At 68.7% G+C, this 55,509-nt stretch carries 57 protein-coding genes and 2 pseudogenes (1 of these 59 only partly in view); 26 read left to right on the top strand and 33 right to left on the bottom strand.

The window, feature by feature from the left end:
* Window positions 1-668, bottom strand: partial view of a class I SAM-dependent methyltransferase gene (locus A4R44_RS00275; RefSeq protein ID WP_067575257.1) — the 5' portion only. The gene continues 40 nt to the left of window position 1, outside the view; 668 of the gene's 708 nt are visible here — the first part of the coding sequence; the start codon lies at window positions 666-668; the stop codon falls past the left edge of the window.
* A 28-nt stretch (window positions 669-696) separates the two neighbouring features.
* A complete protein-coding gene (locus A4R44_RS00270; protein WP_232791449.1) occupies window positions 697-2,307 on the bottom strand; it encodes an FAD-binding oxidoreductase in 1,611 nt (536 codons plus the stop codon).
* Between the two features lie 16 nt (window positions 2,308-2,323).
* On the opposite strand from A4R44_RS00270, the gene A4R44_RS00265 reads away from it, so the two are divergent.
* The 5 genes from A4R44_RS00265 (at window position 2,324) to A4R44_RS00245 (ending at window position 6,997) form a co-directional block, all read left to right on the top strand.
* Window positions 2,324-2,968: a TetR/AcrR family transcriptional regulator gene (locus tag A4R44_RS00265; RefSeq protein WP_067575255.1), complete on the top strand. Its 645-nt coding sequence runs from the start codon at window positions 2,324-2,326 to the stop codon at window positions 2,966-2,968.
* Window positions 2,965-4,500 (top strand): glycerol-3-phosphate dehydrogenase/oxidase, encoded by a 1,536-nt coding sequence (locus tag A4R44_RS00260; protein ID WP_067575253.1) that lies wholly within the window; start codon window positions 2,965-2,967, stop codon window positions 4,498-4,500. The genes A4R44_RS00265 and A4R44_RS00260 overlap by 4 nt, the downstream gene beginning before the upstream one ends.
* 177 nt (window positions 4,501-4,677) lie before the next feature.
* A complete protein-coding gene (locus A4R44_RS00255; RefSeq protein WP_067575251.1) occupies window positions 4,678-4,920 on the top strand; it encodes a helix-turn-helix transcriptional regulator in 243 nt (80 codons plus the stop codon).
* A 2-nt stretch (window positions 4,921-4,922) separates the two neighbouring features.
* A complete protein-coding gene (locus tag A4R44_RS00250; protein ID WP_202507431.1) occupies window positions 4,923-5,822 on the top strand; it encodes an ABC transporter ATP-binding protein in 900 nt (299 codons plus the stop codon).
* A complete protein-coding gene (locus A4R44_RS00245; RefSeq protein ID WP_067575248.1) occupies window positions 5,819-6,997 on the top strand; it encodes an ABC transporter permease in 1,179 nt (392 codons plus the stop codon). Before A4R44_RS00250 ends, A4R44_RS00245 begins: the two co-directional genes overlap by 4 nt.
* On the opposite strand, the gene A4R44_RS52130 is transcribed toward A4R44_RS00245, so the two are convergent.
* A complete protein-coding gene (locus tag A4R44_RS52130) occupies window positions 6,994-7,179 on the bottom strand; it encodes a hypothetical protein (protein WP_237440076.1) in 186 nt (61 codons plus the stop codon). The two genes, A4R44_RS00245 and A4R44_RS52130, sit on opposite strands and share 4 nt — an antisense overlap.
* Window positions 7,180-7,245: 66 nt before the next feature.
* A pseudogene (locus tag A4R44_RS52125) lies at window positions 7,246-7,376 on the bottom strand (MerR family transcriptional regulator); the annotation flags it as partial.
* A 387-nt stretch (window positions 7,377-7,763) separates the two neighbouring features.
* On the opposite strand from A4R44_RS52125, the gene A4R44_RS49835 reads away from it, so the two are divergent.
* Window positions 7,764-7,922 carry a hypothetical protein gene (locus A4R44_RS49835; RefSeq protein WP_232791448.1) on the top strand — a complete coding sequence of 53 codons (159 nt, stop codon included), beginning with the start codon at window positions 7,764-7,766 and terminating at the stop codon, window positions 7,920-7,922.
* A 39-nt stretch (window positions 7,923-7,961) separates the two neighbouring features.
* On the opposite strand, the gene A4R44_RS48735 is transcribed toward A4R44_RS49835, so the two are convergent.
* From A4R44_RS48735 to A4R44_RS00220, 5 genes are all read right to left on the bottom strand, one after another.
* Complete coding sequence (locus tag A4R44_RS48735) at window positions 7,962-8,336, bottom strand: VOC family protein (RefSeq protein ID WP_161269684.1); 375 nt, start codon at window positions 8,334-8,336, stop codon at window positions 7,962-7,964.
* A gap of 9 nt (window positions 8,337-8,345) precedes the next feature.
* Window positions 8,346-9,704 (bottom strand): deoxyribodipyrimidine photo-lyase, encoded by a 1,359-nt coding sequence (locus A4R44_RS00235; protein WP_067575246.1) that lies wholly within the window; start codon window positions 9,702-9,704, stop codon window positions 8,346-8,348.
* A gap of 63 nt (window positions 9,705-9,767) precedes the next feature.
* On the bottom strand, window positions 9,768-11,084 hold the full coding sequence (locus A4R44_RS00230) for a citrate synthase (RefSeq protein WP_067575243.1): 1,317 nt from the start codon (window positions 11,082-11,084) through the stop codon (window positions 9,768-9,770).
* Window positions 11,085-11,275: 191 nt separating this feature from the next.
* Window positions 11,276-12,217 carry a carbohydrate kinase gene (locus A4R44_RS00225; RefSeq protein ID WP_067575241.1) on the bottom strand — a complete coding sequence of 314 codons (942 nt, stop codon included), beginning with the start codon at window positions 12,215-12,217 and terminating at the stop codon, window positions 11,276-11,278.
* 55 nt (window positions 12,218-12,272) lie between these two features.
* Window positions 12,273-12,860 carry a TetR/AcrR family transcriptional regulator gene (locus A4R44_RS00220; RefSeq protein WP_067576484.1) on the bottom strand — a complete coding sequence of 196 codons (588 nt, stop codon included), beginning with the start codon at window positions 12,858-12,860 and terminating at the stop codon, window positions 12,273-12,275.
* A gap of 102 nt (window positions 12,861-12,962) precedes the next feature.
* On the opposite strand from A4R44_RS00220, the gene A4R44_RS00215 reads away from it, so the two are divergent.
* The gene (locus A4R44_RS00215; protein ID WP_067575239.1) at window positions 12,963-14,108 is read left to right on the top strand and encodes an acyl-CoA dehydrogenase family protein; all 1,146 of its coding nucleotides are present in this window, start codon (window positions 12,963-12,965) and stop codon (window positions 14,106-14,108) included.
* Here the strand turns inward: A4R44_RS00215 and A4R44_RS00210 are convergent.
* Window positions 14,105-14,467 carry a helix-turn-helix domain-containing protein gene (locus tag A4R44_RS00210; RefSeq protein ID WP_067575237.1) on the bottom strand — a complete coding sequence of 121 codons (363 nt, stop codon included), beginning with the start codon at window positions 14,465-14,467 and terminating at the stop codon, window positions 14,105-14,107. The two genes, A4R44_RS00215 and A4R44_RS00210, sit on opposite strands and share 4 nt — an antisense overlap.
* 67 nt (window positions 14,468-14,534) lie before the next feature.
* Here A4R44_RS00210 and A4R44_RS00205 point away from each other — a divergent pair, with 67 nt between their 5' ends.
* Both A4R44_RS00205 and A4R44_RS00200 read left to right on the top strand, forming a co-directional pair.
* Window positions 14,535-15,359 carry an NmrA family NAD(P)-binding protein gene (locus A4R44_RS00205; RefSeq protein ID WP_067575235.1) on the top strand — a complete coding sequence of 275 codons (825 nt, stop codon included), beginning with the start codon at window positions 14,535-14,537 and terminating at the stop codon, window positions 15,357-15,359.
* Window positions 15,360-15,364: 5 nt separating this feature from the next.
* Window positions 15,365-15,940 carry a Uma2 family endonuclease gene (locus A4R44_RS00200; RefSeq protein WP_067576483.1) on the top strand — a complete coding sequence of 192 codons (576 nt, stop codon included), beginning with the start codon at window positions 15,365-15,367 and terminating at the stop codon, window positions 15,938-15,940.
* 32 nt (window positions 15,941-15,972) lie between these two features.
* Here the strand turns inward: A4R44_RS00200 and A4R44_RS00195 are convergent, their stop codons facing one another.
* The 3 genes from A4R44_RS00195 to A4R44_RS00185 are packed head-to-tail and all read right to left on the bottom strand — an operon-like array spanning window position 15,973 to window position 18,589.
* Entirely contained in the window at window positions 15,973-17,193 is a 1,221-nt protein-coding gene (locus A4R44_RS00195) for an amidohydrolase (RefSeq protein WP_067575233.1), read from the bottom strand.
* A gap of 20 nt (window positions 17,194-17,213) precedes the next feature.
* A complete protein-coding gene (locus tag A4R44_RS00190; RefSeq protein WP_067575231.1) occupies window positions 17,214-17,717 on the bottom strand; it encodes a GNAT family N-acetyltransferase in 504 nt (167 codons plus the stop codon).
* Window positions 17,684-18,589 carry an aldose 1-epimerase family protein gene (locus A4R44_RS00185; protein ID WP_067575229.1) on the bottom strand — a complete coding sequence of 302 codons (906 nt, stop codon included), beginning with the start codon at window positions 18,587-18,589 and terminating at the stop codon, window positions 17,684-17,686. Before A4R44_RS00185 ends, A4R44_RS00190 begins: the two co-directional genes overlap by 34 nt.
* 88 nt (window positions 18,590-18,677) lie before the next feature.
* Between A4R44_RS00185 and A4R44_RS00180 the strand changes: the two genes are divergently transcribed.
* Genes A4R44_RS00180 through A4R44_RS00170 form a run of 3 tightly spaced genes read left to right on the top strand, consistent with a single transcriptional unit; the run spans window position 18,678 to window position 20,913 of the window.
* The gene (locus A4R44_RS00180; RefSeq protein ID WP_067575227.1) at window positions 18,678-19,253 is read left to right on the top strand and encodes a TetR/AcrR family transcriptional regulator; all 576 of its coding nucleotides are present in this window, start codon (window positions 18,678-18,680) and stop codon (window positions 19,251-19,253) included.
* The gene (locus tag A4R44_RS00175; RefSeq protein ID WP_067575225.1) at window positions 19,253-20,068 is read left to right on the top strand and encodes an MBL fold metallo-hydrolase; all 816 of its coding nucleotides are present in this window, start codon (window positions 19,253-19,255) and stop codon (window positions 20,066-20,068) included. The genes A4R44_RS00180 and A4R44_RS00175 overlap by 1 nt, the downstream gene beginning before the upstream one ends.
* Window positions 20,065-20,913 (top strand): MBL fold metallo-hydrolase, encoded by an 849-nt coding sequence (locus A4R44_RS00170; RefSeq protein WP_067575224.1) that lies wholly within the window; start codon window positions 20,065-20,067, stop codon window positions 20,911-20,913. Before A4R44_RS00175 ends, A4R44_RS00170 begins: the two co-directional genes overlap by 4 nt.
* A 502-nt stretch (window positions 20,914-21,415) precedes the next feature.
* Here the strand turns inward: A4R44_RS00170 and A4R44_RS00165 are convergent.
* On the bottom strand, window positions 21,416-22,141 hold the full coding sequence (locus tag A4R44_RS00165; RefSeq protein ID WP_067575222.1) for an SDR family oxidoreductase: 726 nt from the start codon (window positions 22,139-22,141) through the stop codon (window positions 21,416-21,418).
* An 87-nt stretch (window positions 22,142-22,228) separates the two neighbouring features.
* Here A4R44_RS00165 and A4R44_RS00160 point away from each other — a divergent pair, with 87 nt between their 5' ends.
* The gene (locus A4R44_RS00160; protein WP_067575220.1) at window positions 22,229-22,792 is read left to right on the top strand and encodes a TetR family transcriptional regulator; all 564 of its coding nucleotides are present in this window, start codon (window positions 22,229-22,231) and stop codon (window positions 22,790-22,792) included.
* On the opposite strand, the gene A4R44_RS52120 is transcribed toward A4R44_RS00160, so the two are convergent.
* The 3 genes and pseudogenes from A4R44_RS52120 to A4R44_RS00150 all read right to left on the bottom strand — a co-directional run bounded on the left by A4R44_RS52120 (window position 22,793) and on the right by A4R44_RS00150 (window position 25,385).
* Window positions 22,793-23,488, bottom strand: coding sequence for an amino acid permease (locus tag A4R44_RS52120; RefSeq protein WP_369805815.1), 696 nt, complete (start codon window positions 23,486-23,488; stop codon window positions 22,793-22,795).
* A 46-nt stretch (window positions 23,489-23,534) separates the two neighbouring features.
* Window positions 23,535-24,173: pseudogene (locus A4R44_RS52115) on the bottom strand (amino acid permease); the annotation flags it as partial.
* Between the two features lie 69 nt (window positions 24,174-24,242).
* The gene (locus tag A4R44_RS00150) at window positions 24,243-25,385 is read right to left on the bottom strand and encodes an aminotransferase class V-fold PLP-dependent enzyme (RefSeq protein ID WP_067575218.1); all 1,143 of its coding nucleotides are present in this window, start codon (window positions 25,383-25,385) and stop codon (window positions 24,243-24,245) included.
* A 243-nt stretch (window positions 25,386-25,628) separates the two neighbouring features.
* Between A4R44_RS00150 and A4R44_RS00145 the strand changes: the two genes are divergently transcribed.
* On the top strand, window positions 25,629-26,426 hold the full coding sequence (locus A4R44_RS00145; RefSeq protein ID WP_067575216.1) for a cyclase family protein: 798 nt from the start codon (window positions 25,629-25,631) through the stop codon (window positions 26,424-26,426).
* Entirely contained in the window at window positions 26,423-28,051 is a 1,629-nt protein-coding gene (locus tag A4R44_RS00140) for a thiamine pyrophosphate-binding protein (protein WP_067575214.1), read from the top strand. The genes A4R44_RS00145 and A4R44_RS00140 overlap by 4 nt, the downstream gene beginning before the upstream one ends.
* On the opposite strand, the gene A4R44_RS00135 is transcribed toward A4R44_RS00140, so the two are convergent.
* The 10 genes from A4R44_RS00135 to A4R44_RS00090 form a co-directional block, all read right to left on the bottom strand.
* Window positions 28,011-29,384, bottom strand: coding sequence for an APC family permease (locus tag A4R44_RS00135; RefSeq protein WP_067575212.1), 1,374 nt, complete (start codon window positions 29,382-29,384; stop codon window positions 28,011-28,013). The two genes, A4R44_RS00140 and A4R44_RS00135, sit on opposite strands and share 41 nt — an antisense overlap.
* 46 nt (window positions 29,385-29,430) lie before the next feature.
* Entirely contained in the window at window positions 29,431-29,991 is a 561-nt protein-coding gene (locus A4R44_RS00130) for a DUF3558 domain-containing protein (RefSeq protein ID WP_067575210.1), read from the bottom strand.
* 36 nt (window positions 29,992-30,027) lie between these two features.
* Window positions 30,028-31,323 carry an MFS transporter gene (locus A4R44_RS00125; RefSeq protein ID WP_067575208.1) on the bottom strand — a complete coding sequence of 432 codons (1,296 nt, stop codon included), beginning with the start codon at window positions 31,321-31,323 and terminating at the stop codon, window positions 30,028-30,030.
* Between the two features lie 683 nt (window positions 31,324-32,006).
* Window positions 32,007-32,672, bottom strand: coding sequence for a pyridoxamine 5'-phosphate oxidase (pdxH, locus tag A4R44_RS00120; protein WP_067575206.1), 666 nt, complete (start codon window positions 32,670-32,672; stop codon window positions 32,007-32,009).
* Window positions 32,673-32,801: 129 nt separating this feature from the next.
* Window positions 32,802-33,515, bottom strand: a complete 714-nt coding sequence (locus tag A4R44_RS00115; RefSeq protein WP_067575204.1) for an urease accessory protein UreD — start codon at window positions 33,513-33,515, stop codon at window positions 32,802-32,804.
* Window positions 33,512-34,246, bottom strand: coding sequence for an urease accessory protein UreG (gene ureG / locus A4R44_RS00110; protein WP_198545128.1), 735 nt, complete (start codon window positions 34,244-34,246; stop codon window positions 33,512-33,514). Before ureG ends, A4R44_RS00115 begins: the two co-directional genes overlap by 4 nt.
* Window positions 34,203-34,889: an urease accessory protein UreF gene (locus A4R44_RS00105; protein ID WP_067575199.1), complete on the bottom strand. Its 687-nt coding sequence runs from the start codon at window positions 34,887-34,889 to the stop codon at window positions 34,203-34,205. Before A4R44_RS00105 ends, ureG begins: the two co-directional genes overlap by 44 nt.
* Window positions 34,889-36,610, bottom strand: coding sequence for an urease subunit alpha (locus A4R44_RS00100; protein ID WP_067575197.1), 1,722 nt, complete (start codon window positions 36,608-36,610; stop codon window positions 34,889-34,891). The genes A4R44_RS00105 and A4R44_RS00100 overlap by 1 nt, the downstream gene beginning before the upstream one ends.
* Window positions 36,610-36,915, bottom strand: coding sequence for an urease subunit beta (locus tag A4R44_RS00095; protein ID WP_067575195.1), 306 nt, complete (start codon window positions 36,913-36,915; stop codon window positions 36,610-36,612). Before A4R44_RS00095 ends, A4R44_RS00100 begins: the two co-directional genes overlap by 1 nt.
* A 10-nt stretch (window positions 36,916-36,925) precedes the next feature.
* On the bottom strand, window positions 36,926-37,228 hold the full coding sequence (locus A4R44_RS00090) for an urease subunit gamma (protein ID WP_067575193.1): 303 nt from the start codon (window positions 37,226-37,228) through the stop codon (window positions 36,926-36,928).
* A 1,370-nt stretch (window positions 37,229-38,598) separates the two neighbouring features.
* Between A4R44_RS00090 and A4R44_RS00085 the strand changes: the two genes are divergently transcribed.
* On the top strand, window positions 38,599-39,738 hold the full coding sequence (locus tag A4R44_RS00085) for a citrate synthase 2 (RefSeq protein WP_067575191.1): 1,140 nt from the start codon (window positions 38,599-38,601) through the stop codon (window positions 39,736-39,738).
* A gap of 52 nt (window positions 39,739-39,790) precedes the next feature.
* Here A4R44_RS00085 and A4R44_RS00080 read toward each other — a convergent pair whose 3' ends face one another.
* Both A4R44_RS00080 and A4R44_RS00075 read right to left on the bottom strand, forming a co-directional pair.
* Window positions 39,791-40,372: a TetR/AcrR family transcriptional regulator gene (locus A4R44_RS00080; RefSeq protein ID WP_067575189.1), complete on the bottom strand. Its 582-nt coding sequence runs from the start codon at window positions 40,370-40,372 to the stop codon at window positions 39,791-39,793.
* Between the two features lie 14 nt (window positions 40,373-40,386).
* Window positions 40,387-42,093 carry an SDR family oxidoreductase gene (locus tag A4R44_RS00075; protein ID WP_067576482.1) on the bottom strand — a complete coding sequence of 569 codons (1,707 nt, stop codon included), beginning with the start codon at window positions 42,091-42,093 and terminating at the stop codon, window positions 40,387-40,389.
* Between the two features lie 152 nt (window positions 42,094-42,245).
* Here A4R44_RS00075 and A4R44_RS00070 point away from each other — a divergent pair, with 152 nt between their 5' ends.
* From A4R44_RS00070 to A4R44_RS00050, 5 genes are read left to right on the top strand one after another with little or no spacing between them, the layout of a single operon-like run.
* On the top strand, window positions 42,246-43,085 hold the full coding sequence (locus A4R44_RS00070) for an ABC transporter ATP-binding protein (RefSeq protein ID WP_095213126.1): 840 nt from the start codon (window positions 42,246-42,248) through the stop codon (window positions 43,083-43,085).
* Entirely contained in the window at window positions 43,082-43,897 is an 816-nt protein-coding gene (locus A4R44_RS00065) for an ABC transporter permease (RefSeq protein ID WP_067575185.1), read from the top strand. The genes A4R44_RS00070 and A4R44_RS00065 overlap by 4 nt, the downstream gene beginning before the upstream one ends.
* Complete coding sequence (locus A4R44_RS00060) at window positions 43,876-45,063, top strand: sensor histidine kinase (RefSeq protein WP_232791447.1); 1,188 nt, start codon at window positions 43,876-43,878, stop codon at window positions 45,061-45,063. Before A4R44_RS00065 ends, A4R44_RS00060 begins: the two co-directional genes overlap by 22 nt.
* Entirely contained in the window at window positions 45,060-45,683 is a 624-nt protein-coding gene (locus A4R44_RS00055) for a response regulator transcription factor (protein ID WP_067575181.1), read from the top strand. The genes A4R44_RS00060 and A4R44_RS00055 overlap by 4 nt, the downstream gene beginning before the upstream one ends.
* A 23-nt stretch (window positions 45,684-45,706) precedes the next feature.
* A complete protein-coding gene (locus A4R44_RS00050; protein ID WP_067576481.1) occupies window positions 45,707-47,053 on the top strand; it encodes a serine hydrolase in 1,347 nt (448 codons plus the stop codon).
* 250 nt (window positions 47,054-47,303) lie between these two features.
* On the opposite strand, the gene A4R44_RS00045 is transcribed toward A4R44_RS00050, so the two are convergent.
* Window positions 47,304-47,747 carry a hypothetical protein gene (locus A4R44_RS00045; RefSeq protein ID WP_067575179.1) on the bottom strand — a complete coding sequence of 148 codons (444 nt, stop codon included), beginning with the start codon at window positions 47,745-47,747 and terminating at the stop codon, window positions 47,304-47,306.
* Window positions 47,748-48,053: 306 nt separating this feature from the next.
* Between A4R44_RS00045 and serC the strand changes: the two genes are divergently transcribed.
* Together serC and sepH are read left to right on the top strand one after the other, a co-directional pair.
* Window positions 48,054-49,178, top strand: a complete 1,125-nt coding sequence (gene serC, locus A4R44_RS00040) for a phosphoserine transaminase (protein WP_067575176.1) — start codon at window positions 48,054-48,056, stop codon at window positions 49,176-49,178.
* Between the two features lie 249 nt (window positions 49,179-49,427).
* Complete coding sequence (gene sepH / locus A4R44_RS00035; RefSeq protein ID WP_037819957.1) at window positions 49,428-50,264, top strand: septation protein SepH; 837 nt, start codon at window positions 49,428-49,430, stop codon at window positions 50,262-50,264.
* A gap of 156 nt (window positions 50,265-50,420) precedes the next feature.
* On the opposite strand, the gene A4R44_RS00030 is transcribed toward sepH, so the two are convergent.
* From A4R44_RS00030 to A4R44_RS00020, 3 genes are read right to left on the bottom strand one after another with little or no spacing between them, the layout of a single operon-like run.
* Window positions 50,421-50,774, bottom strand: coding sequence for an MmcQ/YjbR family DNA-binding protein (locus A4R44_RS00030; protein ID WP_067575174.1), 354 nt, complete (start codon window positions 50,772-50,774; stop codon window positions 50,421-50,423).
* 18 nt (window positions 50,775-50,792) lie between these two features.
* Entirely contained in the window at window positions 50,793-51,383 is a 591-nt protein-coding gene (locus tag A4R44_RS00025; protein WP_067575171.1) for a DUF2537 domain-containing protein, read from the bottom strand.
* Window positions 51,384-51,415: 32 nt separating this feature from the next.
* Entirely contained in the window at window positions 51,416-52,237 is an 822-nt protein-coding gene (locus tag A4R44_RS00020; protein ID WP_067575169.1) for an RNA methyltransferase, read from the bottom strand.
* Between the two features lie 217 nt (window positions 52,238-52,454).
* Here A4R44_RS00020 and A4R44_RS00015 point away from each other — a divergent pair, with 217 nt between their 5' ends.
* The 3 genes from A4R44_RS00015 to A4R44_RS00005 all read left to right on the top strand — a co-directional run bounded on the left by A4R44_RS00015 (window position 52,455) and on the right by A4R44_RS00005 (window position 55,359).
* Entirely contained in the window at window positions 52,455-53,951 is a 1,497-nt protein-coding gene (locus tag A4R44_RS00015) for a glutamate-cysteine ligase family protein (RefSeq protein ID WP_067575167.1), read from the top strand.
* A gap of 52 nt (window positions 53,952-54,003) precedes the next feature.
* The gene (locus tag A4R44_RS00010) at window positions 54,004-54,612 is read left to right on the top strand and encodes a TetR/AcrR family transcriptional regulator (protein WP_067576480.1); all 609 of its coding nucleotides are present in this window, start codon (window positions 54,004-54,006) and stop codon (window positions 54,610-54,612) included.
* Window positions 54,613-54,684: 72 nt separating this feature from the next.
* Window positions 54,685-55,359 (top strand): heme oxygenase (biliverdin-producing), encoded by a 675-nt coding sequence (locus tag A4R44_RS00005; RefSeq protein WP_067575165.1) that lies wholly within the window; start codon window positions 54,685-54,687, stop codon window positions 55,357-55,359.
* Window positions 55,360-55,509 lie beyond the last annotated feature (150 nt).

Below are 55,509 nucleotides of genomic sequence, written 5' to 3'. Positions count from 1 at the left end.
ACCGGTTCCCGGGCAAGGCGAGCATGCCGTTCCGGATCGGCCAAGGCGGCTTCGGCGGACGGACGTCCCTCGCGCAGCTGCTCGATCAGGAATCCGGCCTCGCGCAACTCCTCGCAGGTGCGCTCCAGCGGAGCCAGCCAGTACCGGACCCTCCAGCCGCGGCTCCAGACCTCCTCGATCACCCGGACCTCGAAGTAGTTGCCGCCGTGCCGGAGCCAGTCGCCGGTCGGATGCTGCCTCGACAGCACCAGCGCGCCGCCCGGCCGCAGCACCCGGCGGAACTCGCGCAGGGCGCCGACCCGGTCGTCCACATACTCCAGCGCGAGGGCGAACAGCACCTGGTCCACCGACGCGTCCGGCAGCCAGCTCAGCGGTTCGGCCAGGCCCTGGACGCGGAACTCGCCCGCCGGCACCCGCTCCCGGCTCAGCTCGACCATGCGCGGGCTGAGGTCGAACCCGGTCACCCGCGCGCCGCGGGCGGTCAGTTCTTCGGCGTAGAGGCCAGGACCGCACGCGGCGTCGAGGACGTGCTGCCCGGCGACGTCGCCCAGCAATTCCAGGCAGGCCGGGCGGTCGTAATGCGCGTTGTAGAACCCGTTCTGCGCGTGGTCGAGGAATTCGTCGGCGAACACTTCGTATTGCGGAAAGGAACCCACTGCATCGCTCACCCGCGCCAGTCTGCCCGCGCGGGCGCGTTCAGCAGAGCAGTTTTCCGGGGTTCAGGATCCCGGTCGGGTCGACCGCGGACTTGGCCGCGCGCAGCACGTCCAGCCCGATCCGGCCGATCTCCGCCTCCAGGTACGGCGCGTGGTCGAGGCCGACCGCGTGGTGGTGGCTGATCGTCCCGAGGCCGCTGATCGCCTCGCACGCCGCCGCCTTCGCGCGCTGCCACTGTCCGACCGGATCGGTGTCGTCGCGCGAGGTCAGCACGGTGAAGTACAGCGACGCACCGGTTTCGTAAGCGTGCGAAACGTGGCACATCACGATCGCCCGGCCCAGCGAGGCCACCAAAGCCGCGCGCACCGCGTCGTGCAGTTCGTCCAGATTGGACCAATAGGCCGCGGTTTCCAGGGTTTCCACGCACACGCCGAGATCCAGCAACGCGTCGCGCTGCCGCGGTCCGTTGAACCGGCCGTGCCGCCACGATTCGCCGAGCACCTTGCCGATCCGCACGGCACCGGAACACTTCAGCATCGCCGACGTCCGCCGCCGGCACCGAGCGACGTCGCCTTCCCAGCCGACGATCAGCAGGCACGGGTTCTTGATCCCGCGCGCCGCGAGGTACGTCTTGAGCGCCGTGGTCTTCAGCCCGGCGTTGAGCGAGAACGACACATTCGTCTCGTCCACGTCGGACAGCCGGGTGACGTCCGCCAGCGCGTGGTCCTGCGCGAGCTTCCGCACCGCCGCCGCTCCGGCCGCCCAGCCGTCGACGATCCAGCCCTCGTAATGCCGCTGCTCCGGCAACGGCCGGACCCGCAGCGCGACCTCGGTGATCACGCCGAGCGTGCCCTCGCTGCCGACCGCGAGCTGCCGCAGATCCGGACCGGCCGCGGACGCCGGCGCGACGCCGAGCCGCCACTCGCCCTTCGGCGTGGCCAGCCGGAGCCCGGCGACCATGTCCTCGAACCGGCCGTAACCGGACGACGCCTGCCCGGCCGAACGCGTGGCCGCGAACCCGCCGATGGTCGCGCGCTCGAACGACTGCGGCACGTGGCCGAGCGTGTATCCGTGCGCCGCGAGCAGCCGCTCCGCCTCCGGACCGCGCACACCGGCCCGCAGCACCGCGATCCGCGACACCGGGTCCACCGACACCAGCTCGTCGAGCCGCACCAGGTCCAGCACGACCACCGCCGCCTTGCCGCCGCGCAGCGCCGCGACCCCGCCGACCACCGACGTGCCGCCGCCGAACGGGACCACGCCGATGTCGTGGCGCACGCAGACCTCCAGCACGGCCTGCACCTGGTCCGGGTCCGCGGGCAGCAGCACCGCGTCCGGCACCGGCACCTCGTCGCCAGCCCGCGCGTGCAGCAGGTCCAGATAGGACAGACCACCGGTGCGGCCGAGCCGTTCCCCCGGGTCGACGAGCACGTGGTCCGCGCCGAGAAGTTCCTCGAATTCGGTACGGACGGGCACCGTCAGCGCGGACTCGGCGACCGGGCTGCCCGCGCCGGTTTTATCTCCTCGATCCGGACCGACCTGGCCGATACGCTGGCCAAGCCACCGGACCGCGCGGTCGGGCAGGCCGGCCGAGGCTCCGCCCTGTTCGGTCCACGAACGCCGGATGCGGTGGTTGATGAGATCGCTCACGACTACAGTGTGACATATGGACGTCAAACGTCACTCCCGACCGGGAGCGGCCCCTTCCGCACTCGCGGACGCCCGCAGCCGCCCGACCTCGGCTCGCGTCGCCGGCGACGAGCTCCTCGACGCCGCGCGCCGGTGCGTGCTCGCAGTCGGCGTCCGGCGCACCACGCTGGCCGAAATCGCCCGAACCGCGCAGGTCAGCCGTATGACGGTGTACCGGCGGTTCCCCGACGTCCGCAGTGTGCTCGCCGCGCTGATGACGCGCGAGTTCAGCGGCCTGCTGCAACGGGTGAACGAGACCGGCGACCAGGCAGCGCACGCGCGCGACCGCATCGTGCACCTGGCGGCGGCCAGCGTCGGAGCGTTGTCGGCCGATCCGCTGTTCCGGACACTGCTGGACGTCGACGCCGAACTGGTGCTGCCCTACATCGTCGAGCGGCTCGGCGCGACGCAGCACTTCGCCGAGCAGGTGCTCCGAAGCCTGCTCGAAGAAGGACACCGGGACGGCTCGGTGCGCCTCGCCGAGGTCGCCGCCCAAGCCCGATCGGTGCTCCTGGTCGTGCAGTCGTTCGCGTTCTCGCTGCGCCCGGCCACCGCCGACGTCGACGAGGCCGCATTGCTCGCCGAATTCCGGCACCTGGTCGAAGCGGGGTTGAAACCATGAGCACCGGATCCCTCAACGCGCGCCGCCGTGAACGCGAACTGTCCCGGCTGGTCGACGGCGAACGCGTCGACATCCTGGTGGTCGGCGGCGGTGTCACCGGCGCGGGCATCGCACTCGACGCGGCCGCGCGGGGGCTCTCCGTCGCTCTGGTGGAGGCGCACGACCTCGCGTTCGGCACGTCGCGCTGGTCCAGCAAGCTCGTGCACGGCGGATTGCGATACCTGGCGAAGGGCGAACTCGGGCTTGCCCACGAAAGCGCGGTGGAGCGCGGGATCCTCATGACGCGCACCGCGCCGCACCTCACGCGCGCGCTGCCGCAGCTTTTTCCGCTCTATCCGGGTACTTCCGCCGCGCAGCAGGCTTTGATCGCCACTGGCCTCCGGGCTGGCGATGGGTTGCGGAGAGCTGCGCGTACACCGTCGTCAGTGCTGCCTGGGCCGCGCCGGATTCCCGCTGCCGAGGCGCTGGCCCTGTCCCCCGGCCTGGCTCCCGGTGGGCTTCGCGGCGCTTTGCTGGCGTACGACGGTGCTTTGGTTGACGACGCACGTCTTGTGGTCAGTATTGCCCGTACGGCGGCGTTGCTCGGCGCTCGAATCCTCACGCGTTTGTCGGCGGTTTCCTTGTCCGGCAACGAAGCTCAGGTCAGTGATGGCGTCTCGTCGTACACGCTTCGCGCGCGTCAGGTCATCAACGCGACCGGTGTCTGGGCGGACACGCTGACTGACTCCGTACAGCTACGTCCTTCCCGCGGGTCACACCTGGTGCTCGCGCCGGAAACCGTGCGGGTCGGAGCCACGTCGGTCAACATCCCGGTTCCCGGCGAGACCAACCGGTTCGTGTTCCTGCTGCCGCAGCTCGACGGCCGGGTCTACTTAGGACTCACCGACGAGCCGGTATCCGGCGGGGTCCCGGATGTCCCGACGGTTCCCGAGTCCGATGTGGACTTCTTGCTGTCGACAGCGTCTTCGGTCCTGGACCGCCCGTTGACCGCTGCCGACGTGATCGGCTCGTACGCCGGACTGCGGCCGCTCGTCTCCGGTTCCGCCGGACGCAGTGCGGATCTCTCGCGGAAACACGCGGTAGTCACCGGTTCCGACGGCGTGCTCACCGTGATCGGCGGGAAGCTGACGACGTACCGACGCATGGCCGAGGACGCCGTCGATGCCGCGTTGACACACGCCGGATTGCCCGCTGGCCCTTCGCGAACCTCGAAGCTGCCACTGATCGGTGCCGCACCGCGCTCGCGGCTGTCGCTTGTGGACGCTCCAGCGCGGCTGGCGGCCAAGTACGGCACCGAAGCACCCCGCGTGGCGGCGCTCGGCGAACTGGAGCCGGAATTCGCCGCTCCACTGTGCACGTCGACGGAGATCACCGCGGCCGAGGTGGTGTGGGCCGTCCGCCACGAAGGCGCGACGACCGTCGAGGACGTCCTCGAACGACGCACCCGGCTGGCCCTCGTCCCTGCCGACGCCGAAGCCGCCCGCGAGCGGGTGGCCGAACTGGTCGAAAAAACGCTGGCCGGACTGTCCTGACTCCTGCGGCCAGCATCGCCCCAATGGGGCATTGGGATCTTCTCAGCAGGGCGGTGTGCGGCGGGTTCGCTGTCGGCCCGGCGCGGCCGGGTCGACTACTGAGAAAACCACCTTGGGGCGGACAACTATCGGCAAGGCAGCTTGACGGGTCGTTGGGTTTTTGCAACAGTGCGGTCCATGAGCCCGGTGCGGCGTGGCAAGGAGCTGCCGATCCACAACCGGCTGCCGGCGCTGCGCGCGGAGCGCGGGATGAGCCGGGCGGAGCTTGCCGAGGCGATCGAGGTCAATCCGCAGACGATCGGGGCGCTGGAGCGCGGGGATCATTACCCCAGCCTCGACCTGGCGCTGCGCATCTGCGCGGTGTTCGACCTGCCGGTGGAGGCCGTGTTCAGCCGTGCGCCGCGGGAGGGGGACGCGTGACGCTGGAGATCGACCGGGTCAGCAAGCGGTTCGGCGCGAAAACCGTGCTCGACGGAGTGAGTTTCACCGCGGCGTCCGGCGAGCTGTTCGGGTTCGTCGGCAGCAACGGGGCGGGCAAGACCACCACGATGCGGATCGCGCTCGGCGTGCTGGCCGCCGACTCCGGCGAGGTGCGGTTCGCCGGGCGACCGGTCACGCACGACACCCGCGCGCAGATCGGGTACATGCCCGAAGAGCGCGGTCTGTACCCGAAAATGAAGGTCATCGACCAGCTCGTCTACCTCGCCGAACTGCACGGCCTCAGCACCAACGACGCGCACCGCGCCGCCGAGTTGTGGATCGCGCGGCTTGGGCTCGGGCCGAAGCGCGAGGACGACATCCAGAAGCTCAGTCTCGGCAATCAGCAACGCGTGCAGCTCGCCGCCGCACTGGTGCACGACCCGGCGCTGCTCGTGCTCGACGAGCCGTTTTCCGGCCTCGACCCGCTCGCCGTCGACGTGCTGAGCGGCGTGTTGCGCGAGAAGGCGGCGACCGGCGTGCCGGTGGTGTTTTCCAGCCATCAGCTCGACCTCGTGGAGCGGCTGTGCGACCGGGTCGGCATCATCCGCGACGGCCGGATGGTCGCGGTCGGCACCGTGGACGAGCTGACCCGCTACGCCGGACGTCGGCTGGTGGTCACCGCGCCCAGCGCTCATCCCGGTTGGGCGGCAACGGTTCCTGGTGCCCGCGTCGTCGAAAACCGCGGCAGCACGACTGTCCTGGAACTGTCGCCGAGTGCCGACGATCAGGCCGTGCTCGCCGCCGCGCTGGCCACCGGCCCGGTGACGGAATTCAGCCACCGCCGTCGCAGGCTGGCCGACCTGTTCCACGACTCCGTCGCCACGCCGGGAGCACCTCGATGAGCCGGATCCGCTCCACCCGCGCGGTGCGGCTGGTGGCCAAACGGGAGCTCAACGCACGGCTGCGCACCCGGTCCTTTGTGGTCAGCACCGCGGTGATGTTGTTGCTGCTGCTGGGTTACGTGACACTGCAGGTCTTCCTCGCCCATGACCGGTCGACCACCGAAGTCGCGCTAGCCGGGCAGGCGCAGGGGATCGCCACGCAACTGGAGAACACCGACCGGAACCTCAAGATCGTCCTGGTGCAGTCCGAATCGGACGGATTGACCAAGGTCCGCGACGGTGACGCCGACGCGCTCGTGTCCGGCAGCGCTTCCCGGCCGCGGGTGACCGTCAAGTCCACTTTGGACTCCGAGCTGCGGACGACGCTCGACCACATCGCACAGCAACAGGTTTTGGACGCTCAGCTGTACTCCGCGAATCTCGACCCCGCCGCCGTGCACCAGGCAGTGTCTGCCACCCATGCCGACGTCCAGTCTCTCGAACCGGCGGATCCGCGAGCCGGGGCGAAGCTCGTGACCGGGATCGTGATCGCGATTCTGTTGTACGTCAGCATCATGACCTACGGAATGTTCGTCGCACAGGGCGTGGTCGAGGAGAAATCCAGCCGCGTGGTGGAGATCCTGCTCGCGACGGTCCGGCCGGTGCATTTGCTGCTGGGCAAGGTCATCGGGCTCGGCCTGGTCGGGTTGGCGCAGCTCGCAGTCCTCGCCGTGGCAGGTTTGGTGGCCGGTGGCGTTTCCGGGGTGTTCTCGATTTCCAGCGTCACGCTGGGAACGCTGGGCTGGGGTCTCGTCTGGTACCTGCTCGGTTTCCTCCTCTACGCCATGCTCTACGGCGCGGCCGGTGCGCTGGTGTCCCGGCAAGAAGACACGCAGGCCGTAGTGGGGCCGGTGAATATCGCGCTGGTCATCGGGTTTGTCGCGGGAATCAATCTGCTCACGCAAGCACCGCAGGGGACGGCGACGCGGGTCGTGTCGCTGATCCCGTTGCTGTCGCCGGTCCTGATGCCCGCGAGGATCGCGCTCGGCACGGTCCGGCCGTGGGAAATCGTGCTGTCTCTGGTGCTGACGGTCGCGCTGATCGCGGTAGTCACCTGGGCGGGTGCGCGAGTGTATCGGAATGGAGTGTTGCGGGTCGGCAGCCGAGTGCGGCTGGTTGACGCATTGCGCCGTTAGGGCACGCGACTCGGCGTGGGATCCGTGTGGCTATCGGCGAGGTAGCTCTGGTTGACCTCGATCAGCCCGTCGAGCGCGGACCGCGCCTCGGCGAGGCGATCGATCGCCGAGGACAGCCGACCGTGCTCTCGCCGCATCGTCGCCAGGGCACGGTGTGCCTTGCTCGCGCTGGGTTCGGCCATGCACGGCACCATCTCGGCGATGACCCGGGTGGACAGCCCCGCGGCCAAGAAGGCCCGGATGAGTTCGACCCGGCGGACGTGCTCGTCGGCGTAATGCCGCTGACGGCCCGCTCGCTGACCAGCAGCCCTTGCTCTTCGTAGTAGCGCAGCAGCCGCCGGCTCACCCCCGTCCGGGCGGACAGCTCCCCGATCCGCATGCCGCTCCCGCCTACGACGGGATCACCGAGATCTGGTTCGACGACGGGGCCGGCCACGACTCGTTCTTCGCGTCCGAGAACTACCCACCCGGACGAGGCGAAGTTCATCGATCTGGCTTCCGCCGGGACCATGGTCACCAGCGAGAAAACCGTGCTCTGAGGCCAGTCAAGCACCGCCGGAAACGCCAGGACGCACACGACTGGCGGATCCAAGTCGAGCATTTCGGTGCGAGACCGGGGAAAGCCAGCCTCCGCGAGCAATCCGGTTCCCGCAGCCGGGCAACCGGATCCGGCCACATGCCCAGCGTGTGCACAGCCAACGCGGCATCGAACGACCCTTCGCTGAGCGACAGATTCTCGACCCAAACGCACCCGGCCAGTCGACCGGTGGAACGGGAAGCGGGGCGAAGGCGTTACGCCGAGCCAGCGGTCAGGGACGTCGGCGTTGTGCTGTTCTGCCAAGAGATCAGCTTCACGCTGACCGAAATCGGCCGCTTCCCGACCGGCGGACAATCCGGTCGGCAGATGGCGAACTCGCCGAACTGACCGAGCAGCTGGCGGAAAGCAACGAACGGGCGCCCGACGTCAAGACTCGAAGTCAGCTTGTTTCCAAGCCGGCTGCGGGCTCAATAAGTTCGAGCACCGCACCGTCCTGTTTGTCGCGCAAGTAGGCAAACCTGGTACCCGCCGAACCCACGTCGCACGGCCGGGGCCGCAGGCTGCGCCGGTTCTCCGGGAGGTGATATCGCAGCAGCTCGACTCGATGGCCGCCCGGCGCGACCACGATGGCGATCGAAGTGTCCGCACCGGCGACCCGGTCATGCCCGCGGCGAACTCCCCGCCGAGATGCCCGCGCCGGGCCAGCGTGAAACCGAGCGTGTCGACCCAGAAGTCAGTGGCCCGGTCGAGGTCGGTGACCGTGCCGCCGGTCTGTTCTGCGGCGTGCACAGCGAAGCTCATGTGTCCACGCTAAGACCCCGTGATCGCCCCATACCGCTGCAGCGCGACCTGCCGCTCCTCCGCGTGCTCCACGATCGGCTCCGGATACTCCTCCGGACGCTCCTTCAGCACGTGCACCGCTTTCCCTTCCACGCCACGCAATTCCGGCACGTACCGGCGCACATAATCGCCCTGCGGGTCGAATTTCTGGCCCTGCGTGGTCGGATTGAAGATCCGGAAGTACGGCGCGGCGTCCGTCCCGGATCCGGCGACCCATTGCCAGTTCAGCTGGTTCGACGCCAGATCGCCGTCCACCAGATGCTTCATGAAGTGCCGCGCACCCCACCACCACGGCAAATGCAGGTCCTTCACGAGGAAACTCGCCACGACCATCCGGACCCGGTTGTGCATCCAGCCCTCGGCCAGCAACTGCCGCATTCCGGCGTCGACGATCGGGTAGCCGGTCCGCCCCTCGCACCACAGCGCGAACATCTCCTGCGCGGTTTTTCCGGTGTCGTAACGCATTCCGTCGAACCGCCGGTCATAGTTCCGCCGCGCGGTTTCCGGCCGGTTCCACAGGACGTCGGCGTGAAACTCGCGCCAGCACAGTTCGGACCGCAGTGCCTGCGCACCCTCGGACCGCTTCCCGGCCAGGTCGGCCAGCATCGTCCGCGGATGGATCGCGCCCCAGCGCAGATAGGGGGAAAGCTTTGTGGTGCCAGCATGGTCCGGACGATCGCGTTCCGTCGCGTAATCCGCGAGACCGGCGGAGAGAAAATCCTCCCACCCGGATAACGCGGCTTCCTCGCCAGCTGGCGGAAGCTCGCACTCCACCTCCGGCGTTTCCGGCAGGGACTCGGAGGAAGAAGGCTTTATCCAGTCCACAATAGACACATTCGTATCCGCCGGACGAGGCCAGCCGTGCTGCGCCCAAGCACGATAGAAGGGAGTGAACACCCGATACGGCGTCCCGTCCGGCTTAGTTACCCGCCCCGGCGTCACGGCGTACGGCGAACCTGTCGGCACCCACTGAATTCGATGCTCCGCCAAGGATTCAGCCACGGCATCGTCGCGCTCGCGCCCGTATGGTGCGGTATCCGCAGAGACGTGTACCGCCGCCGCCCGGATCTCCCGTGCGGCGGCCACGACTTCCCGCACCGGATCGCCGTAGCGCACCATCAATCGGCCGGACAACGCTTTGTCCAGCTCCCGCAAGGAATTCAGCAGGAATGCGACCCGCGGCGAACCGGCCGGTTTGAGCAGCCGGTCGTCCAGCACGTACAGCGCCAGAATGCGTTTGCTGTGCTTGGCCGCCTCGAACAGGGCGGCATGGTCTCGCAACCGCAGATCCCGGCGGAACCACAGCACGACCGGCGCTTCCATCGTCATGCCGCCCAACGATAAACGCCCCGCCGCGCAAAGGCACGGCGGGGCGTTTCACCAAGCAGGGATTCAGCGCTCCGACATCGGGGTGTAGTCCCGGGACTCGTAGCCGGTGTAGATCTGGCGCGGGCGGCCGATCTTCGTCTGCGGGTCGTTGATCATCTCGCGCCAGTGCGCGATCCAGCCGGGAAGGCGGCCGAGCGCGAACAGCACGGTGAAGAACTTCGTCGGGAACCCGAGCGCGCGATAGATCAGACCGGTGTAGAAGTCCACGTTCGGGTACAGCTTGCGCTCGACGAAGTAGTCGTCGGACAGCGCGGTTTCCTCGAGCTTCTTGGCGATGTCGAGCAGCTGGTCGCCGCCCTTGAGCTTGCCGAGAATCTCGTCCGCGGTGTTCTTGATGATCTTCGCGCGCGGGTCGTAGTTCTTGTAGACGCGGTGCCCGAAGCCCATGAGCTTGACACCTTTTTCCTTGTTCTTCACGCGGTTGACGAACGTCGCGACATCGCCGCCGTCGTCGCGGATGCCCTCGAGCATCTCCAGCACCGCCGCGTTCGCACCGCCGTGCAGCGGGCCGAACAGCGCGTTGATGCCCGCCGAGATGCTGGCGAACAGGTTCGCCTCGGACGAGCCGACGAGCCGCACCGTGGAGGTGGAGCAGTTCTGCTCGTGGTCGGCGTGCAGGATGAACAGCAGGTCGAGCGCCTTCGCCACGTCCGGGTCGACCTCGTACGGCTCGGCCGGGAAGCCGAACGTCATCCGCAGGAAGTTCTCCACCAGGCCCAGCGAGTTGTCCGGGTACAGCAGCGGCTGGCCGACGGACTTCTTGTACGCGTACGCCGCGAGCGTCGGCACCTTCGCCAGCAGGCGGATAGTGGACAGCTCGACGTTGGGCTCGTCGAACGGGTTCAGCGAGTCCTGGTAGAAGGTCGACAGCGCGGAAACGGCGCTGGAGAGCACCGGCATCGGGTGCGCGTCGCGCGGGAAGCCGGAGAAGAACGCCTTGAGGTCCTCGTGCAGCAGGGTGTGCCGCTGGATCCGCTCGGTGAAGTCGGCCAGCTGGGCCTCGGTCGGCAGCTCGCCGTAGATGAGCAGGTAGGACACCTCGATGAAGGTGGACTTCTCCGCCAGCTGCTCGATCGGGTAGCCGCGGTAGCGCAGGATGCCCGCATCACCGTCGATGTAGGTGATGGCCGACGACGCGGCGCCGGTGTTGACGAACCCGGGGTCATAGGTGATGTACCCCGTCTGCGCCAGCAGCTTTCCCAGCTCGATCCCCGGCGCGCCCTCGACCGGGTTGACGACCTTGAACTCGTGCTCGCCACTCGGCAGGCGCAGCGTCGCGGTTTCGCCGCCGGACTGCCCCGCATTCGTCGCGTCGGACATGCAGGTCCCTCTCACGTTGGGCACGGGACGGCGGCGCCTGCAAGGTTCCGCAGTAGCCACGTGTTCACGCGAGGAAACACGCGCCTCGCTGCACACCGCCCCGCTGGGTATGAATTCACCACTACGCTAGTCGAAGGGTGGGTCAGTCCGCACTCGCTGCGTTGCCCCAAAAGGCCCCATTGGGACCAGGTTCACACGGTGGCCGCCATATCCGCGGCAGTCGGCGGCTCCGCTCCGCTGCGGGAGACCGTGATCGACGCCGCTTTCGCCGCATAAGCAAGCGCTTCGGTCCACGCGTTCGCGTCGAGTGCGGCCAGGTCGCGCACGGTGCGCTCGTGCAGCCAGGCCAGCAACGCGCCCTGCACGGTGTCCCCGGCGCCGATCGTGTCCGCGACCGCGACCTTGCGGGACGGAACGTGGGCCAGCTCACCAGCCGAAGTGATCACAGACAGGCCGTCCGCGCCCCGGGTGAGCACGACGGCGTCCACACCGGACTCCACCCACGATTTCGCGGCGGCTACCGGGTCCGCCCCTTCGGCGAGCCACGCGGCGTCGTCGTCGGAGATTTTCAGCAACCGCACGTCCGGCAGCCACGACGCGAAGCGCGCGCGATAAGCCGCCGGGTCGGCGATGAGCGCCTCCCGGATGTTCGGGTCAAGCACCGTCAGGGTCCCACGCGCGGCTTCGCGGCGCAGAATTCGCTCGTACGCGCTCGCGCCGGGTTCGAGCACCATGCCGAGCGTTCCGAGCGACAGCGCGGTGGTTTCTTCTGGCAGCGCACCAGGATCGGAGACCAGCCGATCAGCGGTTCCCTCGACGTAGAAGGTGTACTGCGCGGCACCGCGTTCGTCGAGCGCGACGACGGCGAGTGTCGTTGGCTCGGCACCGCGCTGCAGCAACGAGGTGTCGACGTTCGAAGCGGAAAGGCGATCCGCCAACGCGACGCCGAACCGGTCAGTGGAAACCCGGGACAGGAACGACGCGGGAACGCCGAGCCGGGCCACGGCGAGCGCGACGTTGTACGGACCACCGCCGAGCCGGGGCAGCAACGCGCGCAACCCACCGTCCACAGTGGAATCCAACGGTTCGCCAGGAACGAGGTCGACCAGCGCCTCTCCACCCACCACGATCACAAGCGGCGAGTGTAGAGGAACCGGTGCTGACAATTCCTGTCCCGATGCGGACAAATCAGTTCTTGTCGAGCCCGCCGAGCAGAAGTTCGCCGAGCGCGGTGAACGCTTCCGCGTCGGACACGTCGGTGCGCCTGCCGAGCACCCCGGTTTGAATGCCCTCGATGATCAGTCCGGTCATTTCGGCCACGAGCCGCGCGTGCACGTCGCGGAACACCCCGTCGGCGACGCCCTTGTCGATGAACCCGCGGATCTGGCGCGCGGCGGCGCGGCTGTTGAGCTGATAGGTGTCGCGGGCGGGCGCGAACGCGGCGATGTCGGCCATGAACTCCGGCGACGCCCGGTTCAGGTGCTCAGAGACGCCGGAGAGGTACTCGCCGATCAGCTCGCGCGCGTCGTCGATGCCCGCGATCCGCTTTTCCAGGCGTTCGGCGGCGTCGCGGAAGAAGTGCGCGACGACCTTGACCGCGAGCTGCTCCTTGCTCGGTGCGAGCGCGTACAGCGTCGATTTCGAGCAGCGGAGCCGGGCGGCCAGATCGTCGAGCGTGAAGCCGGCGAAGCCCTCCGCCAGGAACAACGCCTCAAGCTCGCGCAGCAGCGCCTGCTGCCGCGCGGTGGGACGGCGACGGGCTTCAGGGGTGGACATCACGTCACTATCTCCTACCGATCAGAGACAGCCCCGCTCCGCATACGGTACTCTCAATCAGCCGTTAGTACTGTTTTCAGTACCAATGTCTGGGAGGAAGCCATGCCGGTCGACCGTCTGCTGCCGACGCCGGAGTCCGAGGAGCTGCTCGCGCTCGTCACGGAAATCGCCCGTGACGAGCTGAAACCCCGCGCTTCGGCCGACGAGGAAGCCGAGAATTTCCCGCGCGACCTGTTCACCCTGATCGGCAAGTCCGGTCTGCTGGGCCTGCCGTACTCGGAGCGCTGGGGCGGTGCCGAGCAGCCGTACGAGGTCTATCTGCAAGCGCTGGAGGAGATCGCCAGCGCGTGGATGAGTGTCGGCGTCGGGCTGTCCGTGCACACGATGTCCTGCTACGCGCTCGCGCACTACGGCGCGGAGGAACAGCAGGACCGCTGGCTGCCGGACATGCTGGGCGGCTCGCTGCTCGGCGCATACGCCCTGTCGGAAACGCACGCCGGCTCGGACGCGGCCGCGCTGTCCACCCGCGCGCGGCTTGCCGAGGACGAGTACGTCGTCAACGGCACGAAAGCGTGGATCACTCACGCCGGAGTCGCGGACTTCTACACGACGATGGTCCGCACGAGCGACGACGGCGGGCACGGCATCTCCTGCCTGCTTGTCGACTCGTCGACTCCGGGCCTGTCGGCCGCTCCGCGCGAGCGGAAAATGGGCCTCACCGGGTCGCCGACGGCGCAGATGCTGTTCGAGGACGCCCGGGTCCCGGCCGACCGGCTGATCGGCGGCGAGGGTTCCGGCCTGAAGATCGCACTGTCGTCGCTCAGCTCGGGACGGCTCGGGATCGCCGCGTGCGCGGTGGGCCTGGCGCAGGCGGCGCTGGACGAGGCGGTGGAGTACGCGAAGGGCCGCACCCAGTTCGGCCGCCCGATCGCGGACTTCCAGGGCTTGGAATTCCTGCTGGCGGACATGGCGGCGACGGTCGAATCCGCCCGCGCGACCTATCTGGACGCTGCCCGCCGCCGCGACCGCGGGCTGGACTTCCAGCGGCAGTCGTCGATCGCGAAGCTGGTGGCCACGGACGGCGCGATGAAGGTGACGACGGACGCGGTGCAGGTGCTCGGCGGCGCCGGGTACACGCGGGACTTCCCGGTGGAGCGGTACATGCGGGAGGCGAAGGTGCCGCAGATCTTCGAGGGGACGAACCAGATTCAGCGGATGGTGATCGCGCGTTCCCTGAAGAACGCCTAGTCACGCCGGTTGTCGTAAGCCTCGCGGGCGGCATGGACGCGGCTCGCGTTGGCTTTCGACCAGTCGGCGATCGCGCCGGTCAAGGCCCCGACGTCCCGGCCGAGATCAGTCAGCGCGTACTCCACGCGCGGCGGAATCGTCGGATAGATCGTGCGGGTGACCAGTCCGTCGCGTTCGAGATTGCGCAGCACCTGGGTAAGCGATTTCTGCGTGACTCCCTCGACACCGCGGCGCAGTTCGGTGAACCGCAGCGGCCGATCGCGGCACCGGAGCAGGCCGAGGGCGTAGAGCGTCCACTTGTTCGCCAGCACGTCCATCACGGTGCGCGACGGGCACGCTTTCGCATACTTGGTATCCATGGGGTACCTATAGATCGTCGAGGTGCCTTCTTCACCCAAGATACCGGTGGCGAGCAGGCTTTGTTGCATGATCTTGCTGACCGGAGCCACCGGAAAAATCGGGCGCGAGGCCGTCCGCCTGCTCGGACCTGTCCGCACGCTCGTCCGCACCCCGTCGGGCGGCGCCGACGAAGTGATCGGCGATTTCGACCGCCCGGACACTCTCGACGCGGCCCTGCGCGGGGTCGGCACCCTCCTGCTGATCGGACCCGCGGTGGCGTCCCAGACCACGGTGCTCGATCGCGCGGTCGCGCACGGGGTGCGGCACGTCGTGCGGGTCACCAACCACAAGGCTGGTGACGATTCGCCAGTCGCCCGGCGGCGGGAGCACGCGCGGATCGACGCGCATCTCAAGGCGTCCGGGATGGAGTACACGCTGCTCGCACCGAACTTCTTCATGCAGAATCTGCTGGCGCTCGCGCCGGAGATCGCCGGGACCGGCGGCTTTTCGGGGTCCGCGGGCGATGGCCGGATCGGGATGATCGACGCCCGGGACGTCGCGGCCGCGGCTGCCGCGATCGCGACGGCTCCGGCGGAGCATGCCGGGCGGACATATCTGCTGACCGGGCCGGAACTGGTCACGTTCGCCGATGTGGCACGTGAATGGGCCGCGGTGACGGGCCGTCCGGTGGAGTATCGGCGGATCTCGGCCGCGGAGCACCGGGCGGTGCTGGAGTCGAACGGGGTGCCGGAGGCGGGGTCGAATGCGCAGGTCTTCGAGTTGCTGGCGGAGGGGGACGGGGCTTGGCTGAGTGACGATTTCGCGATGGTGACCGGGGGTGCGCCGCGGGGGTTGCGGGCTTTTCTGGCGGACCGCGTTGGCGGAAAGTGTCGTACCCCTCGCTTACCGTGAGCAGCATGGACACCAGGACACTTCCGCGGCAACTGCTCTCGATCAAGGAATATCTCGCGCTCGGCGAGGTCGAGCCGGGATTCACCGAACTCGTCGAAGGCCGTCTGGTCTTCTCGCCGTCCCCGGGCCCACGGCATAACCACGCGACGTACGCGCTCGCCTTCCAACTGCATGATCAGCTGCCGGACGAGTTTTCCGTGGTGCCGCGCGTCGATATCGATCTAGGGCTCGCACCGGACGGGGCACCAGGTTTTTCCCGGTGCCCCGATCTTCTGGTCACTACGTCCGCCGCGATCGCCCGGACTCCCGAGGAAGACGCCCTCCGCGCCGAAGACCTCGTCCTGGTGGTCGAAGTCGCGACGCCGGGTTCGAAACGCACCGACTGCGTCACGAAGCACAAGGAGTACTCCGACGCCGGAATCCCGTTCTACTGGATCCTCGACCTCGACGACCCGGTCTCCCTCGTCGCCTGCCACCGAGCGGGGGAATTCGGCTACCGAAACTCCCCCGCCGGCACGGGGAGATTTCGCACCGCCGAGCCGTTCCCGTTCGAACTGGACCTCGCCGCCCTGCTGGGTTGAGACGGCCGCCCCAGGCCGCCGCAACCCAGCGTTCAGCGAGCTTCCCGATACCGCCGATCCGCCGAAACGCCCTCGCCGGTCGTCTCGTCGAAGTGGTAGACCTCCTGGCCCCGCACGAACACCCGCATCGCGCGGTTCATCACGTCCAGCGGGTCGCCCGACCACACCACCACGTCAGCGTCCAGCCCGGGTGTCAGGGTGCCGATGCGGTCGTCGAGGCCGAGCATCTGCGCCGGGTGCAGCGTCAAGGACTTCAGCGCGGTCTCCGGGTCGAGGCCGTCCTTCACCGCCAACGCGGCTTGGTACACCAGGAAGTTGATGGGGATGACCGGGTGGTCGGTGGTGATCGCGATCTTCACCCCGGCCCGCGCGAGGATCCCGGCCGAGCGCAGGGTGCGGTTGCGCAGTTCCACCTTGGACTTCGTGGTGAACAGCGGGCCGAGGATCACCGGGATGTCCCGTTCGGCCAGCAGGTCCGCGATCAGGTGGCCTTCGGTGCCGTGGTTGATCACCAGTTTGTAGCCGAATTCGTCGGCGAGCCGGATCGCGGTCACCATGTCGTCGGCGCGGTGCACGTGCTGGTCCCAGTACAGCTCGCCGTCCAGGACCTTCGCCAGCGTTTCGTTGGTCAGGTCCGTTTCGAACGGCTTGCCCTCGGACCGCGTGTGGTCGCGCTTCTCCTGGTAATTGCGGGCCTTCGTGAACGCCTCGCGCAGGATCGCGGCCACGCCGAGCCTGGTCGAGGGCGTGACCTTCTTCTCTCCGTAAACCCTCTTCGGGTTCTCGCCCAGCGCGCTCTTCACACTCACCTGCTCGGCGAAGACCATGTCCAGAATGGACCGGCCCCACGTCTTCACGCCGATGGTCTGCCCGCCGATCGGGTTGCCCGACCCCGGCTTGATCACCACGCTCGTGACGCCGCCCGCCAGCGCGTCGTCGAAGCCCGGTTCGTACGGGTCGATCCCGTCGATCGCGCGGAAGCGGGCGCCGTTCGGGTCGGTCATTTCGTTGGTGTCGTTGCCCGCCCAGCCTTCGCCGTCCTCGTGGACGCCGAGGTGCGCGTGCGCGTCGATGAATCCCGGCAGTACCCAGCTGCCGGACGCGTCCACCAGTTCCGCGTTCTCCGGGACCTCGACGTCGGCCTCAGCCCCGACGTGAGTGATCCGGCCGTCTTCGATGAGCACAGTGCCGCCCTCGATCGGAGCGGCGCCGACGGGGACCACATAGCCCCCGACAATCGCCTTGTAAGCCATAGTTTGACACGCTAACGAACTCACCTGGGTTCGCGCATCCGGGGTTTTTCCAGGTGCACCAACTGATAGTCCGCCTCCGGCGACCGATGCGTCTCGCGGTAACCGAGCTTTCCGTACAAATACCGCGGTCCGGCCGAACGCTCGCCGGTGAACAGCCGGAACACCGTCACCTCCGCCGGGGTCGCCTCCTCCGCGGCCGTCAGCAGCGCGGTACCGAGTCCCTCGCCTTGGCGATCGGGTGCCACGACGAGCCGTCCGACCTCGCCGACCGGACCGTCCACTCGCATCCGCACGCTCGCCACGAGCCTGCCGCCGTCGCGGAAGCCCCAGACCGTGATCGACGGGTCGGCGATGGCCGCGCGCACGTCGTCGAGGGTGTCCAGCAACGGCGGCAGGTCGAAGTTCTGGTGCGCCCGCGCTTCGGTGAGGTACGCGGCCTGCTGCAAGGTCAACAGCTCGCCCGCGGCAGCGTCAGTCAGCAGCTCGAGTTTCACGGGACCCGGATTCCCCAGCTGCCCGTCCACGAGGTGGCCGGTTCCAGTTCGATCAGGTCGGTGCGGGTATTGAGCGCGTCCGCCGGGCAGGTCATCGGTTCGATCGCGACCGCGCGGCCGCGGCCGACCAGGTCGTCCGGCGTGAACACCTGCACCCAGCGGAAGTCCGGACCGGTCCAGACCACCAGCTGGCGGTCGCTGTGGGAGAGCACGTAGTGGTGGGTGCCGTCCGCGGCCAGTTCCAGTCCGCCGAACGCGGTGTCCAGGTCGACGCCTTCGAGCAGCTTGCCCTGCCGGAAGTCGTATTCGGTGCCCTCGACGTCCTGCTCATCGGCATAAGGCATCTGCTGATCCCCCTCGTACGGCCGGACGCGCGCGGCGGGCAGCGTGAGGGTCAGCTCGTCGGTCGGCGCGTCGCCGATCCGGAAGTACGGGTGGGTTCCGACGCCGACGCCGATCGGCTTCTCCCCCTCGTTGCGGATCTCGTGCGTGATCACGAGTTCGCGCGGCTGCAGGTCATAGGTGATGGTCGCGCGCAGCGGGACCGGCCAGCCGGGCTGAGCCTCGACGTCGATGGCGAGCGTGATGGACGTTTCGGCGTGCTCCAGCAGCTCCCATTCCCGGTGCCGGGTCAGGCCGTGGATGGCGTTGCCGCGCGCTTCCTCGGTGATCTCCAGCTGCTGCCGCACACCCTCGAACTCCCACTTGCCGCCCTTGGTCCGGTTCGGCCACGGCAGCAGCACCTGGCCGAGGCCCTTCGGCGGCTTCTCGTCCTCGGCGAACGTCTCGACGTAGGGCACTCCGCTGATCTCGAACGCGCGCAGTCCGGCACCGATCTCGGTGACGACGGCGCGCGCGTTGCCGCGGGTGATCTCGAACTGCTCTCCGGTGGGGTTCGCCATGGCGCTGAGGTTACCGATCGGCCGCGCCGCGCGGGCACGCCTCGAAACTAACTAGACCGGTCGTCATAGTTTGAGCTACCGTGGACACATGGTCAACCGCACCGACACCCGCCGCCGGATGCTCGAATCGGCGGCTGAGCTGTTTCGCACCCAGGGCTACCACGCCACCGGGATGACCCAGCTGGTGTCCGAAGGCCGGGCCCCGAAGGGTTCGCTGTACTTCCATTTCCCCGGCGGCAAGGAACAGCTGGCCGCCGAGGCGGTACAGCTTTCCGGGCAGCGACTGGCCGGGCAGTTCCGGGAAATCGCCGCTGCCGCACCGAATCCGGCTACCGCGATCGATCTCATCGTCACCGCACTCGCCACCGCACTGTCCGAATCGGACTATCGCTGTGGCTGTCCGATCGCGACTGTCGCATTGGAAGCCGCCGACAGCGAGCTAATCCGCGCCGCCTGCGATCAGGGCTACGAAGGCTGGCTGCGCGACATCTCCGCTTATTTCACCCGGTGCGGCCTCGCCGAGGATCGCGCCGCTTCGCTGGCGACGGTCGTGCTGTCCGCGATCGAAGGCGCGCTGCTGCTCGCGCGCACTCGGCGGGATACCGCGCCGCTGCAAGCCGTCGCCGCTCATCTGCACACCACTGTCGAACGGGAGTTCGCCTAATGCGCGTACACCACTTCAACTGCGGCACCATGCGTCCGATCGGCGGCAAGCTGGTCGACGGAAGACCCGGGCTGCTGCGCCGCGCCACCCTCGTGTGCCACTGCATGCTGGTCGAAACCGGCACCGGCTTGACCCTCATCGAAACCGGAATGGGGTCGCCCACCGTCACCGACGCCGCGCGCTGGCTCGGTCCGCGCTTCCTGCGCACGTCGAACCCGGTGACCGACGAGAAGGAAACCGCGCTGAGCCGCATCCGCGCGCTGGGCTTCGACCCGGCCGACGTCCGCGACATCGTCCTCACCCACCTCGACCTCGACCATGCCGGCGGCCTCGTCGACTTCCCGCAGGCCCGCGTGCACGTCTATGACAAGGAACTCGACGCCTACCGCGCCGGAAACCCGCGCTACCGCGACGTCCAGTTCCGGCACGGTCCACAGTGGAAGTCCTATGCGGACGCTGGGGACAGCTGGTTCGGCCTCGACGCGGTCCGCGAGCTGGACGGGGTCGAGGGCGTCGCGCTGGTGCCGCTCGCCGGGCACACCGCCGGACACGCCGGGGTGGCCGTCGACACCGGGTCCGGCTGGGTGCTCAACGCGGGCGATGCGTATTTCTTCCACCGCGAGATCGACGCCGAGCCCTATTGCCCGCCCGGATTGGCTATGTTCGAACGGCGGGTCCAGACGCTGCCCGGGCCGCGGCGCGAGAACCAGCGCCGGTTGCGCGAGCTGCGCCGGGACCACGCCGACGAGGTGACCGTGTTCGCCTCGCACGACCTGACCGATTTCGTCCGGCTCAGCGAGAGGAGCACGGTATGAAGGTGCACCACCTGAACTGCGGCACGATGCGCCCGCTCGGCGGCAAGGCGCTCGACGGCCGGCCCGGAATGCTGCGGCGCAGCACGATCGTGGCGCACTGCCTGCTCGTGGAGACCGCCGATGCGCTCGTGCTGGTCGACACCGGGTTCGGCACCCGCGGCGTCACCGAATCGCGGCGCTGGCTCGGCGGTCCGTTCATGGCGATGGTCGGGGCGAAGCCGGCCATGGCGGAAACCGCCGTGGCGCAGATCCGGGCGCTGGGCCGCGATCCCGCCGACGTCCGGCACATTGTGATGACCCACCTCGACGTCGACCACGCCGGCGGTCTGGCCGATTTCCCCGACGCCACCGTGCATGTCCGCACCACCGAACGCCGCGCCGCGGACAGCCCGAAGAGCTTCCCGGAGAAAACGCGGTACCGGGCCGAGCAATTCGCGCACAGTCCACTGTGGAGCACCTACGACGAGGCCGGCGAGAAATGGTTCGGCTTCGACGCGGTGCGGCCGCTGCGCGGTCTGCCCCCGGAGATCCTGCTCGTCCCGCTGCCCGGCCACACGCATGGCCACTCCGGCGTCGCGGTCGACACCGGCGACGGCTGGCTCCTGCACGCCGGCGACGCGTACTTCTTCCACGGCGAAGTCGCCCCGGTGAGCCCGCGCTGCCCACCCGGCATGCGCGCATTCGAGGTGCTGAACCAGATGGACGGCTCCGCTCGCCGCGCCAACCTCGCCCGGCTGCAGGCTCTCGCCCGCCAACACCAGGACGAGGTCTCGGTGTTCAGCGCGCACAGCCCGGTCGAATTCCAGGCACTGCGGCGGAATACCTCGCAGCCCTCGCCGAGTTGAGTACCCGCGTGACGTGCATCCGGTACGTCGGCGGTCCGACCGCTGGCCCCGGCGAGATGGACGCGGTGCTGCTTTCCCATGACCAGCACCGGACCACCTGGACGCGGCCGGCGGAAGTACGCCCTCGATGCCCCGCTCGTCCTGTCCATCGCCTCGACGGCCTTTGCGTCACCGGAGTGCCCGCGCAGCACGGACCGGGTGGCAGCGAACGTCTCGTCGGCGAAGTCACCGGTTCCGTGCTCGAAAGCGAGAGCCAGCCGAGCGTTTACGTCAGCGGCGACAGCGCTTTTCTCGACGTAGTACGGCAGATCGACATCGCTGTCCTGTTCGCCGGGAGCGCACACTCCGCCGGTCGGCGACTACACCGCACGCTGCCCAGCGAGGGCGCGGCCGCACTTCGAGCATTGGGCGCATTTCACCCAGGGCCCGGACACGCTGCGACCGGCTTTCACGCAGGCCGGGCTCGCGGACCGGCCGCATCTGCTCAAGCCGGGAGAACAGGTCAGCTTCCAGTAAGCACGAACCCTCCGTCGACGGTGATCACCGCACCGGTGACGAAACTGTTCTCCATCAAGTACACATTGGTCGCTGCCACCTGGTCCGCCTCGCCGACCGATTTGGTCAGCGTTCGTTCGGTGAACGCGGCGACCATCGCGTCGAGCTGCGGCTGCGGAAGGCCGTCCCACATCGGCGTGTGGACCGGCCCCGGGCGGACCGTGTTGACCCGCACCGGGGCCAAGTCGACCGCCAGACCGCGCGCCAACCCCTCGACCGCGCCGACGGAACCGGCCGCGAGCGCCGCGCCGGGCGTCGGGCGGACGCCGATGATCCCGGATGTCAGCACGATCGAACCGCCCGGGCGGATCCGCGGCGCGGCGTGCTTCACCGCGCTGACGACGCCCCAATAACGGACGTAGAACCCGCTCTGCGCGTCTTCGAGCGACAGGTCAGCGAGCGGCCGCTGATGTGGCGCGTCACCTGCCGTGTAAACGAGATGGTCGAGCATGCCGACGTGCTCGAACAGGGCCGCAACGTTCGCGGCGTCGCGTACGTCGGTGACGAATCCTTCGCAGGTGTCCGGCAATTCGGCGAGCGCCGCGTCCAGTCGTTCCTTGCCGCTTGCCGCGATCGTGACGGACGCACCCGCCGCCGCTGCCGCCTGAGCGGTCGCCAATCCCATTCCCGAACTGCCGCCGATAACGACAACCCGCTGGTCACGTAAAGACATGAGCGATCCTTCCGGAGTTTGATGACTCAGTGAGACATCAACAGTAACAGTGATGACCCACTGAGTCATCACTGTTAAGATCACTGCATGCCGCGCTGGGATCCCGAAGCCAAGGAGCGGCTCCGCGCGGCCGCGCTGGAGCTGTTCGCCGAGCACGGCTACGAGAACGCCACAGTCACACAGATCACCGAGCGCGCCGGACTGACCCGGCGCACGTTCTCGCGCTACTTCGCGGACAAACGCGACGTGTTGTTCGCCGGGTCGGAACGACTCCCGGACGCGATGGCCGGCGCGGTCCGGCGCGCCGATGCGGCGCTTCCGCCGTTCCCAGCACTGCTGGCCGCGCTGGTCGACGTTGGCGATTTGTTCGCTGGCCTGGTTTCACATGCCGCGCAACGCCGGGCGATCATCGCGTCCAGCCCGGAACTGCAGGAACGCGAGCGCACGAAACTGGCGGCCGTCACCTCTGCCGTCGTCGAAGCACTGCAGGAACGAGGGGCGACTGAATCGAGCGCGAAGATGCTCGCCCAGGTCGGCATCGCGATCTTTCAAACCGCTTTCGAGCGATGGACCGAACAGCCCGAGGACACGGATTTCGCCGCCAAGGTGCGGGAGGCGGCAGCCGAACTCGCCGCCCATCTCACCCCGTGATCAGGCCTTCTCGCGGACCAGCGTCGAATCCTCCAATTCCGCTTCCGCGGCCTGCTTCGTCCGTCCGGTCATTCGCAGCACCAGGTATGCCACCACCAGCAGGACGAAGAACGGAATCCCGAACTTCCACGCCGGGTCGAGACCCTCGATCCAGAACGTCGAAATCAGCACGGTGGCAAGGAAAGCGATCACCACGACGTTCACCACTGGCGCACCCCACAACCGCACTGGCGAAGGCGGCAGCCCGGCGCGGCGACGGCGGATCCGGAATGCCAGGTGCGTCACCAGAATGATCATCCATACGACGAGCGCGGCGAAGATCGAAATGCCGAACAGCACGAGATACGCGTTGGAATCGGAATTCTTGGACAGGATGGTCGCGATCACCAAGCCCGCGGTGGACAGCACGAGCGCGTTGCGCGGCACTCCAGACCGGGTCAGCCGTCCGGCCAAGGACGGGGCGAATCGGTGTTCGGCAAGGGAATGCAACATGCGCGTGGTGAGATAGAGGTTGGTGTTCGCGCTCGACAACGCGGCGGTCAGGACCACGAAGTTCATGACCGTCGCCGCTGCCGGAACTCCAGCGGCCTGAAAGACGCGGACGAACGGGCTGGCCGTAATAGATCCGCCTTCGCCGGTGACCGTCCACGGCACCACCAGCACGACCACCAGCNACCACCAGCATTGCCGCGACATAGAAGATCGCCAGCCGCACCACCATTGCCCGAGCCGCGCGCGGGATGTCGCGAGTCGGGTTTTCGGATTCGGCCGCGGTCACCGAAACCACCTCGGTGCCGATGTAGCTGAACAGCACGAACACCATGGCCAGCAACAGGCCGGACACGCCGTTCGGCAGGAATCCGCCGCCCGCACTGAGGTTCGTGAGACCCGGCGCAGGAGCCTTCGGCAGGCCGAAGAAGACGAGGATCAGGCCGAGTGCGACGAACACCAGGATCGCGCACACCTTGATCATCGCGAACCAGTACTCGAACTCACCGAAAATGTGCACCGCCGCCCCGTTGACGACGATCACCAGCAGCGAGAACACCGCGACCGGCACCCACAGCGGAATCCGCGGCCACCAGAACTGGACATATACCCCGGCCGCGATCGTCTCGCCGCCGATCGCGATCACTTGCATGGCCCAGTACGCCCAGCGCACCACGAACCCGCTGCCCGCGCCGAGATACTTGTGCGCGATGCTGCCGAACGCGCCCGCGGCCGGATGCACCACCACCATTTCCGCCAGCGCCCAGGAAATCGCCAGGGCAACCAGTCCACAAAGGACGTAGGCGAGCACCACGGCCGGTCCCGCGTGCGAGATCGCCAGGCTCGATCCGAGGAACAGGCCGGTGCCGATGGCCCCGCCGATTCCGATCATCGTCAACTGCCTGCCGCGCAGCCTCCGCTGCAACCGGTTCGGGGACGGGGACTCGGCCATGTCTGCTCCCTACTGGCTCGCCCGGTACTCGGCGATCGCCGCGACGACGGCGTCGAGGTCGGACTCGACGTTGTAGTAGTGCAAGGACATCCGCAGCACGTCGCCGCGGGCACTGCACACGATCCGCCGCCCGGCGAGAAACGCCGCCAGCGCGTCGGGATCCCGGTCGGCCAAGGCGACGAGCGGACCGCGCCGCGCGTCCTCCAGCGGAGACCGGAGCTGTTCCCCGGCGTCGAGCAACCGCTGCTGCAGCTGCCCGGTCAGCCCGCCGATGTGGGCACGCACCCGATGCGCGTCCACCTGGCGCATCAGCTTCAGCCCGGCAACCGCGCCGTACGCGGACGGGATCGACGGCGTCCCGGTCTCGAAACGGCGGGCGTGCTCGGGATAGTCGAGGTGCCGCGGATCGAATTCGAACGGGTTCGTGCGGCCGAACCAGCCAGTCAGCGGCGGGGGAACCGCGTCGCGCAAGCCCGGCCGCACATAGAGGAACGCGATCCCAGAGATGCCGAGCAGGTATTTCAGGCTGCCGCTGACGAGGTAATCGCAGCCGAGTTCGGCGACGTCGACCGGCTCGACGCCGAGGCCCTGGTAAGCGTCGACAAAGCTTCGCGCGCCGTTTTCCCGGGCCAGTGCGGCAACTTCACGCACCGGGAAGCGCAACCCGTTGGCGTAGCTGACCAACGGAACGGAGACCAGTTGCGTCCGCTCGGTGACAAGCGCGGCGTAATCCTCGGTGTCGACCAGTCCGTCATGGTGCGCGACGAACCGAACGTCCGCGCCACGACCCTGCTGCGCGAGCCAAACATGGCCCAGCGAAGGGAATTCCAGGTCGGTCGTGACAATTCCCGGCCGCGCCGGCCATGCTTGGGTGGACGCGACCTGATACGCGCCCTCGGACGCGGACGGCACGACGGCGATGTCGTCCGCGTCCGCGCCGATCAGCCGGGCGAACAAAGCCCGCGCCTCGGCGACCTTCGCCATCCACTTGTCCCAGGGCGCCCCGTGCTCGCGGATCGTGTGCTGGAACTCGAAAAGCTCCGCGGTCAGCGCGTCCGAGAGCGCGCCCTGGCTGCAGCTCGCGAGGTGCACCGAGTCGGCGAAGGCGGGGAAATGCGCCCGGAAAGCGGCTGGGCTGGGCTGGTCGGTCACGACACTCCGTTCCTTGGCTGGCGGGCGACCGGTCCGTTCGCCACCGTAACGGCGCGAGCACCGTGCGTCGATGCTCCGGCTGGCGCCGGACGCCCTGGTCGAGGCTCCGCGTTCACCCTGACTGATCTCCGGCAGCTATTCCGTCAGTGCTGCTGAAACCGGTACTGTAGATATGGCCTTCCGCGCTGTCAACGACCGTCAAGGATCCGCAATAGCGCGCCCCGCGACCGAGAGGACGCACCGATGAGCACCCCCGCCGAAACCGGGGTCGACCAGCTCCTGGCCCAGCTGGCGCAGGGCCGGCTGCAGGTCGTCGACCTCACCAACAAGCTCAGTGCCGCCACCCCGACCCTGCGATTGCCCGAGCCGTTCGCGAACCTGATCGACTTCAGCCTCGAATCGGTCAGCGAGTTCGACGATTCCGGACCGCTGTGGCGGCACAACAACATCCACACCGGCGAGCACATCGGCACTCACCTCGACGCGCCGCGGCACTGGATCTCCAACCGCGACGGAGCGGACGTCGCGCAGCTGCCGGTCGGCAGGCTGATCGGTCCCGCGCACGTCCTCGACATCTCCGCGCGCGTCGCCCACGATCCGGACTTCCTGCTGGAGACCGACGACATCCGCGCCTGGGAAGCCGAGCACGGACCGTTGCGCGCGGGCGGCTGGCTGCTCGTGCACTCCGGGTGGGACCAGTACGCGCAAGATCGCGACGCGTTCCTCAATTTCTCCGACGGGGCCAGCCATACCCCCGGCATCTCGGCCGCCGCCGCGAAGTGGCTCGCCGAGGAAACGCCGATCGCCGGCTACGGCGTGGAAACTGTCGGCATCGACGCCGGAAACGGCTTCGCGCTCGACCCGCCGATGCCCGCGCACCACCACTTGCTCGGCGCGGACAAGTACGGCATTACTTCTTTGCAGAATCTGGGCTCGCTGCCGCCGGCCGGTGCGCTCGTCGTGGTTTGCCCGCTGCCGATCGTCGGCGGGACCGGCAGCCCGGCGCGAGTGCTCGCGGTGACCCCGGGAGTTCAGTCGTGAACGTTGCCCAAGCCGTCGGGATCGCGTTGGCGCGATTCGGCGTCCGCAAGGCGTTCGGCGTGGTGGGGAGCGGGAACTTCCACTTCACCAATGGCCTGATCCAGGGCGGGGCCGAGTTCGTCGCGGCCCGGCACGAGGGTGGCGCGACCACGATGGCCGACGCCTACGCACGGTGCGGCGGCGAGGTCGCCGCGGTGTCGGTGCACCAGGGCTGCGGGCTAAGCAACGCGACCACCGGAATCGGCGAGGCGGCGAAGAGCCGGACGCCGCTGATCGTCGTGACCGGCGAGGCGACGGATCCGCTGTCGAACTTTCACCTCGACCAGGACGCGCTGGCTCGGTCCGTGGGAGCGAGCAGCATTCTGGTGCGGTCAGCGAAAACCGCGCTGGCCGACGCACGGCGGGCGTTCGCTCAAGCTCGCCAGGACCGGCGGACCGTCCTTTTGCGACTCCCGTTGGAGGTTCAGGCCGAGCCGTTCGACGAAAGTCTCCTCGACGAGCTGACCGCGATCGAGGCGCTGCCGCAGCCGCGCGCCGCCGAGGCGGAGGTGAAGGCCCTCGCTTCCGTCCTGCAGCGAGCCGAGCGTCCAGTATTCCTTTGTGGACGCGGTTCTCGGGCCGCCCGGACCGAATTGGCCGCTTTGGCGGACCGTTGCGGAGCGTTGCTTGCCGAGGGTGCGGTCGCGAAAGGACTGTTCACTGGCGAGCCATGGGCAATCGGGGTGTCCGGCGGGTTTTCGTCTCCGCTGACGACCGAGCTGATCCAGGGCGCGGACGTCGTCGTCGGCTGGGGATCCGCGCTCAATGACTGGACCACCGCGCACGGACGGCTGCTCTCGCCGGAAACCACGCTGGTGCAGGTCGATCTGGAATCCGCCGCGCTGGGCCGGAACCGGCCGGTCGACCTCGGCATCGTCGGCGATGTCGGCGGCACGGCGCAAGCGGTCGCCGAACTGGTTGAAGTCCACAATGGATATCGCAGCGACGATCTTGAAGACCGGCTTTCCCGGGAGATCCGTTGGCGCGACAACGAACACGAGGACGCCGGGACCGCCGAGGTCATCGATCCGCGCACGTTGTCCGCCGCGCTGAACGAACTCATTCCGGCCAACCGGGTGGTCGGCGTCGATTCCGGCAACTTCATGGGCTACCCCACGATGTACCTGGACGTCCCGGACGAGAACGGGTTCTGCTTCACCCAGGCGTTCCAGTCGATCGGCCTCGGGCTGGCCACCGCGATCGGCGCGGCGCTCGCCCAGCCGGACCGCTTCCCGGTCGCGGCGTGCGGCGACGGCGGGTTCCTGATGAGCATCGCCGAACTGGAAACCGTCGTACGGCTGAAGCTGCCGATGCTCATCGTCGTCTACAACGACCACGCTTACGGTGCCGAGGTGTATTTCTTCGAGCCCGGCGGACATCCGGCCGACACGGTCACCTTCCCGGACACCGATATCGCCGCCATCGCACGCGGTTACGGCTGCGACGCGGTCACCGTCCGCGCCAAGGAAGACCTCGACGAAGTGGCGACGCGGGTCACTGCCGGGCTTGATCGTCCGCTGGTGGTCGACGCGAAGATCGCCGGGTTCAGCGCCTGGTGGCTCCAGGCCGCGATGACGCACCACTGAGCGCCCGCTTCACCAGGAGGTTCACCACCCACAACAGGAGACCGACGGCGAGCAGGATGCCGGCCACCTGGTAATCCTGCGCCGGGCGGCCGGACAGCGGGCTGACCAGGTACAGGCAGAACACCGCGGCCAGCACCGGCACCACGGTCGGCGCACGGAAGTGCTTGTGCGACACCTTGTCCTTGCGCAGCACCAAGAGCGCGATGTTGACGATGGCGAAGACCACGAGGAGCAGCAACGCGGTCGTCCCGCCGAGCGCGCTGATGTCCACAAAGGACACCAGGCCGATGGCGATGACGCTGGTGAAGATGATCGACACCCACGGCGTCCGGCGAGTCGGGTGCACGCGGCCGAACACTGGCGGCAGGACGCGTTCGTTCGCGAGGCCGTACAGCAGCCTGCTGGCCATCAGCATATTGATCAAGGCGGAATTGATCACCGCGAACAGGCCGATGGCGGAGAAGATCTCGCGCGGGAAGCCCGGCGCGCCGACATCGAGCACCTTCAGCAGCGCGTCGCTCTTCGCGCCGGCCAGCTCGGCGGCCGGGACCAGCAGCGACGACGTCACTGAGACGAGGACGTAGATCGTCGCGGCGATGACCATGCCCCACAGCATCGCGCGCGGGAAAATCCGTACCGGGTCATGGCATTCCTCGGCCATGTTCACCGAGTCCTCGAAGCCCACCATCGCGAAGAAAGCCAGCGACGTCGCCGAGGAGATGGCGACCAGCCACGTCTTGTCCGCGGTGTCGATCTCGACCAGCCGCGACGGTTCGCCGTCCCCGTTCAGCACCGCCCACACGCCGACGCCGATGATGATCAACAGCCCGGACAGTTCGATGCAGGTGAGGACGACGTTGGCCTTCACCGATTCGCCGACGCCACGGAAGTTGATCAACGCCAGCAGGAGCACGAACGCGATGCCGACCAGCACCGTCGGCAGCTTCACGAACGCCGCGAGATAGGTCGCGCCGAACGCCACCGCGGCCGACGACGCGGACGTGATCCCGGAGCACATCACCGCGAACGCGACCATGAAGGTCAGGAACGGCACCCCGAACGCCTTGTTCGTGTACAGCGCCGCGCCGGCCGCGCGCGGATACTTGCCGACCAGTTCGAGATAGCTGAACGCGGTCATGAAGGCGACCACGAACGCCAGCAGGAACGGCAGCCACAACGCGCCGCCGACGCGTCCGGCCACCTGCCCGGTCAGCGCGTACACGCCGGTGCCGATGATGTCCCCGACCACGAAGAACAGCAGCAGCTTCGGGCCCATGACCCGCAGCAATGCCGGTTCGGTGACCTTGGATGTGCCCTCGCTCACGTCCGTCATGGGCGGTTAGTGTGCCTTGTCCGGACGGGTACGGAAAGTCGGCCGGTCAGGCCTTGGCGACCGCCGTGTGCACGAGCGGGGTCATCATTTCCTTGGTCATCTTGACCGGTCCGGTGTAGTTGACCAGCACCGGGACCCCGTTGGACACCTTGGCCGCGGCGAGCGTGGCGGTCTTCTGCTCGTCGGTGTAGAAAACAGCGCCGTCCGCGAAGCCCGGCACGTCGACCGCGCCCGGCTTGGCCTTCTTGATCGCGGCGATCATGTCGGCGGGCTTGGCCTTGCGGCCCTCGTAGCGGGTCACCGCGAGCGCGCCGGCGGTCTTGCCTTCGACGACGTATTCGCAGCTCGTGGCCTTGCCGCCGTTGCTCGGATTGTCGTGGGCGGGGCCGGCTTTCGACGTGATGCCGGGGATCTTGATCGCCTTGCTGACGTCGTCGGACGGCAGCAAGGCGCAGGTGTCGGCGGCCTTGGCGGCGGGCGCGGACGAGGAGGCCGGGGCCTTGCTCGCGGGCGGCGGAGCGGGCGCGGCGGCTTTCTGCTCACCAGAAGAGCAGGCAGTGAGAACAGCGGCGGCGGAGATCAGCAGAGCGATCGGATATGCACGCATATCGGGCATGCTATTCCGAACGGAGTAACACTACTGTCAGTGGCCCTCTTCCACCGGAGCCCGATACCGCCAGAACCCGGGCAGAACGGCCAGCGAAGCCACCACCAGCACGATCACCAGCAGTCCGCCGCCGGTCGCCGCGACCCTGGTCCCCCACGCCGCGGCGGACCAGCCGTGCGTGAGGTCGGCGATCCGCGGTCCGCCCGCGACGACCACGGTGAACACGCCCTGAAGCCGTCCGCGCATCTCGTCAGTGGTGGCGGTCTGCAGGATCGCCTGCCGGTAGACCGAGCTGACCATGTCCGCCGCACCGCCGAGCGCCATGAAGAGCACGGCCAGCCACAGCGAATGCGCGAGCCCGAACGCCGCCATCGCCGCACCCCAGCAGCAGATCGCGAGGACGACCGCCGCACCCTGGCGCTGCACCCGGTGCAGCCAGCCGGAGAACAACCCGATCAGCATCGCGCCCGCGGGCAGCGCGGCGTAGAGCATGCCGAGCGCCGGACCGCCGCCGGGCGGATCGCCGAACGTCCGCTCGGCCATCTCCGGGATCAACGCGCGCGGCATGCCGGCGACCATCGCGATGATGTCCACGACGAACGACGCCAGCAGCACTTTCTGGTGGGCCAGATAACGGAATCCGTCGACGACCGAGCCGATGCCCGCCTTGCGCGTCCCCTCGCCGAGCGGCGGGATCGAGGGCAGCCGCCACACCGCGATCAGCGTGATCGCCAGCGCGCAGACGTCCACCAAGTACAAAGTGGACAATCCGATCACCGGGATCAGCGCCCCGCCGAACAGCGGCCCGAACACCGCGCCGAACGTGGACATCGTGGTGTTGAGCGCGTTCGCCGACGGCAAGAGCGGAGCAGGCACCAGGCGCGCGACGACCGCGCCGCGCGTGGGCATGTTGATCGCGAAAAACGCCTGGTTCGCGGCGAGCAGCCCGAGCACCAGCCACACCGAATTCATCCCGGCGAACGCCTGGAGCCACAGCAGCGCGGAGGTGACCGCGACGCCGACGTTGGTGACGAGCAGCAGCTTCCGCCGGTCGACCGCGTCCGCGATCGCCCCGCCCCACAGCCCGAACACGAGCAACGGAACGAGCGCGACCGCGCCGGTCAGCCCGACGTAACCGGACGATCCGGTGATATCGAAAACCTGCTTCGGCACCGCGACCGCGGTGAGCTGCGACCCGACCGCGGTCACCGCGGTGGACATCCACAGCCGCCGGAACGCCGGAATCTTGAGCGGACGAGTGTCGACGACGATCCGGCCGAGGAGCTTGCGAGCCCCGGTACGGGGCGGGCGTATCCCCGGTTCTGAAGTCACGAGCCATCAGCTTAGTTGTGCTAACGAAGCTGGCGCAGGTGATTTTCCCCGCAGGCTGGCGAGGGCGAGGTTGCCGACGGCCGGGGCTTGGCTGAAGACGGACTGGGCGGCGGCTGGTGGGCGGGGCGAAGCGCCCCAATGCCACAGTGAGTGCATCCCACGCACCCGATGTGGGGTTGGGTGCATCCCACACACCAAACACCGCATTCGCCGGACCGCCCAGCGCGATGCCGACTGCCTCGGCCAGAAGCCCACCGCATCCGCCCGTCCACCGCGCAGCAATCGGCCCAATGAGGTTTCTCAGTAGCTGGTGGGTGCAGTCTCGCTACAGCGATGCGCAGCACCGCCCGAACCGCGGGGCTCTCCGCTCCCATCGGCCAGGAACGACTTCGCGCGCACCTCGCCCATGCGCCCGCAGGGGTTTCGCCGCCTGCCGACGGCCCGCCACGAGCTGCCGAAAGGACTCCAGCGGGAGAAAAACCACCCGGCGCGTCTCCTCGGGCAGCGTGCTCGGCAAAGCACTGACGAGCACCGCTACCGCGAACCCGTCACACACCGCGCTACTGAGAAACCCCAAGGCCACGGTGGGACGCATCCCCGCCGACCCCAGCCCGCGAAAGCCAGCCCCGAAAAGAAACGCCGCCTCCAGGCCGAAGCCCAGAGGCGGCGTCCGAAGCAAGGAATCAGGGAGCCAACCGCTCCACGTGCCAGCCGTCGTGGGTGCGGTGGAAGCGGAGGCGATCGTGGAGGCGGTCTTCGCGGCCCTGCCAGAACTCGACGAAGTCCGGGCGGATGCGCCAGCCTCCCCAGTGCGGCGGGGCCGGGATCTGCTCGACGTCGGCGAAGCGGCGTTCAATGTTGCGCAGGGCGTTGTCGAGCGCGCGCCGTCCGTCGACCACTCGCGACTGCGGCGACGCCCACGCTCCCAGCTGCGACCCACGCGGGCGCTGGGCCCAGTAGGCAGCCGTCTCGTCGGCACTGACCTTCTCGACCTCGCCGCGGACCGTCACCTGGCGGTGCAGCGGATACCAGGGGAACGTGGCCGACGCGTAGCGCGTCGCCGTGAGGTCGTGGCTCTTCGCCGAAGTGTAGTTCGTGTAGAAAACCACTCCGCGTTCGTCGAAGCCCTTGCACAACACCGTGCGCGAGGAAGGCCGGCCTTCGGCGTCGGCGGTCGCGAGCACCATCGCGTTGGGTTCCGCGAGTGCTTCGGACACCGCCTGGCTCAGCCAGCTTTCCAGCTGGTCATGCCACGTGGCCGCGAGCGCCGACTCGTCGAACGGCGCGCTGTCGTAAGCCACCCGCATGCCAGGCAGCCGCACGACCGCCTCGTCGATCTCCGGTGTCATCCGGCCCAACCTCCGTTACCCCTGGTGAGGGTGTCGAATCACGGCTATCCAGCGACGGTATTGGGTCGCGGTGTCCCGGCGAAACCCACCGAACGGTGACTCCTGCCACGCCTGGCCGCCATCCGCTGTTCATCTGCTGGTCCGTGATCGATCCAGAGCTGTGGCCGTCACGACGTCCGGGGCCAGCGCGGTGGTCACCGTCCCGCCCGCGGCCAGCGGCGTTCGCGACCACCACGGGCCTGACTCCGCGGGACCGCACTCGCCGCCGAACTCGACCTCCGTCACCAGCACCCGCTGTCGGGCCAATACCGCGAGGCTCGCGTCCAAAAGCGCATCGCCGACGGTCTGCGTCTGCCGGAGTGCCGGGACTCCGCCGCAGGTCACGTGCACCGTGGTGGACAACCGCCCCGGACGTTCGCCTTCTCGGCCGAGGACGAGGACTTCGCGGGTGCGGAACCGGGCATCGGCGGCCAGGTCCGCGCGCAGTACTGCGACGTGCTCGGCGCGGGCGGTGACGACGGTCGGCTCCGGCAGGTACTCGAAGCAACCACCGTCCTCGACGATCACCTCCACAGTGGACCAGCTCGGTACCGCCCGCAGACCGGGCAAGGCGAGGGTCGCCGCGACGCCGGACAGCTTCAGTTCCGCACCTGCCCCGACGTGGACATCGAGCCGCAGCTCATCGCCGCCGAGCGGAGCGGTGGCCGAGTTGACCAGGTGCACCACCGCGCCGGGGCCGCGCCGGCGACGCGGGACGAGCGTCAGCGGTGCCATCGACTTCAGTTCTCGCAGCACCGTCCGCCCGTCGTCGAGGGCGGCGACCAGGCGTGCGTGTGCTTTCACCCCTGCCGGACCGGCACCAGCGAGCGCACCCAGTCCGCCACGGCGGGAGCGTCCGGAGTGTCCACTAGGGACTGGGTGAACACCGGCAGGTCGCCCCGCATGTGGTGGGCGTCCGAGGTCATCACGGTCAGATCGGCACCGACCAGCGGCGCAAGGTCGGTTTTGTTGATCACCAGCAGGTCGGCCGTCGTCACGCCGGGGCCGCCCTTGCGCGGCACCTTGTCCCCGCCCGCGACGTCGACCACGAAGATCTGGCTGTCGGCCAGCCCTCGGCTGAACACCGCGGTGAGGTTGTCGCCGCCGCTTTCCACGATGACCAGCTCCAGGCCGGGGAACTTCTCCTCCAGCCCTTCGACCGCGTCGAGGTTCGCGGTGATGTCGTCGCGGATCGCGGTGTGCGGGCAAGCTCCGGTCTGCACGGCCGCGATCCGTTCCGGGTCCAGCACGCCTGCCCGGCGCAGGAAGTCGGCGTCCTCGGTCGTGTAGATGTCGTTGGTGACCACGGCCAGATTCAGTTCTCCGCCGAGCGCGCGGCACAGCGCGGCGGTGAGTGCGGTCTTGCCGCTGCCGACCGGGCCGCCGATGCCGATCCGGTACGCGCGTCCGGCGGTCGGCACCGCGTCGTAGTGGTCCGGTTCGGCGGCGGTCGGGTCGAAGTTGACCGCGTGGAAGTGCCCGTGACCGTGTTCAGCTGGCAAAGAGACGCACCTCTTCCTGGTGATGCCGAGCATGTTCCTCGGCGAACAGATCCAGCGCCGGCGACGCTGGTGCTGGCAAATCGGCCGGATCGGCACCGGCGGTCTCGGCGGCCTGGCCGCTGACTTCGCGCAACGGTCCGGCAAGCCGCGCGACCACCGCGTTCACGGCGAACGGATCCAGCCCGAGCAGGCGAACCGCCGCACTCGCCGGACCGCTCACGGCGAGGTAAGCGACCGCCATGGCCGCGTCGAACGGGCTGCCGCCGCTGATGCCGACGAGCGCGCCGCTGATGATCGGATGGTGCGGGCGCGGGGTCTCGGTGAGCAACTGGGACAGCACCGGCGACGGCCACGCGGCACGTCCGGCTCGCGCCGTGCCCCGGCCTTGCGCTCGCGACGCTTCCCGTTGCGCGAGCGACGGCGTGCGGGCGTCGAGTTCCTGATCGAGCCGTCGCCAATGAACACTCTCGACGGCCCGCGCCGCGGCGTGCGCTGAGCCGGCGGCGAACGCGGCGGCGAGGAATCCCGCGGTACGCAACCGTCCGAAGAGGAATCCTGGCAAGTCTCGTTCGGACCGGACCAGTCCGCGCGCGGCCACCTCTTCGAGGCCGCCGGAATGCACGTGCCCGCCACCCGGGAACCGGGAGTCGGCGAGAATGAGCGCGACCGGGTCCATCAGAACAGGAAATACCGTTGCGCCATCGGCAATTCGGCCACCGGATGCGGTTCGATCAGTTCTCCGTCCACGCGTACCGCGAAGCTGTCCGGGTCCACTCGCACTTCCGGAGTCGCGTCGTTCAGCACCATGTCCGCTTTCGTCCGGCGGCGGGTGCTGGCGACCGGCACCAACGGCCGGGCGATGCGGAATTGTTCAGCCACACCGGAATCCAGCGCTTCCGGAGCCACGAAATGCAGACTGGACGCAGCCGCTACAGCGGGCGCGGCACCGAACATCGGCCTTGCCAGCACCGGTTGCGGCGTGGGAATCGAAGCGTTCGCGTCTCCCATCGCCGCCCACGCCGGGAAACCGCCCTTCAACACCACATGCGGGCGCACGCCGAAGAACTTCGGTTCCCACAACACCAGATCGGCGAGCTTGCCGACCTCCACCGAGCCGATCTCCGAGTCCATTCCGTGCGCGATCGCCGGGTTGATCGTGTACTTCGCGACGTAACGACGGGCACGCAGGTTGTCCGCGGCGCCATCGCCGGGAAGTGCGCCGCGGCGGCCTTTCATCACGTGCGCGGTCTGCCAGGTCCGGATGATCACCTCGCCGATCCGCCCCATCGCCTGCGAATCGGAACTCATCATCGAGATCGCCCCCAGGTCGTGCAGCACGTCCTCGGCGGCGATCGTGCTCGGCCGGATCCGGCTTTCCGCGAAGGCGAGATCCTCGGGCACCGACGGGTTCAGGTGGTGGCACACCATCAGCATGTCGAGGTGCTCGTCGAGAGTGTTGACGGTGTGCGGCCGGGTCGGATTCGTGGACGAGGGAAGGAAGTTCGCCATTCCGGACACCTCGATGATGTCCGGCGCGTGCCCGCCGCCAGCGCCCTCGGTGTGGTAGGCGTTGATCGACCGGCCGCCGATCGCCTCCACAGTGGACTCCAGAAACCCGGCCTCGTTGAGCGTGTCGGTGTGGATCGCGACCTGTACGCCGGATTCGTCGGCGACAGTGAGACAGGCGTCGATCGCGGCTGGCGTCGAACCCCAGTCCTCGTGCAGCTTGAACCCGCCCGCTCCGGCCGCCAACTGCTCCCGCAGCGCTTCATGCCGGACAGTGTTTCCCTTTCCCAGCAGTAACACATTCACCGGTTGTCCGTCCATTGCGGACAACATCCGGCCAAGATTCCAGGCACCGGGCGTCACCGTGGTCGCCTTGCTGCCCTCGTTCGGTCCGGTGCCGCCGCCGACCAAAGTGGTCAGTCCGGCCGCGAGCGCGGTGTCCACCAGTTGCGGGCAGACGAAATGCACGTGACAGTCGATGCCGCCCGCAGTGAGAATCTTCCCGTTGCCCGACAGCACCTCCGTGGCCGGGCCGATCACCAACGCTGGATCGACACCGTCCATAGTGTCTGGATTACCCGACTTCCCGATGCCGACGACGCGTCCGTCACGGACGCCGACGTCGGCCTTCACCACGCCCCAGTGATCGAGAATCACCGCGCCGGTGATCACCAGGTCCGGCGTTCCCTCGGCGCGGGTCGCCATGCCCTGGCCCATCGACTCGCGGATCACCTTCCCGCCGCCGAAAAGCACCTCGTCGCCGCTGCCGTCAGGACCGATCGACCGGTCCTCGGTCACCTCGATCAGCAGATCGGTGTCCGCGAGCCGGATCCGGTCCCCTGCGGTCGGGCCGAACAGCTCGGCGTAGCGGACACGGTCGATCTCCGGCATCAGAACTCCCCGGCATATTCGGCGCGCAGCCCCGGCACCCGCCGGTTTCCGCTGAGCGGAACCACATCGACTTCCCGATCAATGCCGGGTTCGAAGCGCACCGAGGTCCCGGCGGGCACGTCGAGCCGGTGCCCGCGGGCGGCTTCGCGGTCGAACTCCAGGCCGGGATTGACCGCGGCGAAGTGATAGTGCGAACCGACCTGCACCGGCCGGTCGCCGAGATTGCGCACACGCAGCCGGATCCGGGCGCGCCCCGGATTCAGCGGCACCGGCTCGTCGCCGGGAATGATCTCGCCTGGCCGCAAGAATTCCTCCTCAACCGATCGGTTCGTGCACTGTGACGAGTTTCGTGCCATCCGGAAAAGTGGCTTCCACCTGGACGGAATCGGCCATTTCCGGCACCCCGTCGAGCACTTGCGCCCGGGTCAGCACGGTGCGCCCGCCCGCGGCGAGCTCACTGACCGTGCGCCCGTCGCGAGCGCCCTCCAGCACGTAGTCGGTGATGAGCGCGACGGCTTCGGGGTAATTGAGCCGAAGACCGCGTTCAAGCCGTTTGCGAGCAACGTCCGCCGCGACGTGGACCAGCAGTTTGTCGCGTTCCTGCGGGCTCAGGTGCATGGCAAAGGTCTACCACCGGAGAGACCGCTCCGCCTGATTCGGCAACGCAGTTTTTACCTGGCGGGTCACCCGCGGTCAGCTGCCAGCGAGTGCGATGGCCCGCCAATCTCTGTCCTGCGGGGATCGTCGGTCGAAGCGGCGGAGGGGAGCTACGACGGGCGCGAAATTCGGGAAGCCCGGCTCAGGACCCTCGCGCAAGACGGCTCGTTCGCGGTCAACGAAGCCAGCGCATATCAAGGCCCGCGCCTTCTTCCTCGACGGCGGCAACCGGATGGCCGAGATCGGCTCCTCCAAATACGCCGAGGAAGTAGCCAAGGTCAACACCAAGGTCGGCAGACGGGGATACCGACTCCCTGCTGCCCAACCTGGAGCACATGAGGATAGGCGTCGAACAAGCGAAGGACACATACCGTCTCGTTCGCCGAACTTGAGAAGAAATCGGGCGGCAAGTGAACCCCGCCCGAGCAAAAGCTGCTCTGTATCACTCGGCATAGTGGTGGCTGGATGCTCCTCCGGCCCGGTCGTCGGAACGCCTCAGCCGGACAGGCCGGCGTCCCCGGCCACCGCACCAACGGCAGGCAACCCGTTCGCGGCGCGGAATCAATGCGCGTTGCTGGACCAGATCCTCGATGGCCAGGGTTTCCCCAAGGCCGCCCCTGCCCTTGCCGACCACACCCGTTCTTGTGCCTCGCGAAAGCCTCCGCCGGCATGGCCAACGGTCTCGACGTGAGCCTGGTTCCGCAAGAGGACAAGCTCCATACAGACAACATTCTTCACCCGGAAACGGCCCGGCGAGGCGACGTCAACGGCCGCCCCTCCATCGAGCAGCCCGAACCGCTGAGTTCACCTGGGCACTGCACGGTCATTATGGCTGTCGAGCCTCGTTCCAGGGCAGAACTCGGCGTCGCGTCAGGCCTGCCCACAGCCGAGGCCAGCCGCGGAGAAGTGCGCCACCGCCCTCGAACCGCTCCTGCCGAAGAGCTGATCCAGGCGAAGTGCCGCCCGGCAGTTCGTTCAAGACCCAATTCGCCGCCAGTGGCGGCCCGCCGCTGCTGGAGCACGCCTGGCGACCGCCCCGCTCACCGAGCGTGACACCCGCCCGTCTCCGCAAGCCGGGGTTCACCTGCGGGCCACCGGGGTACCAGTCAGCGGTCACCTCACTCGACGGGAGAAAGTAGCGTCCCGGGCTCACCTGGACTGAATCGTTCTCGTAATCGTGACCGAAACCACGACATCTTCCGTTGCCCCAGCCGGGTAAAGGGAGCATGGTTTGTCCCACCGTGCGATGAGGCGCGCAAGGAGCCAGCGTGTATCCCGTCCGCGCGTGCACAACACAGCCGGGGAATGCGCATCGAAAGGGTTCGCGAAGAGTGACTACCTCCACGATCAGCACCACCAACGAAGCCGACGACGGGTTCCGGCCTGGACTCGAAGGCGTCGTCGCGTTTCGGACCGAAATCGCCGAACCCGATCGGGACGGCGGCGCGCTGCGCTACCGCGGCGTCGACATCGAGGACCTCGCCGGGAAGGTGACCTTCGGCGACGTATGGGGGCTCCTGGTCGACGGGCGGTTCGGGACCGGGCTTCCGCCCGCTGAGCCGTTCCCGCTTCCGGTGCACACCGGCGACGTCCGGGTCGACGTCCAGTCCGCGCTCGCCATGCTCGCCCCGATCTGGGGTTACCGGCCGCTGCTCGACATCACCGACGAGGAGGCGCGTGACCAGCTCGCCCGTGCTTCGGTGATGGCGCTGTCCTACGTCGCGCAGTCCGCACGCGGCATCGGCCAGCCCGCGGTGCCGCAGTCGCGGGTCGACGAGGCCAAGTCGATCACTGAGCGCTTCATGATCCGCTGGCGCGGCGAGCCGGACCCGGCGCACGTCAAAGCGGTCGACGCGTACTGGGTTTCCGCCGCCGAACACGGCCTCAACGCCTCCACCTTCACCGCGCGCGTCATCGCCTCCACCGGGGCAGACGTTGCGGCGGCACTGTCCGGCGCGATCGGCGCGATGTCCGGCCCGCTGCACGGCGGCGCCCCGGCGCGCGTGCTGCCGATGATCGAGGAGGTCGAGCGCTCGGGTGACGCCCGCGCGCTGGTCAAGGGCATTCTCGACCGCAAGGAGCGGCTGATGGGCTTCGGCCACCGCGTGTACCGCGCGGAGGACCCGCGCGCCCGCGTGCTGCGCCGCACCTGCAAGGAACTGGGCGCCGAACGCTACGAGGTGGCCGCCGCGCTGGAGCAGGCCGCGCTGGCCGAGCTGCGCGAACGCCGTCCGGACCACCCGATCGAAACGAACGTCGAGTTCTGGGCAGCGGTGATCCTGGACTTCGCGAAGGTGCCGCCGCACATGATGCCCGCGATGTTCTCCTCCGCGCGCACCGCCGGCTGGGCCGCGCACATCCTGGAGCAGAAGAAGACCGGCCGCCTGGTCCGTCCGTCGGCGAAGTACGTCGGCCCCGGCCCGCGCACGCCGTCCGAGGTCGAAGGCTGGGACAGCGTCACCCAGATCTGAGTTGAGTCCGTGAAGGGCTCCTTGCGGGAATTGGATTCCCCCAAGGAGTCCTTCACGGCGTTGTGGCCAGGTGCGCGTCGGTGGCGGCGAGCATCGCGGTGAGCTGATCGACCAGCCAGCCGTCCAGCGTTTCGCGCGGGACGGTGCCCTCCTGCAGCCACGACAGCAACGTGCCCTCGACCACTGCGGTCCAGCAGCGCAGGGTCAGCAGCACCAACGGTGCCGGTTCGGGGATCGCGAGTGCCTCCAGGATCAGCTCGACGGCACGATTGCGGACCTCGTCGATCGCGGCATCCGTCTCCGAAGTGGCGATGACTGAACCGCTGCGCAGCAACGCGACATAGCCTTCGCGGTAGTGCGCGGCGACATCGACGAGACCGCGTACGGCCGCGCGTAGCCGTTCTTCCGGCGGGCCTTCCTCAAGCGTCGCGAGCCGGTCGACCAAACCGTCGGTGACCGTGCGCAGTGCCTGCATTTGCAGTTCCCGCAGGCTCGGGAAATACCGGTAGAACAACGGCCGCGACACCTCGGCGCGCGCCACGATGTCGTCCACCGTGACCAATTCCGGAGCCCGGGTGCCGAACAAGTCCAGTGCGGCCGCGATCAGATCGTCCCGCCGGGCCTGCGCGGTCATCCGGCGCGGACGGCTCACGGCGTGACGTCCAGTTTCGCCGCCGCACGCAGCAACCCCGGCGTCAGTCGGGAAAGGACCAGCGCGACCTTCGCTTCCGGAGTGGACGGTTGGATCGCGACGTTCTTCTCCACCGCACGCAGAATGTCGCGCGCCACTCGTTCCGGACCGAAATTGCGCCGGGCGTAGAGCTTCGACGATTCCTTCTGCCGCCGCTTCTCCTCGACCTCGTCGGCGCCGACGAACTTGGTGGTCTTGGTGATGTTCGTGTTCACCAGCCCCGGGCAAACCGCGGTCACGCCAATTCCCTCGGACGCCAACTCCGCGCGCAAGCCATTGCTCAACGCGAGCACGGCGGCCTTCGTGGTGCCGTAAGCGGTGAGGATCTTCGACGGCAGATAAGCCGCGGCAGAAGCGAGGTTGACGATCTGCCCGCCCTCAGCGCGTTCCTGCATCATCGGCGCGAACGCTCGGCACCCGTGGATCACGCCCCACAGGTTGACGTCCACGACCTTCTCCCAGTCCTCGATCGTGGTGTCGAGGAACGGGCCGGACATGCCGATCCCGGCGTTGTTCACCACGATGTCCGGCACGCCGAACTCGTCGCGCACCTGCTCGGCGAACCGGGCGACCGCCTCGCCATCCGAAGAGTCCACTGTGTACTCGCCGGCATCGACTCCGCGTTCCCGCACCAGTTTCGCGGTCTCCGCCGCCGAATCGCCGTTGATGTCGCTGACCACCACGTCCGCGCCCTCGGCCGCGAACGCCAGCGCGGTCTCCCGGCCGATGCCGCTGCCCGCACCGGTCACGACGACGAGGTGGTGGGCGAAGCGACCGCTGCCGCGACCGACCCGCGCCCGCCGCAGCGCCCGCGTTTCCTCGCCGGTTTCCACCGACGCGATCAGCTCGGCTGCCGCGGCAGCAACCACTTCCGGTTTGGTCCGGGTAATCCAGTGCGAACCGATCACCCGCCGGACGCGCAGATCCGGAACCCAGCGCTCGACCTCGGTCTGCAGCGGCGTGGTGACGTACGAATCGCCGGTCGGCGCGAGCACCTGCACCGGGATTTCCGCCGGACGCGGGTGCGGCCGGGAAAGCCGCGGCCCCATGTTCGCCCGGTAAAGCTTCAGGCCGTGCACGCCGTCGGCCGTCTTCGGCGCCGATTCGGCAGGCTCCAGCTTCCCGATCAGCGTGCGCATGATTCCCGTGCGCCACAACAGTTCCGGGATCAACGGAACCTGGAACGCGACGATGTAGTACGAGTGCAGGAACTGCCGCAGCGCGTGCCCGAGACGACGCGGCGTCGGGCGAGTCAGCTGGGCACGGAACCACGCGCCGGCGTGATCGAGGCTGGGCCCGGAAAGCGAGGCGTAGGAAGCGATCCGGCCGCGCAGCTGGTCGCCGGTGACCGCGTGCCAGGCCTGGATCGAACCCCAGTCGTGCGCGACGAGGTGGACCTTGCCGAACGGCTGCACCTCGTCGACCACCGCGGCGAGGTCGTCGGCGAGCTGGTCCAGCCGGTACGCCTGGCGCGCTCGCGGTTTGTCGGATTCGCCCGCGCCGCGCACGTCGTAGACGACCACGCGGTGCGCGCGGCGCAGCTCCTCGGCCACGCCGTCCCACATCGAACTGTTGTCCGGATATCCGTGCACGAGCACGACCGTGGGCCCGTCCGGGTTGCCGCTCACCCGGACCGAAAGGCGGACTCCGTCGCTGGCAGTCACCTGCTTGTGAGACATCTTGTCATGTTAGACAACTTGTCAACAGCGAGCGTCGTGGTTCCACGGGAAACCACCGTGTCCACCGTTCGACGGACAACCGGATTCCACTGCCCGGACGTCCCGCGAGCCACCCTCGGCGGCGCACGCTGGACCCCATGAGCACAGCAGTGCGAGTGCGCGGACTGCGCAAGGAGTACCCGGGCCACCTCGCCGTGGCCGGGATCGATCTCGACATCCGTGACGGCGAGGTGTTCGCCCTGCTCGGGCCCAACGGCGCGGGCAAGACGACCACCGTCGAGATCCTGGAGGGGCACCGGCAGCGGACGGCGGGGGAAGCCACTGTCCTCGGCGAGGACCCGGGTACCGCGGGACGCGCGTGGCGCGCCCGCCTCGGCATCGTGTTGCAAACGGCCACCGACGCGGCGGAACTGACCGTCGCGGAGACCGTGCGGCACTTCGCGAAGTACTACCCGAACCCACGTGATCCGGCAGAGGTGATCGACCAGGTCGGCCTCACCGCGAAGGCGGGCGCGCGGGTGAAGTCGCTGTCCGGCGGGCAACGCCGCCGGGTGGACGTCGCCCTCGGCATCATCGGCCGTCCAGAGCTGCTGTTCCTCGACGAGCCGACCACCGGCTTCGACCCCGAGGCACGGCGGCAGTTCTGGGCGCTCATCGACGGGCTCGCCCACGAGGGCACCACGATCCTGCTGACCACGCACTATCTCGACGAGGTCGAGGCGCTGGCCGACCGGCTCGCGGTGATCGCGCGCGGTTCGGTCGTCGCCGAGGGGACGCCGGCGACGCTCGGCGGCCGCGAACGCGCCGAGGCGGTCGTGCGGTGGCAGGACGAACGCGGCAGTCACGAGGAACGCACGCAGTTCCCGACGAAACTCGTCTCGCAACTCGCCGCCGACCGAGGGGAACTCACCGGTCTCACCGTGACGCGCCCCAGCCTGGAAGACGTCTATCTCGACCTGATCGGGGAGCAACCGTGACCACGACCATGGCCGTGCCGGGCACGTTCCGCTTGGGCCTCGCCCGCGGCGCGCTCGAACTGCGGCAGTTCTTCCGCAACCGCGAGCAGGTGGTGTTCACCTTCTCGCTGCCCGCGGTGCTGATGATCCTGCTCGGCTCCATCCTCGACGGCCCGACCGGGCAGGCCGGGGTGTCGTCCGGGCAGCTGCTCGCCGCCGGGATGATCGGCGCGGGCATCGTGTCGACGTCGTTCAACAGCGTCGGCATCGGCATCGCCGCGGACCGGGAAATCGGTGCGCTGAAACGCTTGCGCGGCACGCCGATGCCCGCGCCGGCCTACTTCGCCGGCAAGATGGTGATGGTCGCGGTGACCAGTGTGTCGCAGACCGTCCTGATGGCCGCGGTGGCGATGCTGCTGTTCCGTCTCGAACTGCCGTCCGATCCGGCGAAATGGCTGACCCTGCTCTGGGTGCTGCTGCTCGGGATCGTCTCCTCGACGCTGCTGGGCATCGCGATCAGCTCGGCCACCCGCACCGCCAACGGCACCGTGGCGCTGGTGCAGCTGGTGTACTTGGTGCTGCAGTTCATTTCCGGGGTGTTCGTCACGCCGATCACGAACCTGCCGAGGATCATGGTCGACGTCGCGTCGTTCTTCCCGCTGAAATGGATCTGCCAGGGCTTCCGCTCGGTGTTCCTTCCGCCGGAGGCCGCGACCCAGGAAATGGCGGGGACATGGGAGCTTCCGAAGGTGGCGCTGGTGCTGGCGGTGTGGTGCGTGGTGGGCCTGGTGCTCGCGAGGGTGACGTTCCGGTGGACGAACGAAGCGAAGTGAACCAAGCCGACGCGTGGGAGCGGTCGTACTGGTCCTGGGAGGTGCTGTTCGCGGTCGCCTACGTGGCGACCGCCCTCCTGGTGCTCTTCAGCAGCGACAGGCCGACGACGGCGAAAATCGTGGCGGAGGCGGCGCTGGCGGCGATCGTGGCCGGGTACCTCGCCGTCGGACGGCGCCTCGTGCAGAGTGCGCACAGCGGACGCGCGCACATCGCGGCAGCGGTGCTGATCGCGCTGATGAGTACCGCCATGCTCGCGACCACCACCGCGAGCTTCGCGCTGTTCATTGCCTGCCCGCTGTTGTTCATGCTGCTGGAGCTGCGCCCGGCGGCGGTGGCGACCACGCTGCTGATCCTGTTCGAGCCCGTTTCGGGGGTGCTCAACGGCGGCTGGAACGGCCAGCTGCTGTCGATCCTGCTGCCGATGACCGCGATCCTGATCACCTTCAGCTTGCTGGCCGGAAAGTTCGCCACCGATGTGCTGCGGGAGAGCCACGCCCGCGCCGAGCTGATCCGCGAGCTGGAATCCAGCCAGGCCGAGGTCGCCCGCCTGTCGAGGGAAGCGGGCACCGCGGCCGAGCGCGAGCGGCTGGCGCGGGAAATCCACGACACGCTCGCCCAGGGGTTCACCAGCATCATCACGCTGACCCAGGCGATCGAGTCCGAACTGGACACTGATCTGTCCACAGTGCGCAAACATCTCGCGCTCGCTGGCCGTACCGCGCGCGAGAATCTCGCCGAAGCCCGCGCGATGGTCGCGGCGCTCGCACCGTCCGATTTGGCCACTGGCTCGTTGCCGGAAGCCATCCGGCGGCAGGCAGATCGGCTCGCCGAGGAGCTAGGCATTCCGGTTGAGTGCGCAGTGGACGAAGGGCTGCCGCCACTGTCCACTGCGGTCGAAGTAGTGCTGCTGCGCGCGGCGCAAGAGGCGCTGTCGAACGTACGCAAGCATTCGGGCGCGGCCCTCGTCCGCGTGCGGCTGTCCGCTGTGGACGGAGCGATACGGTTGCGCGTCGAGGACAACGGGCGCGGCTTCACCCCGGACGCCGACGTGTTCGGATTCGGGTTGCGCGGCATGCGTTCGCGAGCCGAGCAGGTGGGCGGCACCCTGGAAGTGCGGACCGGCGCGAACGGCGGCACCGAACTGGAACTGGAGGTGCCCGTGTGATCACGATCATGCTCGTCGACGACCATCCCGTGGTACGCGAAGGACTGCGCGGCATGCTCGAAGCCGAGGACGACCTGACGGTGGTCGGCGAAGCCGGTTCCGGCGACGAAGCGGTGGCGCTCGACCGCGTGAAACAGCCCGACGTCGTCCTGATGGACCTGCGCATGCCGGGCCTCGACGGCGTCGGCGCGATCCACGCGATCCTCAAGGAAACGCCCGCGCGCCGGATCGTGGTGCTCACCACGTACGAAACCGACGCCGACATCCTCCGCGCGGTCGAGGCGGGCGCGTCGGGATATCTGCTGAAAGACGCGTCGCGCACCGAATTGGCCGGTGCGATCCGAGCCGCGCATCGCGGCGAGACCGTGCTGGCGCCGTCGGTCGCGGGCAAGCTCGTGCACCGGATGCGAAACCCGGAACCGGTGTCGCCGCTGTCCGCTCGCGAGGTGGAGGTGCTGCGGCTGGTCGCGAAGGGCCGCACCAACGCCGAAATCGGCCGCGAGCTGCACATCGGCGAGGCGACGGTGAAAACCCACCTGCTGCGGGTGTTCTCGAAGCTCGGCGTTTCCGACCGCACGGCGGCGGTCACGACGGCGCTGGACCGGCAACTGCTCGGCTGAGCTTGCCGGGCAGAATGGCGGCCATGCTCGACACCACCGAACTCGCCCTGTACCGACGGCTCGCACACGAGCAGTCCGTCAGCCGCGCCCCGTCCCTCGTCGCCGCTGTCGTCCGAGGCGGCGACGTCGTCTGGTCCGGTGCCCGCGGCCGCGTCGGCGACCAGCGCCCGGACGACAACACGCAGTACCGGCTGGGGTCGATCACCAAAACGATGATCGCGACCGCGGTCATGCGGCTGCGCGACGAGGGCAAACTCGACCTCACCGACCCGCTGGAACGGCATCTGCCGGGCACCGCGTTCGGCTCGGTCACCATCGCGCAACTGCTGTCGCACACGTCGGGCCTCACGTCGGAATCGCCCGGCCAGTGGTGGGAGCGCGCGCCCGGCGCGGACTGGGCGGCGCTCGTCGCGAGCCTCGAAAAGGACGCGACGAAGCTGCGTCCCGGCTTCAAGTTCCACTACTCGAACGTCGGCTACGGCGTCCTCGGCGAGCTGGTCGCCCGGCTCCGCGAGCGGCCGTGGTTCGACGTGGTGCGGGACGAAATCCTTACCCCGCTGGGCATGAACCGCACGACGCCGCATCCGGAAGGCGCGCACGCCGAGGGATTCGCCGTGCATCCCTTCGCCGACGTGCTCATGCCGGAGAAGTGGCCGGACGCCGGCGCGATGGCCCCGGCCGGCCAGCTCTGGTCCACCATCACCGACCTCGGCCGCTGGACGTCGTTCCTCGGCGGCCACACCGGCGACGTGCTCTCGCCGGACACCGTCGACGAAATGCGGACGATGAACACCGTCGACGACACCGAGGTGTGGTCGACCGGGTTCGGCCTCGGCCTGATGGTCGTGCGCTATCAGGGCAGGCACCTGGCCGGGCACACCGGCTCGATGCCCGGTTTCCTCGCCGCGACCGTCGTCGACCCGCGCAGCGGCACCGGCGCGCTGTGCCTGGCGAACTCCACCTCGGGCGTCAACATCACGCAGCTGTGCCTCGACCTGATCACCACCGCCGACGACCTCGAACCCGCGCTGCCCGACGAGTGGCTCCCGTCCACTGTGGACCCTGAGCTGCTCGCACTGACCGGGCTGTGGCACTGGGGCCCGTCGCCGTACTTCCTGCGCGTGCAGGGCGACGGCCTGATCTCGCTGAACCCGGCCGTCGGAGCCGGACGGGCGTCGCGGTTCCGTCCCGCGGGCCCGGACACCTGGATCGGCCTGGACGGCTACTACGCGGGCGAAACGCTCACCGTCGGCCGCGACGCGGACGGGACGGCGAACCACCTGAACCTCGCGACGTTCATCTTCAGCCGCACGCCGTACGACCCGGCCGCGCCGATTCCAGGCGGGCTGGACGAGACTGGGTGGCGCTGAGCCAGCCGGCTTCGACCTTGACGCCGGGCTCCTCGGCGTCAAGGTCGGGCGCTCGCCTGGTCGGGGACAGCCACGCTTTCGCGTAGCCGTCCTGGCCCAAGCAGGACGTCGCCCGGCCGCGGCGCCCCGAACACGCACGGCCGCCGATACTCGATCAGCTCGGCGGCGACCTCCGGCGGACAGTGCTCGTGCTCGAACCGCCCTGACCGGCCGGTTCGAGCACGAGCCAGCCGGTCATCAGCTGATCGGGTCACACCTGCCGGTCCGGCCGCGCGAACCGCGCCCGGCCTGCCAGGTCCTCCACGCCACCGCGAACCCGCCCCAGAGCAGCGCGGGGATCAGCACCGGCCACCCGGAGCCGCCGGGAAATCAGAACGCCGCCCAGCGCGATCGCCGCCCGCGAGCACCGAGGCGGGCGCGGCGACGGCGGCCCGCCAGCGCAGCCTCCGCAGCGAGAGCTTCCGGACAGGCAAGTCGTGTAGCTCCCCGGCGTCGCCACTCCGCAGATCTCCACCGTGACCCGGCCGCGCGAGTCCGGCTCGCCCAGCCGCGGCTGTCCGGTCCGCCGGAGTTCGCGTGCGTGCTCCGGCGGGCAGTCGAGCAACGTCAGGTAGCCGCGCGGACGGACCATGGCGCGCAGCACTCTCGGGATCTCCTGCCCGTGGTCCCACTGAGTGGTGTCCCCGTCGAGCACGGCGCGGACCTCGCGTTGATCCTTTCGGCGGCACCCGGCCCCACGGCCACCACAGCGACCCGGCGAGGAACGCGAGAGCGAAAACGGCGGAACCACGCACGTCGCCACGGCACGCAAGCCAGCACCAGCGTCACCGTCAGGCCGATCGGCGCAGTCGAGTCCTACGGGTGCACCAGCGCCGCCAAGGCGAAGGGCGCAAACCACCGCCCGCGCGGCCGGTAACCGTGCGTTTCCGTCACGATTCCACATGCCGGACACCCGCCAACCGCCGTTACCTGCGTTGTCCCGACCTGAGAGACTAAGCACATGACCGACGCTGAGTTGACGATCCCAGCAGACCTCAAGCCGGCCGACGGCCGCTTCGGCTGCGGACCCTCGAAGGTCCGCGAAGAGCAGCTCGCCGCCCTCGCCCGGTCCGGTTCCACCTACCTCGGCACCTCGCACCGGCAGAAGCCGGTCAAGTCGCTCGTCGGCCGCGTGCGCGCCGGGCTGTCCGAGCTGTTCTCGCTCCCGGACGGATACGAGGTCATCCTCGGCAACGGCGGGACGACCGCGTTCTGGGACGCCGCCGCGTTCGGCCTCGTGCGCGAGCGCGCCCAGCACTTCACCTACGGCGAGTTCTCCTCGAAGTTCGCGACCGTCACGAACAAGGCCCCGTTCCTCGGCGAGTCGATCGTGGTGCAGGCCGACCCGGGCAGCGCGCCGGAGATCGCCTATCAGCAGGGTGCGGACCTCGTCGGCTGGGCGCACAACGAGACCTCCACCGGCGTCGCGGTGCCGGTGCGGCGACCCGAAGGCAGTGACGGCGCGCTGGTCGCGATCGACGCGACGTCCGGTGCCGGCGGTCTTCCGGTCAGCGCCGAGGACTTCGACGTCTACTACTTCGCGCCGCAGAAGTCGTTCGCGTCCGACGGCGGGCTGTGGATCGCGCTCGCCTCGCCCGCCGCGATCGAGCGGATCGGCGAGATCGGCGGCGGCGACCGCTGGATCCCCGAATTCCTGTCGCTCACCACGGCGCTCGACAACTCGCGCAAGGACCAGACCTACAACACCCCCGCGGTCTCCACGCTTTTCCTGCTCGCCGAGCAAATCGAGTGGATGAACGGCCAGGGCGGCCTCGACTGGACCACCTCGCGCACCAAGGAATCCTCGACCCGGCTCTACGACTGGGCCGAGAAAACCTCGTACACCACGCCGTTCGTGGCGAACCCGGAGCTGCGCTCGCAGGTCGTCGGCACGGTCGACTTCGCCGCCGAGGTCGACGCCGCCGCGGTCGCGAAGGCGTTGCGCGCCAACGGGATCGTCGACACCGAGCCGTACCGGAAGCTGGGCCGCAACCAGCTGCGCGTCGGCCTGTTCCCGGCGATCGACCCGGACGACGTCACGAAGCTCACCCAGAGCATCGAATACGTCGTGGAACGGCTCGGCTGAGCCGAAAACGCCCATATCGCCCCGCCTGCCGTCCGGCTCGCGGGGCGATATGCGTTGACGACCACTCGTTCGTGACACACCGTGGTCGGCGTGTCACGGGAGCGGCGGGGAACCGGCGCCGCGAAAATGGCCGGGAAAGTGTCGTCGGATTGAGTTCGGATGGGTGCGGCGTCGGCGCGCCTCGCACGTCAAGCCGACGCGCCGTTCTAACGTGGGCACCCACAAAGGTGAACACCGGGGAGGCGAGAAATGCGGGCGTTGCGGGTGGTCGGGCTGCACGAGGACGGGAAGTCCCTCGTGCTGGAGGACCCGGCGAGCCGTACCCGCTTCCTGCTCCCGGCCGACGAGAGACTGCGTGCGGCGGCGAGGGGGGACATAGCCCGGCTGGGCCAGATCGAGATCGAGTTGGAGAGCCAGATGCGGCCACGCGAGATCCAGGCGCGAATCCGCGCGGGCGAGTCCGTCGAGCAGGTCGCGAGCAGCGCGGGCGTCTCGACGCAGCGGGTGGAGCGATTCGCCTACCCGGTGCTGCTCGAACGTTCCCGCACCGCTGAACTCGCGCAGTCGGCGCACCCGGTCCGCGAGGACGGGCCCGACGTCCAGACGCTCGGCGAGGTCATCGCCTACGCCTTCGGCGTCCGCGGCCACGACTACAACCAGGCCGCGTGGGACGCCTGGCGCGGCGACGACGGCAAGTGGGTCGTCGTGCTGCGCTGGAAGGCAGGCCGCTCCGACAACCGCGCGCACTGGTCGTTCTCGCCCGGCGCGCACGGCGGAACGGTGCACGCGCTCGACGAGAACGCCGAGGTCCTGCTGAACCCGAACTCGTACGTCGCCCCGCGCACCGTGCGCGCGCTGGCCCCCGCTCGCGATTCGGTGGTGCAGCCGACGCTCGACGCCGTCGAGGAACCGCGCGCCATCGAAGGTCCGGACGAGGGCGACGACGAGACCCGCGAGATTCCGCGCGTCCCGGGCGAGTCCGACGGCGACGAAGCCGAACAGCCGCGCACGAAGGCGAAGAAGAACCATCCGATCGTGCCGTCCTGGGAGGACGTGCTGCTCGGAGTCCGCACCCAGCGCGGCTGATCACGCCTGCTTCCAGCCAGGGCTGCGGGTGCCCCGGCTGGCGGGGGCGGGCCGCGATGGCTTCGTTCCAGGAGAGGTTCGTGAGGGGAGCCCTGAGGGAATCTGATTCTCTCGGGGTTCCCCTCACGTACAACGGCGCAAGCGCGGAGGCCAGGGTCAGGCGTCCAGCAGGGCGGCCAGTTTCTTTGGGGCGACGTGCCGGTAGGCCTCGCGCACGATCTGGTCCACCTCGGTCCAGTCGACATCCACGTCGAGCCGCACGCCGAGCCATCCGCTCGGCCCGACGTAGGGCGGCCGGAAGAACCGCTCGGGCTCGGTGCGCACCAGTTCCTCCTGCACCCCGGGCGGCGCGGGACACCAGAACGCGATCCGGTCGTCGTGGTGCTGGTCGGCGAACATCACGAACGTCTTGCGGCCACGGACGAACCACGTTGGTTCGCCGTGGCTGAGTCGTTCGGTGGCTTCGGGCAGCGCTAGGCAGAGGGCGCGCAAATTGTCGAGCGGAGCCATCTCAGCAGTATCCGCGAGTCAGAACACCGTGGCCAGCACGCCGATCCACGCGAGCGCCAGGCCGCCACCCGCGCCGTACACCGCCCAGCGCAGGATCGGCACGTTCCGGCCCAGCCACAGGGACGGCGCGACCCCGCCGGTCACCACCAGCGACGCGATCAACGCCAGCCACACGCTCGTCTCGCGGGCGAGTGTGGTGGCCAGCGCGAGCATCGCCACGACCACCACCGCGGCCGCGAAGACCGACACGGTCAGCCCGGTGAGCCAAGGCGTCGGCTCCTCCTGCGTTCGGGCCCGTGCCGGTCGATCCGGCCGCGGCGGCGGTTCGACCACCGTCTCCACGCCCGTCACCGGGTCGACGAAGCGCACCTCGGCACCCATCACCGCGGCCAGTCGCGCGGCGAGCTGACGTCCGCGCTGCGACACGACCGAACCGGCGACATCGACGTCCGAGTCGGAGCGTGCCACCGCCGACGCCACGCGCGCCCACTCGTGCAGTGCCTGCGCCAGGTCGGCACCGATCGCGAGCCGGCGCGGGTCGACCTCTCGCGCGTGCTCGCCGCCCGGCCCGGCGAGCACCGCCTGCTCGCCGCGGATGCGCAGCTCCATGGTGCCCCTCCCCGCAAGAAACGTGCCGGGGGTCACTCTAGTGGGGCGGACCCCGCCGAGACTTCGTGGAACGCGATCGCCGCGGCCGTGGCGACGTTCAGCGAGTCGACGCCGGACACCATCTCCACGCGGACGGCGACGTCCGCGGCCTCGATCGCCTCGTCCGTCAGCCCCGGCCCCTCGGCGCCGAGCAGCAGCGCGATCGGGCCCGGCACCTTTTCGCGCAATCCGCGCAGCGGTACGGAATCCGCGCGCGGAGTGAGCGCGGCCACCGTGAAACCCCGTGCCCGCAGCACATCCAGTCCGCCGGGCCAGCTGTCGAGGGTCGCGAACGGGACACGCAGCACGTGTCCCATCGAAACGCGCACACTGCGCCGGTAAAGCGGATCCGAACACCCTGGACCGAGCACTATCCCGCCGACGCCGAGCGCGGCGGCATTGCGGAAAAGCGCGCCGAGGTTTTCGTGATCGCCGACACCTTCCAGCACTGCCAAAACCTGTGCGCTGTCCACGATTTGGGAGACCGTCGGCGGTTCCGGGCGATCCGCGACCGCGAGCACTCCGCGATTGAGGTGAAACCCGACGACCTCGGCCATCGTCTCCGCCGACGTCACATACGCGGGCACGTCGACGCCCGCGAGTTCGTCTTCCAATTCCCGCAGCCGTCTCTCCACGCCGAGCAGTGCTCGCACCGGATAGCGCGAAGCGAGCAGCCGTCCGACCACGACGGTTCCTTCGGCGATCACCAGTCCGCGCCCGCCGGGGCGGTCCGGGCGACGGTCCGCTGTGGACAGGTCGCGGAAGTCGTCGAGCCCCGGATGCGCCCGGTCCTCGGTGAAGATCAGTTGAGCCACATCGGACAGTCTCGCATCCGCCCGAACCCGTGCCCGCTGGTCCGAACGCGCGACCTGCTTTAGGGCAAACGGCGTAGTTGCGCGCAGGGTCAACCGCCGGTGACGGAGAGCACCAGTTTGGCCGCTAGCCCATGGCGCCGCGCTGTGCGACGGTGGTCTGCCTGGCGTACTAGCCGCCCAGACCACTGCGGACAGCAGCCAAGGAGCGCGTCGAACCATGGGTACGGATCTCTCGGCACATCCCGGCCGGCTCGATCGCGGACGGTACCGCCGGAAGGTCCAGCGGTGCCTGGACACCCTGGCCCGAATGCTCACCGACGGGAGTTTTTCCTTTCCCCGCAAGAACATCGGCCTCGAAGTCGAGCTGAACCTGGTGGACGGGCAGTTGCGCCCGTCGATGACCAACTCGGTCGTGCTGGAGGCGCTCGACGACGCCTCGTTCACCACCGAACTCGGCCAGCACAACCTGGAACTCAACGTGCCGCCGCGTCCGCTCGCCGGGGATTCCGCGCTGCGCCTGGAAGAAGACCTGCACTCCTATCTCGCGAAAGCGCAGGCGAGCGCGGCGCACACCGGCTCGTCGGTGGCCATGATCGGCATTCTGCCCACGCTGGGAGCGGAGCATTTCGATCAGAAGTGGCTTTCCCACAAAACGCGCTATTCGTCGCTGAACGACGAGATCTTCGCCGCCCGCGGCGAGCGGATCGCGCTCGCGCTGGACGGTCCGGCATTGCCCGGAGCCCAGCCGGAGCGGCTGCGGCACTACGCGGAGTCCATTCTCCCGGAGGCCGCCTGTACTTCAGTCCAATTACATCTACAGGTGGCCCCCGAGGAATTCGCGGCGCATTGGAACGCCGCGCAGTGCCTGGCCGGCGTCCAGATCGCGCTCGCCTCGAACTCTCCCTTCCTGCTGGGCAAGGCGCTGTGGCACGAAACCCGGATCCCGTTGTTCCAGCAGGCCACCGACACCCGGCCGGAGGAACTGAAAAACCAGGGCGTCCGGCCGCGGGTGTGGTTCGGCGAACGGTGGATCACGTCGATCTTCGACCTGTTCGAGGAAAACGTCCGCTATTTCCCCGGACTGCTGCCCGAGACCGATCTCGAGGACCCGATCGAAGCGCTCGAATCCGGGCAGGCGCCAAAACTTTCCGAACTGCGGCTGCACAACGGCACGATTTGGCGGTGGAACCGGCCGGTGTACGACGTCGTCGACGGCCTGCCGCATCTGCGCATCGAAAACCGCGTGCTGCCCGCCGGTCCGACGGTCGCCGACATCGTGGCCAACGCGGCGTTTTTCTACGGCGCCCAGCGCGCGCTGGCCGAACAGGACCGGCCGGTCTGGTCGCAGATGTCGTTCCAGGCCGCGGAAGAAAACCTGCACGAGGGCGCACGCAAGGGTTTCGACGCGCAGCTGTACTGGCCCGGCATCGGCTGGATCCCCCCGGACGAGCTGGCCTTGCGCGTCCTGCTGCCGCTGGCACACGAGGGCCTGCGTCGTTCGGATGTGTCCGACGAAGCCCGCGTGCGCTACCTCGGCATCATCGAACGCCGGTGCCTCGCCCGCCGCAGCGGCGCGGCCTGGCAACGCGACTACGTGCTGCGCGCGCACGAACGCGGCGCCGACCGCGAAACCGCGCTCAACTGGATGCTGCGGCGATACCTGGAGCTCTCGGAGACAGGAGAGCCGGTGCACACCTGGTCGCTTGACGACTGAGCCGTTTTGCGCGGTCCCCTACAGTGTTTCGCACGGGAAGGGGGTGGCGCGCGTGCCGAAGGTGCTGGGCGGTTCGCTCGAAGCGCACCGCCGCGAGGTGCGGTCACGAGTGTTCGACGTCGTCCGCGCGCAGCTGTACGAGCGCGGATTCGACGCGATCACGCTCGCCGGCGTCGCCGCGGAGGCCGGGCTCGGCCGCACCGCGATGTACAACCACTTCCCGGACAAGGAAAGCCTGCTCGTCGCGTTCGTGGAGGACGAGGCCGCGCGGTATGTCGAGCGGCTGCGCGAGGCGGTGGACGCCGAACCGGACCCGGCCGCCCAACTTGCCACGTTCGTCCGGCTGCAGCTGCGCGTGCTGGCCGAGCACCACCTTCCGCCGGGCACCGCACTGGAGTCCGCTCTCGCGCCCGCGGCGTATCAGCGGATCAGCGCACACGCGGATCCCATCATCGAACAGCTTCGTTCGGTGCTGCTCGCCGGAGTCGACGCCGACAGCTGGCCCGCACAGGACCTCGATGTGGTGGTCCCGATGATCACCGCGGCACTCGGCAGCCGTCAGGTCATCGATGTGGCCGCTGACCAGCTGGAAAACGCCATTGAGTCCGCCGTGCGGTTCGTCCGGCGGGCGGTCGGTTCGAGTGAAAACAGTGAGTTTTAGGGTAGCCTAAGTACCGGTTATGGCCTACAGTTCTTTCTGACAGCTTGTCAGAAAGAACGTCGGGAGGCCTTCATGACGGTGACCGCGGACCTCGAAGCCAGCCCGTTCTCCGGACAGCTGCGCGCGTCGACGAGGACAGTGCACGACAAGGCCAACCACTCCACGTACATGAACGCACTGCTCGGCGGTGAGCTGACGCTGGCCGGCTACGCGGCGCTGGCCACCCAGTACTACTTCATCTACCAGGCGATCGAGCGGGCCGGCGACGCGATGGCCGACGACCCGGTCGGCGGCCAGTTCGTGTTCGAGGAGCTGCGCAGGCTGCCCGCGCTGGAACGCGACCTCGCCCGCCTGGTCGGCCCCGGCTGGCGTACCGAGATCGCGCCGCTCGCCGCGACCGAGGCCTACACCGCGCGGATCGCCGAAGCGGCGCGCTGGTCCGGCGGGTTCGTGGCGCACCATTACACGCGCTACCTCGGCGACATCGCGGGCGGCCAGATCATCCGGCGGCTGCTGGAGAAGAAGTTCGACCTCGCCGAGGCGGGCACGCACTTCTACCGCTTCGACGAGATCGGCAGCGCCCCCGCGTTCCGCGACCGGTACCGCGCGAAGCTGGACGAGGCGCCATGGAGCGAGGACGACCGCGCCCGGGTGATCGACGAATCCGTGGTCGCGTTCGAGCACAACGTGGCGGTGTTCGACGAACTGGCCCTCGACCTCGCGCGGTACCGGGACCCGGCGGCATGACCCGGGTCACAGCGGGTTGACCTCTACCTAGCTTGAAGTACGACGCTCGGTTTCAGAAGGCTCCCGGGAGGGAAGCCGCCAAGCAAAACCGCGCGTCGACCAAAGGAGGGCCCATGGCCCGGTACGAGCTGCCCGAACTCGATTACGACT

The sequence above is a fragment of the Amycolatopsis sp. M39 genome (assembly GCF_001651785.1).
Classification (GTDB): domain Bacteria; phylum Actinomycetota; class Actinomycetes; order Mycobacteriales; family Pseudonocardiaceae; genus Amycolatopsis; species Amycolatopsis rubida.
This window is presented reverse-complemented; position numbering and strand designations above follow the sequence as displayed.

What these genes read in the sequence shown, in the direction of transcription:
- A4R44_RS00200 (WP_067576483.1), top strand. Translation starts at nt 15,365, where the DNA reads ATGGACACCAGGACACTTCCGCGGCAACTGCTCTCGATCAAGGAATAT.
- A4R44_RS00180 (WP_067575227.1), top strand. Translation starts at nt 18,678, where the DNA reads ATGGTCAACCGCACCGACACCCGCCGCCGGATGCTCGAATCGGCGGCT.
- A4R44_RS00255 (WP_067575251.1), top strand. Translation starts at nt 4,678, where the DNA reads ATGAGCCCGGTGCGGCGTGGCAAGGAGCTGCCGATCCACAACCGGCTG.
- A4R44_RS00070 (WP_095213126.1), top strand. Translation starts at nt 42,246, where the DNA reads ATGAGCACAGCAGTGCGAGTGCGCGGACTGCGCAAGGAGTACCCGGGC.
- A4R44_RS00130 (WP_067575210.1), bottom strand. Translation starts at nt 29,991, where the DNA reads ATGCGTGCATATCCGATCGCTCTGCTGATCTCCGCCGCCGCTGTTCTC.
- A4R44_RS00090 (WP_067575193.1), bottom strand. Translation starts at nt 37,228, where the DNA reads ATGCACCTGAGCCCGCAGGAACGCGACAAACTGCTGGTCCACGTCGCG.
- A4R44_RS00205 (WP_067575235.1), top strand. Translation starts at nt 14,535, where the DNA reads ATGATCTTGCTGACCGGAGCCACCGGAAAAATCGGGCGCGAGGCCGTC.
- A4R44_RS00170 (WP_067575224.1), top strand. Translation starts at nt 20,065, where the DNA reads ATGAAGGTGCACCACCTGAACTGCGGCACGATGCGCCCGCTCGGCGGC.
- sepH (WP_037819957.1), top strand. Translation starts at nt 49,428, where the DNA reads ATGCGGGCGTTGCGGGTGGTCGGGCTGCACGAGGACGGGAAGTCCCTC.
- A4R44_RS48735 (WP_161269684.1), bottom strand. Translation starts at nt 8,336, where the DNA reads ATGAGCTTCGCTGTGCACGCCGCAGAACAGACCGGCGGCACGGTCACC.
- A4R44_RS00025 (WP_067575171.1), bottom strand. Translation starts at nt 51,383, where the DNA reads ATGGAGCTGCGCATCCGCGGCGAGCAGGCGGTGCTCGCCGGGCCGGGC.
- A4R44_RS52130 (WP_237440076.1), bottom strand. Translation starts at nt 7,179, where the DNA reads ATGGCCGAACCCAGCGCGAGCAAGGCACACCGTGCCCTGGCGACGATG.
- pdxH (WP_067575206.1), bottom strand. Translation starts at nt 32,672, where the DNA reads ATGACACCGGAGATCGACGAGGCGGTCGTGCGGCTGCCTGGCATGCGG.
- A4R44_RS00005 (WP_067575165.1), top strand. Translation starts at nt 54,685, where the DNA reads ATGACGGTGACCGCGGACCTCGAAGCCAGCCCGTTCTCCGGACAGCTG.
- A4R44_RS00030 (WP_067575174.1), bottom strand. Translation starts at nt 50,774, where the DNA reads ATGGCTCCGCTCGACAATTTGCGCGCCCTCTGCCTAGCGCTGCCCGAA.
- A4R44_RS00215 (WP_067575239.1), top strand. Translation starts at nt 12,963, where the DNA reads ATGCCGGTCGACCGTCTGCTGCCGACGCCGGAGTCCGAGGAGCTGCTC.
- A4R44_RS00105 (WP_067575199.1), bottom strand. Translation starts at nt 34,889, where the DNA reads ATGGACCCGGTCGCGCTCATTCTCGCCGACTCCCGGTTCCCGGGTGGC.
- A4R44_RS00245 (WP_067575248.1), top strand. Translation starts at nt 5,819, where the DNA reads ATGAGCCGGATCCGCTCCACCCGCGCGGTGCGGCTGGTGGCCAAACGG.
- A4R44_RS00135 (WP_067575212.1), bottom strand. Translation starts at nt 29,384, where the DNA reads ATGACGGACGTGAGCGAGGGCACATCCAAGGTCACCGAACCGGCATTG.
- A4R44_RS00210 (WP_067575237.1), bottom strand. Translation starts at nt 14,467, where the DNA reads ATGGATACCAAGTATGCGAAAGCGTGCCCGTCGCGCACCGTGATGGAC.
- A4R44_RS00100 (WP_067575197.1), bottom strand. Translation starts at nt 36,610, where the DNA reads ATGCCGGAGATCGACCGTGTCCGCTACGCCGAGCTGTTCGGCCCGACC.
- A4R44_RS00265 (WP_067575255.1), top strand. Translation starts at nt 2,324, where the DNA reads ATGGACGTCAAACGTCACTCCCGACCGGGAGCGGCCCCTTCCGCACTC.
- A4R44_RS00165 (WP_067575222.1), bottom strand. Translation starts at nt 22,141, where the DNA reads ATGTCTTTACGTGACCAGCGGGTTGTCGTTATCGGCGGCAGTTCGGGA.
- A4R44_RS00080 (WP_067575189.1), bottom strand. Translation starts at nt 40,372, where the DNA reads ATGACCGCGCAGGCCCGGCGGGACGATCTGATCGCGGCCGCACTGGAC.
- A4R44_RS00145 (WP_067575216.1), top strand. Translation starts at nt 25,629, where the DNA reads ATGAGCACCCCCGCCGAAACCGGGGTCGACCAGCTCCTGGCCCAGCTG.
- A4R44_RS00015 (WP_067575167.1), top strand. Translation starts at nt 52,455, where the DNA reads ATGGGTACGGATCTCTCGGCACATCCCGGCCGGCTCGATCGCGGACGG.
- A4R44_RS00195 (WP_067575233.1), bottom strand. Translation starts at nt 17,193, where the DNA reads ATGGCTTACAAGGCGATTGTCGGGGGCTATGTGGTCCCCGTCGGCGCC.
- A4R44_RS00050 (WP_067576481.1), top strand. Translation starts at nt 45,707, where the DNA reads ATGCTCGACACCACCGAACTCGCCCTGTACCGACGGCTCGCACACGAG.
- A4R44_RS00220 (WP_067576484.1), bottom strand. Translation starts at nt 12,860, where the DNA reads ATGTCCACCCCTGAAGCCCGTCGCCGTCCCACCGCGCGGCAGCAGGCG.
- A4R44_RS00160 (WP_067575220.1), top strand. Translation starts at nt 22,229, where the DNA reads ATGCCGCGCTGGGATCCCGAAGCCAAGGAGCGGCTCCGCGCGGCCGCG.
- serC (WP_067575176.1), top strand. Translation starts at nt 48,054, where the DNA reads ATGACCGACGCTGAGTTGACGATCCCAGCAGACCTCAAGCCGGCCGAC.
- A4R44_RS00260 (WP_067575253.1), top strand. Translation starts at nt 2,965, where the DNA reads ATGAGCACCGGATCCCTCAACGCGCGCCGCCGTGAACGCGAACTGTCC.
- A4R44_RS00175 (WP_067575225.1), top strand. Translation starts at nt 19,253, where the DNA reads ATGCGCGTACACCACTTCAACTGCGGCACCATGCGTCCGATCGGCGGC.
- ureG (WP_198545128.1), bottom strand. Translation starts at nt 34,246, where the DNA reads ATGCTCGGCATCACCAGGAAGAGGTGCGTCTCTTTGCCAGCTGAACAC.
- A4R44_RS00185 (WP_067575229.1), bottom strand. Translation starts at nt 18,589, where the DNA reads ATGGCGAACCCCACCGGAGAGCAGTTCGAGATCACCCGCGGCAACGCG.
- A4R44_RS00235 (WP_067575246.1), bottom strand. Translation starts at nt 9,704, where the DNA reads ATGACGATGGAAGCGCCGGTCGTGCTGTGGTTCCGCCGGGATCTGCGG.
- A4R44_RS00230 (WP_067575243.1), bottom strand. Translation starts at nt 11,084, where the DNA reads ATGTCCGACGCGACGAATGCGGGGCAGTCCGGCGGCGAAACCGCGACG.